The following is a 57,671-nucleotide window of genomic DNA, read 5'->3' as shown; positions in this document are numbered from 1 at the left end:
CCACAATGCCGGTTTCGACCGGCCGTTCTGCGAGGCCTTCTCGAAGATTTTCACCGGCAAGGCCTGGGCATGCTCGGTTTCGGAGATCGATTGGAGCGCCCGCGGCTTCGAGGGCACGAAGCTCGGTTATCTCGTCGGCCAAGCCGGTTATTTTCACGAAGGCCATCGCGCCGTGGACGACTGCCACGCACTGCTGGAAATCCTCGATCGAGAGCAGCGCGACGGTGAAAGCCCGTTCACCGAGCTTTACCGCGCCAGCCAGCGTTCACGCATCCGTATCTTTGCCGAACACAGCCCGTTCGAGATGAAGGATCAACTGAAGGCAAGGGGTTATCGCTGGTCGGACGGAAGCGACGGCCGCCTGAAGTCCTGGTGGATCGAAGTCGGTGAAGAGGATCTCGGCGACGAGCTTTCCTATCTGCGCTCGGATATTTACCGCTGGGCCGAGGCGGAGCCGCCGATCGTGCGGCTGACGGCCTTCGATCGTTTCAAACTCTGACCGCGAAGCGGTTCGGATCCTGATGCTGCAAGATATGGCGACACATGCAAACGCCGCATAGGTGCACTGATGCATTGGCGCTGCAATAATCAGCGGTCTCGTATTATATACAACTCATCGAAGCGAACGAAGCGCCAAGGACTGGCAGCTAAGCTTCGAAAGCCCACGAAAGGGGATCATCATGAACGTAGCACGCTCTTTCAATAACTGGCGCAAGTATCGTCAGACGGTCGCTGAACTGGGTCGTATGTCCGCACGCGAACTGGACGACCTCGGCATCGGCCGCAGCGAAATCCGCAACGTCGCCCGCGCAGCCATCGCCCGCTAACGGCAGCTTAGACCAAGCATCTTCAAAGAATATGCCAGCGCCTGCTTCCTCCCGAGCGGGCGCTTTGCTTTTGTGCTTCCGGCAGATGGAACAGGCTGATCCAGCCTCCCGCTTTTCGCATAACGCATAGCTGCCCTGCAAAGAAGTGCCTATCAACTGAGCAAAAAATAAGTATGATTATTTCTATCGAAGCGATGCACCTCCTCCCGCATCCCTTTGATATACAGGCGCCCCATCCTCCTCCCAGGGTCGTCTGTGGAATGACAGCACTCCTCCTCCCAGCTGTCGTTCGGTTTTTTACGAAAGCCTGCCGCACCTCCTCCCGCGGCAGGCTTTTTCGTTTTGGCCATAGCACCGATGGATCGCGCCAAGAACGGCCGCTTGCGATCCATTGCTTGGATGATGCGTCATCATCTCCGGAAATTCTCCTGTCTATTCCCAGATTTTCTTTCGCGCTCTTGCGGGCCTTGCGTCTCCTCAAGCGAGCACCGACAAACCTGTTGACACCAAACTTGTCGTACAACTATGTAACCGGATGGATACCGCCGCAGCGGAACACGCTGGACAAGACCGGCTCCCGTAACAGCGACGACCCGTGGCGACAATGAAGCGGAAGGAAAATTGACATGCAGATCGACGTGAGGCACGCCTCCCATCCCGAGGCCGTGCGTGATTTCGACACGGAGACGCTGCGGCGTCACTTTCTGGTGGAAACCGTCTTCGCGAGCGGCGAGATCCGGCTCACATATTCGCATTACGACCGAATGGTCATCGGCGGCGCGACGCCGCTCGGCCCCGGACTGACGCTGACGGCGCCGACGGCGATCGGACAGGAAACCTTCCTTGCCGAGCGTGAACTCGGCGCCCTGAACATCGGTGGTGCCGGCCGCATCATCGTCGACGGCACGAACTACGATCTTGCCAAATATGATTGCCTCTATGTCGGCAAAGGTGCCAAGGACATCAGGTTCGAGAGCGCGGATGCGGCCAATCCGGCAAAGTTCTATCTGGTCTCGACGCCAGCGCATCAAACGCACCCGACCGTGTTGCTCACCCGCGAAAAGGCCCGTCACCTGACGCCGGGCGAAGCCGCGACGGCCAACAAGCGGTCGATCTATCAGTTCATCCATCCGGACGTTTGCCAGTCCTGCCAACTCACGCTGGGCTTCACCATGATCGAGCCGGGCAGCGTCTGGAACACCATGCCTGCCCATACGCATGACCGCCGCATGGAAGCCTATCTCTATTTCGATCTGGAAGCGGAGCAGCGTGTCTTCCACTTCATGGGCGAGCCGCAGCAGACCCGGCATATGCTTGTCGCCAACGAACAGGCGGTCATCTCGCCGCCGTGGTCGATCCATTCGGGCGCCGGCACCAAGAACTACAGCTTCATCTGGGCGATGGCTGGCGACAATAAGAGCTTCACCGACATGGACCATATCGCCATTGCGGATCTGAGGTGAGCATCGTGGCAAATCCCTTCGACCTTTCCGGCCGGGTTGCCGTCGTCACCGGCGCCAATACAGGGCTCGGCCAGGCCATCGCGGCAGCGTTGGCGCAGGCCGGTGCGTCGATCGTCGCCGTCGGGCGCTCCTCGATGGACGAAACCGAGGCGCTGGTGAAGGAAGCGGGAAGCCGCTTCCATGTCGTCAAGGCCGATCTTGCCAGCATCGAACCGGTCAAGGGGATCGTCGCTGAGACCATCCAGACCTTCGGCGGCCTCGACATCCTCGTCAACAATGCCGGCATCATCCGCCGCGCCGATGCACTCGACTTCACCGAGGAAGACTGGGACGCGGTGATCGACGTCAATCTGAAGACTGCCTTCTTCCTGTCGCAGGCGGCCGGCCGCCACATGGTCGACAAGGGCAGGGGCAAGATCATCAACATCGCCTCGCTGCTCTCCTTCCAGGGCGGCATCCGGATCCCGTCTTATACTGCCTCGAAAAGTGGCCTTGCCGGGCTGACCAAGCTGCTTGCCTGCGAATGGGCCGGCAAGGGCGTCAACGTCAACGCCATCGCCCCCGGTTACTTTGTGACCAACAACACCACGGCGCTGCGCGAGGATGCCGACCGCAACGCCGCCATCCTTGCCCGCATCCCGGCCGGGCGCTGGGGAACGCCGTCCGAACTCGGCGGTGCGGCCGTATTCCTGGCATCGTCGGCATCCGACTACGTGCATGGAACGGTGCTGCCCGTCGATGGCGGTTGGCTGGCTCGGTGATCGGTCTCACCTGAAGCGCGAGGAGCGAATCTGAACGATCGCGACGCGCTTTAGGTATCTGCCCACCGCATCAGCGTGGATGCGGAATGCGAACAGGAAATGAGGCCGGCGCAGCCGCCTCGACACCAGGATTTCGAAACAGGATGGCAGACAAGGACAACGCGGTCTTCAATACCATTCAGCAGGCGCCGAACCTGCGCAGCAACCTTGCCGATATGTTGACGGCGCAAATCGAGTCCGGCGACCTGAAGCCCGGCCAGCGGCTGCCGACCGAACAGGCGATCATGACCGCGACCGGCGTCAGCCGGACGATCGTTCGCGAAGCGCTCGCTGCGCTGCGCGCGAAGGGGCTGATCACCACGCGGCAAGGCCTTGGGGCTTTCGTCTCGAATGATCCGACGCCCAGATCCTTCTCCATCATTCCCAACGACCTGCAGTCGATCGACGAGGTTCTGCGCGTGCTGGAGCTGCGCATGGGAGTCGAATACGAAGCCGCCGGTCTTGCGGCGCTACGGCGCACGCAGGAGGACATTGACCGCATGCAGGACCGTCTCGATGCCCTCGACAAGGCACTGGAGCAGGGTGGATATGGCGCGCAAGAGGACTACGCCTTCCACAGGTCCATTCTGGTCGCGACGCAGAACTCCTATTACGGCCGCCTCTTCGACACGTTCGGCAACATCATGGTGCCGCGGCAATGGGCGCGCTTGGACAAAATGACATCAGCCGAGCGCAAGCGCCATGCGGCGCGCATGCGCAGGGAACACCATGCCATATTCGCGGCGATCCGCGACCGCGACGAGCCTGCCGCGCGCCGCGCCATCCGAAGCCACCTGTCGAAGAGCGCCGCACGCTTCGAGGAGCTGCGCGACGCTACCGCATAATCCTTTTCACACCTCAGGCTTCGGCTTCATCAGCCGCCGCCAGGCGGCATGGTCGGTGTGCAGATCGGCAGAGGCGTGGATCGCGGGAAGAAGCGGTTTGCGTTTGCGCCGGCCGAAGCGCCGTTTGAAGCCCAGGATATTTTCGACGAAGCTTCTGGTGTAGAGCCCGGGGCCGCTTGAATAGATCCGCCATCCGCCGTCGACGGCGATCTCTCCCGCCTTGACGCGCTCCCATTCGGCCGTTGCCTGATAACGGTCATGGAAAGCCGCATCGCTGCTACTGAAATAGGTATTGCGCTGGCGCAGCGATGCATGCGGCAGCGCTGATGTGACCGAAATCGGATTGACGACGGCGATCGCCTTCCAGAGCTCTTCCGCCTCGGCTTGGAGCGCCAACGTCTCGCAATAACGCAGATGCGCATGCACATACATCAGCCCGATCTCGCGACCGAAGAAGGAGGAGGATTCGGCGCGGCGAAACAGCGTCTCGGGGCCGCCGGCATAGGTCGCGGGCTTCTCTATCAGGCGCACGCCGTCGGGGAAGAGCAGATGCTCTTTAATCAGCTTCATATGATCGCGTCTCTGAGCCGGCGTGAACAGCCCGCCAAGCATCGCCTGCGTCATCGAGATCAGCGAAAAATGCAGGCCGGTGCGCTGGTCGCTCGGGTGCAGCAGCAATTCGACGCCGTCATGGCTGGGATCGAAGATACCGTAGCCGGCAACGACGCCGTCACGCACGAGATGGCGGTTGAAATCCCGGCGCATCGCCGTTGCGATCTTCCTTAAGCCCTTGGCCTTGTTGCCATGACCGAGGCGGCGCAGGATCGCGGAATAACGGACGATCTGCTCGTAGAGCAGGGCAACGGTCCAACTGCTGACCATCCAATCGCGCAGATGCGGATCGGCCGGCTGCAGGGAATCGTTCCAGTCTCCCTCGCCATAGCGGATCAGATGCGTTCCCGGGATGAAAGCTTCGCGAACGGTATCGAGCAGCTTCTCGACATGGATTGCGATGGTGTCGGGCTCTGGCGCCCTGGCCATCGTCTTTTCATCGCGCCAGGAGACTTTCTCGTCGAGGATGGCGAGATCGCCGGTCGCTTCGATATAGTCGCAGAGCGCCTTCAGCGGCCAGACGACGATGTCGCCGTGACTATCGCCCGCCCGGATGTTGGCATAGGGCTCCAGCATGAACCATTGCGGCCAGTCGCCTTTTTCCAGGTACTGTTCGCTGAAGACGGTTTTCAGCACCTCCTTGGCTTCGCGATCATGCTCATAGGCGAGCAGGAATTCGATCGGCCCCTGGCATGCGTCGCGCGTACCCCAGGCCGCACCCGTATATTGCTCGAGGCCGTGCGGTACGCTCAGATGCACGATCGCGTCATGCGCGAGCCAGGGCAGCAAGGTCGTCTGCGCGGCAAGGTCGGGCGAGGTGCTGCCGATCGTTACGCCGCGCACGGCGTTCCGCCAGAATTTTGATGCCGGTGCAAGCATGGCTTCATCGGTGACGCCGGCCTCATAACGCTGTGCCAGTCGCTCGGCTTCCGCCGCATCGGTCATTGAGCCGACGACGGCAAAGGACAGCGCCTGTGTCGGCCGGGATCTGAGCGCGACGAAGGCACCGTTGCGCGCAATCCCATCACTGTAGAGCAGTTCGTCGCCGCCGATCTCATCGATGGCATCGGGCGTCGAACTCACCAACCAATAGCCGGCATCGGGATAACGCTCGCCCCAGAGCCAGGCCGGGTCCGGCCGGAAAAGCATGCGTTTGCCTGACGTATCGAATTCGATCTGCCCACCCGCGTCATATTCGCGCTCGCCGAGGACGACGTGACCGAACACCAGGAAGCGGCAGGGCTCGCCCTCGACGGAGATGGTCCACTGCATCGCCGCATCCTCGCCGGAGGCGACCGCCGACACGATGATCGTGCGTTCGGGAAGGCGATAGATCCAGCGGCAATCGCTGAGCCCCATTTCGAAAGCCGACGGCACCGCCAGAAGCTGCCAGCCGGCGCCGACATCCGCCATGATGCGCAGCCCGCTGGCGCGCGTCAGATTGTAGGGGTCGCGGGAGACGGAAAAGAGCTTGTGAAAGGAGGTATTGCCCATCGTCAGCTGGGCCGCGAAAATGCCCTGCATCCAGCAGGTCGCCGCAAGCGTCGTATCGTCGAGCAGCATATTCTCACCGCTTCTGACGATCGCGCCGTGACGGCGCGCCACAATCAGCTCCTTGTCGCGCAGGACCACATGGCGGTTCAGAGCGCCGTCGGAGACGAAAAACGAAAGAAGCTTTCCGTCGACCCGCTCTTCCAGGCTCCGCTCCGGATAGAGCTTGCCGATCGCCTTTTTGTCCAGCGCCTCGGCCTTCAGCAAAGCAGCATCCTGCAGCAGGCTGCGGACCGGCGCGACCTCCTCGATATCGGCGGGCGCACTGTCTGTCGCCGCGAGCTCGTCAAGCCGTGAAAGGTCGGCATCGCTCGACGCCTCGGGATGATCGGCGGCGAACACGGCAAAGAAGGTCGTGGTCGCGCCGGTCGCCGGCACAGAAAGCGATTTCGACTGAATGGCGGGGCATGCCGTCTCCTGTTGCCGCCGTTTGCTCGGCAGGCTGGTGCCGAAGGAGCCGACCAGCAAGTCGTCGAGGCGGTCGCTCGCCTGCACCAGTTGGATCGCATCCGTGGCATAGGCAGCCGCGCCATTGAGGCAGCCCTGCGCGAGCCAGGGGTTGCGGGCGCCCGACTGCTTGAGATTTTGCCGGTTCATCACGACAGGGCCGAATGTCTCGTGATCGGCGATATGATGATCGACATATTGCGATGCATAGGCTTCGCTGTTCATCAGGAAGCCGCGATCGCCGAGACCGACGTCCTGGATCAGCACCAGATCGACCGGCAGCGTTCCATCCTTCAGATGCCGGAGGGAGGCACGCCAAAACCAGGCGGTTTCGGAGGGATGAAGCTCGAGGCGGACATTGTAGCCGATATCGCCCGTTTTGCCGCTCCAGGAGAGGCTCGTCGCATCGTGCCCGAAGCTGCCATCGGCGCAAGGCCCGACAAGCTCCACTACCTCGGGCGCGGCCCCGCCGATGCGCAGATAAAGGCGACCGACGCCGCCGGCGAGCGGCGAGCCCTGGATCTGGTTGATCTGCACCGATCCCTTGTCGTCGGCATATTCGATGGCAAAAAGGGTGCCGTTCGGCAGGGCCGATATCGACAGGCCGGAACCGTTGCTGATCGTGCAGAGACCAAGCTCTTCGCGGCGAGGCATTGGGAAACTGCGATTAAGGTCCGAGGGCATTGGGATCTCGTGGATTGGCTTCAGAAGGGAACTGGAGGATGACGCAAAATGGTTGAGAGAAATCTTACCACTATCGCCGGTTCTCGGTTAGGTCCTTGAAAGACAGGCCAGCCGATATCACTTTATGTTCAATTCGAAAGTTGCACCGAGAGGTCATTGCCAAGGCGTCAAAGGAACTAAGGTCGCCGGTGACGATGATGCCGTCAGGTTGCTCAATGGCGCCACACGGCGGGAACGGAGTTCCCTATCATTTAAGTTCGAGGCAAACTGGGATGGAAAGTGCTGATTCCGTCTGTGCATGCTTCTTGACGCAACTCGCAGCTCCCATTCAACGAGGTGACTATTGACGCAGTTCTTCGAAACCACTCAAGGGATCATGGTAATGGGAGCGTTCATCGGCGCCGGCGGTTTAGCCGCTGGCTCCTTGCTTCCCATCGTCATTCGACTTGCGAAGTCTGGGATCAACCGGCGCCCGAAAGCCGAGGTTAGAAACCTGGCGATGCTGACGGTGCTGGCCCTAGACGATTTTGTCGGAGCCAGCTATGCGGCCGTTCACGACATGCCCGAATTCAATCCTATGGATGAAGGCGAATTCGCGTTTCACGTTCGCGATCCAAGCCTTGCACTTCCGCAGGACGCAAACTGGGGGCTTTTTAATACCGAGCTTTCAGAAGAAATTTTGTGGTTGTCGAACCGAGTGAAGACCCTTTCTTATGCGTTGGATAGTCTCGACCTTTCCAGGCCCGGATACGATGGCTTCTTCGAGCGACGCCAAGAAGGTTATGCTGGTCTGGCGGCTGAAGCGATGGACATTATTGAGCGTATGCTCGAAGAGTTTGACCTCACCCTGCCTGCCAAGCCAGATTATTATCGCCAGCGGGAAGGTCTCGTTTCAGCTATTCAAAAGGCTGGAGAAAACAACTCGCGGCCCCCAAAGGCGCGCACTCTCGCGCACCCGAGTGGGTCAAATGTGCTGCAACTGTTCCCAAAGGCGAACGACGACGCCGAGTAAAATCAAGCGAAATCGTCGAACCCGATCAAAGGCATCGCGTCCTCACGCATGGCCTCCTCTTCATTGGATGGCTCGTTTCTCTGTGGCCTTGTCCGGCGCCAGATCGACGCCTTCTAAAAGTTCAGATCCAGTTCGCGGTAAGACTACTTCGGCTGGATGATCCGCTGTTGCATAGCTGCATTGCACAAAAAATGTTTTCCAACCGGTCAAAAAAGGAGCATGGTGATCACAGCTGATGCAACACGGCGGCTTTCCTCCCAGTTCCGTCGTTTCAGCTGTTCCCCTCTGGAGGTTTATACCTTCACAATTAATGGGCCACGGTTCTCCGTCGGCCCTTTTTTTTCGCGAAAATCACGCGTTGCCGCCGGGTTTGATCGACCGGCATCCAAGTCCCAGGCGCTGGCCTCGGTCCTATAACCGCAATTCAGTCATTGATAGAGTTTGTGTGAGACCCGGGCGATATGCGAGCTACGTCGAGACACGATTGCAATGGAGGAAACTTATCGGACGCTCAACCCGTTTCCGGGGAGCGCCCTTTTTGTTGCTCAAAGCGCGAAAACCAACAAGTCGGCAGGCGATTTGAAGTGGCGCTGCAATACAGGCGAGACGCCGTCGCGTAGAGTCCCGATCTCCTGGGCCTGGTAAGTGGCCCCGGTTATTTCACGGAACATTGGGAACATTCTCCAAATTGATCGGTGCTCGTGGCGCAGCAGGCCTCTTTTAGCCATGTCGCTCAGGTTAAACACATCGACCATGTCGACAATCGTTAGCAGCCTGTCGCATCATGTCCGAGTGATATCTGGACTTTTAGCGCATCGGGTCGAAATAACTAAATATGTTGATTGAAAGCAGTGGGATCCTATCAAAACCCGTAGATCATAAATCTCGCATCCGGGTCGTTGACCTCGAAACAGCCGGGAATGGCGTAAATGATGTTTGCGAGATCGGATGGCAGGACGTCGTGCTTGGCCATGATGGGGGATGGCGGGTTGATGATGAGCGCGGATCATTGCTTGTAAATCCCGGGCGACCGATCTCTCCTGAGACGATGGCCATACATCACATCTTGGACGCTGAGGTCGCGACGGCACCTTTTTGGAAAGAAATCGCCTCCAGCGTCTTACGGCCGGAAGGTGGAGTGATCGCACTGGCTGCACATCGGGCAAGTTTCGAGCAGCGCTATTGCACCCCCAGATTTACCGGCGGAGCGGCCTGGATATGTACGTGGAAATGCGCGCTTCGGCTGTGGCCTGAACTGCCGAGGTTCTCCAACCAGCTGCTTCGATATCTGCGTTTACCGGAGGGACTGGTGCACGCGATTGGCCTTCCCGCCCACCGCGCAATGCCCGATGCGTACGTAACCGCACATCATTTGCGGGATATGTTGAATGAATCCACCTTCGAGCAACTGGTGAAATGGAGCAGCGAGCCGGGTCTTTTGCCACGAGTACCTTCAGGCCACGAGCGTGGCAAAAGCTGGGATCGGCTGGATATTGCGGCATTGCAGGCGTTCGCTCGCGATCGGGATGCCGACGTCCGCTTCAGTGCGGAGACGGAACTTCGCCGCCGTGGCGACGCGGAGGTAAAAGTGGCTGACGAAGCCGAACAAGGAACACTGCTTTAGGAGTTCTTCAGCTCCTGAAGGAAGGGACACAGCGGTGAGGCTCTGATGGCAGAACGAATGTCTGAACGCGCCAAGGGTGACATCGACGCCATTTTGGAACGGCTCTATCGGGTTTCCCCGGAGCTGGATAGAATTGCCGCCGATTGCGAGAGAGCTTTGCGGCTCAATGCTGAAGCAAGAGGCGATTACATTTCGCCACGAACCATGCAGGCGTTCGCCGAAATGCGCGATGCCGTCAGAGCGCTGTACGGCTCGGCTCAGAATGCGATGAAGGAAGCCGATAGGTTCTTCAAGCCGAAATCGTAGGTTAGATTTCGCTACGAATGCGCGATAGGGCCATGGGGCTCGGCACGACCGACGATTTAAAGCCATTCGCGAGGTTAACCGTTCATCCACGGGAGCTTCAACAACGAGGAGCAACAACGGTTCCCCAAGGCCGATAGCTCTTTGAGCGTCAACCATTAGCCTCACGCAGGAACAAACTGCACCCCGGCGGCTTTCACATGGGCTCGAACGGAGGAGTTTGAAAATGGACCACAGCAAGCACGTAAGACTGGGCACCGACGAACTAACGCCCGCAGTCCTTGAAGGCGCTACTGTCTACGGCGCAGATGACGACGAGGTTGGAAGCGTGGACCACGTGCACGGTTCAGGCACCAGCGCAAATGTCGTCATCGACGTCGGTGGGTTTCTCGGCATTGGCGCGAAACCTGTTTCCGTGCCGATCAGCGATCTGGACTTCATGCGGGATGACGATGGCGACGTTCACGCAGTTACGTCCTGGACAAAAGATCAGCTGAAACAAATGCCTGAGCATCGAGACTAATTCACGGCGAGGAAGTTAAAAGCCCGATCTCAACACCGGGCTTTTCAGGCTCGCGGTTGCGACAGACCGAAGCCAATGCCGTTGGGCAGCCGGGTGGTGCCACTAGCGGTCATGTCGGCGGTTTACCGTCAGACGTGAATCGCGCGGAAAACCGTTGGCCATTGGACATCGTGCCATCGCAGGAGACGGTCGATTCGCCTTTGTAAGGGTTGCCATAGGTACATGTACCGGTCGCGGCGACGACTTCTGGATCTTTTGGCTTCCCCTTGACGCCCATGATCACCTTGTCAACCTTCACGACGTCGGTGTCCGGCGTGGGATTGGGAGCATCCATACCGCTGAAGGTCACGATCCGTCCGTCATCGAGAATGAAGTAGAAGCCAACACGGCCGTCGGGATAGGACATGTTAAGCAGCTTGCCCGAACAACTATCAGCGAGCTTCTGTTTTCCCAGGATGAGCTTGTCGCATGAGCCCGTTAGGCCCATGGCGGTCGCATCGCCAATGGTCGTTTGCGCATGAGCGAGATTTACTGGCCTCGCAGGAACGGCCGCGATTGCCGCAAGAAGCAGTCCAAAACCTCTCAAACACTTTCCTCCCAACCTTAGCAGCCGCCTCTCAGGCTCCGGCCTTAAGCTTCAGATCAGATGTACGAACGGATCACCTTGCAGAAGGTCATAAAACGCCCAGGTAAAGCTGGCAAATGGCCATCGCGGCTTGCGGCTGTGATCTTTTGGGCTGAATGCGCTATGAGCGGACCACGGCAGCCGGGTATGGAAAACAAATGACCACAATCACAATCGACGATGCACTCAACCACGCGGGGGCAGGACGATATCAGGGACGGCTGATGGCCATCTTCGGCTTGGTCTGGGCTGCTGACGCCATGCAGGTCATCGCGGTGGGCTTCACTGCGGCTTCGATCGCCACGAGCTTCGAACTAACGGTGCCCCAGGCGCTTCAGACGGGCACGGTGTTTTTCCTTGGCATGTTTCTGGGCGCAATGGGATTTGGTAGGCTTGCCGATAGGATCGGCCGTCGCGGCGTTCTGATCGCGACTGTCTCCTGTGATGCCGTCTTTGGCACGCTGTCAATTTTCGCGCCGGACTTCACGTTCCTCCTGTTCATGCGCTTCCTGACCGGTGCGGCAGTCGGCGGGACCTTGCCGGTGGACTATGCGATGATGGCCGAATTCCTACCGGCGAAGAACCGAGGCAGGTGGCTGGTGCTGCTGGAGGGTTTCTGGGCCGTCGGAACCCTGGTTGTCGCACTTGCAGCCTGGCTGCTCAGTCTCTGGAACGTGGCCGAAGCCTGGCGATTGATCTTTGCCGTAACAGCGCTCCCGGCGATTATCGGTTTCGGTCTGCGGTTTTTCGTGCCGGAATCGCCGCTCTATCTTCTGCGCAAGGGAAGGGGTGGAGAAGCAAAGGCGATCATCGACCGGATGGCCGTGGTGAATGGCCGCAGTGCTCTGGGGCAAGAGATTGACATCGCGCCCGCGACACCGACGCGTGGTATCGGAATATTCTCCCACGCTCTGCGGCGTCGAACCCTTCTGATCCTGGCGGTTTGGTTTCTGGTGTCCATTTCTTACTATGGTGTCTTCACTTGGATGCCTCCGAAACTTGCCGGGGACGGCTTTGGCTTCGTTCGAGGTTACGGTTTTCTTGTGCTGATCGCGCTTGCCCAGCTTCCTGGATATGCGCTCGCTGCCTACGGCGTCGAAAAGTGGGGGCGGCGTCCAACGCTTGTGGCATTTTGCATCCTTTCCGCGATGGGATCCATTTTGTTCGTCGTCGGCTCATCCACACTCTTGGTAGCGTCGTCACTGCTAATCATGAGTTTCGCGCTACTTGGTACGTGGGGTGCACTCTACGCCTATACGCCAGAGCTTTATCCTACTGCGTCCAGGGCAACCGGGATGGGTGCCGCCGGTGCTATGGCTCGGCTTGGAGGGCTGCTTGCGCCATCGTTGATCGGTCTTTTTGTGACTAAAGATTTCGGCCTGGTCATCGGGATTTTCGCTGCCTTGCTGCTGTTGGCAGGTGCCGCAGCCTATTTCATCGATGCAGAGACACGCAGTGCGACGCTGGCCTAGACCGATGCGGTGGCCTCCATCTCAGAATGGCGGAGGGTAGGGTTCCGACCTTGTCGCAGAATAGATTTTTTGTGGCGAAGACTGACGGCTGGTGGCGCCGTTGCAGTCTCGTCTCCAGGTTTTTCAACAGTTTAGTTGATTCTCTTAAAGCGGTTTCGTCAACCTGGTTTTCACGTTGACTTTGGCCGCCTGGCAAAGGGCACGGAGAGCAGGGCGCAGCCGGTCAGGACGGCAATCACCATCCAGGCTTCGTTGATCGCCTGGACGCTGGCCGCGGTCTGGATCAGCGGATCAAGCAGCGCCGTGGTATCCGCGTCGAAGCTGCCGCTATGCCCGGATATCGTCTGAAGAGGCGCGCCGACGAATGTCGCAGCCTCGACGTCGCCGGCTTGAAGGCGGGTCCAGAGACCCTGTCCCAGCGGCTCCGAGCGCGTGTAGATAATGGTGTCGATGAGAGCGATGCCGATGGCCCCGCCGAGATTGCGCATCAGGTTGAAAAGTCCGCTCGCGTCGGGAATGCGGTCTGGCGGAAGTGTGCCGAGCGCCAGCCGCGTCGGCGGCAGCAGGCAGAACATGATGGCGACGCCGCGCACCACCTGCGGCCAGAACATCGCGTCATAATCCGAACGAGGATCCTGAAAGGCGCTCATCCCGACACCGATCGCAAAGAGCGCGAAACCGGCGGCCGACAGCAATCGCGCGTCCATCCGCTTCTCCAGCGCGACCGCGATCGGCGCCGTGATCAGCTGCGCGACGCCGGTGACCAGCATCGTCATGCCGATTTGGAGGGCGTCATGTCCTCTGATGAAAGCGAGAAAGACCGGCATGAGATAGACCGAGCCGAAGAGGCCGATGCCGAGCACGAAGCTCAGAACCGAGCCGACAAGAAAGTTTCGATCGCCGAAATTGCCGAGATCGACGATCGGCCGGTTTCTACGCAGCGTTCGCCAGATGAAGACACCTCCCGACGCAAGGCAGACCGCCAGCAGACTGAGCACATAGGCCGAGATCCAGCCGCTCGTCGGCGCCTCTTTCAGGCTGAGTTCCAGGCTCGTCAGCGCGGTTGCCATCAGCAGAAGCGACAGGCCGTCGAGATGCCTGAGTTCGGACGGATCGGTCGCCTGCCTCGGCAGGGACCGTGCCGCCAGGATTGCCGAGGCAATGCCTGGAAGGATGTTGATCAGGAACAGCCAGTGCCAGGAATAGGTCTCAGTCAGCCATCCGCCGACGATCGGTCCGACGGTCGGGGCCAAAACCGCGAGAACGCCGGCGATCGTCGTCGCAAGCGCCTGGCGCTCGTTCCGAAAGAGAATGAACACGGCCGAAAACACCGAGGGGATCAGGGTTCCGCCGGAAAAGCCCTGAAGCACCCGCCAGGCGACCAGCTCACCGAAGCTGCCGCTCATCGCACAGCCGGCGGAGGCTGCGACGAACAGGCTGATGGCGGTAACGAACAGCCATCGCATCGTCAGAAGCCGCGTCAAAAAGCCGGTGAGCGGGATCGCCACCACTTCGGCAATGAGATAGGCCGTCTGTATCCAGCTCATCTGATCCGGATCGATATCCAGCGCCGACTGGATGGTCGGCAGCGATGTCGCCACCACCTGGACGTCGAGGATCGCCATGAACATGCCGACGCACATCGCCATGAAACCGAGCCAGACGATGGCGGGTGTTTCATCAGGGCGGGCAGATTCAAGTCGTTCCGACATGCGATGATCCCGCGCGCTGCATTCTCCGCCCAGAGTGCGAAGACTACTGCAGAAATCCTTAAATCGGAATCGATTGAGAGTAAAATATGCAGCAATTCAAAGTGATGCAGCGCCGCGTCTGAAAGATGGCGGCGCTGTAGGCATTTCCATCCCCAATTGCGATCGAGCCTGACCGGGTGGGTCAGGCTCGATCCCTGTTCAACGGATTTGGTCCGAGCGCCCTATTTGTCCGGGGCTTAGCTGCGGAAGAGCGACAGGATATTCTGCGACGACGAATTCGCGATCGACAGCGACTGGATCGCAAGCTGCTGTTGTGTTTGCAAGGCGGAGAGTTTGCTCGACTCCTCCTCCATGTCGGCATCGACCAGCCGCCCGACGCCCGAGTCGATCGAATCGGAAAGCGCGCCGACGAAGTCTTCCTGCAGTTCGATGCGCGTAGAGATCGAACCCAACTGCGCACCGGCAGAGGTCATTGCCGACAGTGCGGATTCGATGGTCGACAACGCCGACTGGATCTGACCGGTGGTAAAGTCGGTAATGTCGAGCGAGTAAACGGAATCGCCGTTTGCATCAGCCGTTCCGAGGATACCCGTGGAGGTTTCGATCGACCCGCCGTTCATGCCGAACAGCACATTGCCGGCGGAGCTGGTATCCAAAGCATATTCAGTCATCTTGACGGAAACGGCGCCGGAGCCGTCGCGAACGAAGGAGGATACGACGCTCATCGTGCCGTCAGCGCCGGCGACCCAGTTCTCACCCGAGAACGACGCCGACTGGGCAATGCTCATCAGTTGCTCCTGCAGCTGACTGATTTCTTCCTGGACCTTGGACTTGTCGACACCGTCCTCGGTCGCTGCCACCAGCTTGGCCTTGATCTCGTCGACGACGTCGATCGCACTGTCCATGGCCGTGTAAGCAGTATCGACCTTGGCCGCGCCGAGGCCGAGCGCGTCGGACACGGCGGAGAGCGCCTTGTTGTCGGACCGCATCGTGGTTGCGATCGACCAGTAAGCGGCGTTATCGGATGCTGTATCGACCCGATAACCGGTAGAAACACTATTCTGTGTCGTTTCGAGATTGGAGTTGATGCTGCGCAGCGTCTGAAGGGCAGACATCGCTGAATTGTTCGTATTGATGCTCGTCATGGGAAATTCGGCCCGCTCTTAAAAGTTGAATGTGGTGCATCCGGGGGGAACATCCCGGCCGTGGCGAGCAGCCTCATGCTTATCGACCTGTGTTGTTGAAGATCAATTCGCCATCGTTGGGTTAATTATCGTACTTAAAAGTACCTTAATGGTTAACGCGACGAGCATGGCTCGTTATTTTTTCTCGGAACGGGACGTGAAACCTCGGAAGGCCCGGATTCGCCGGCCATCCCATGAGCCAAATCGTGCCTGGATTCTGCCGAAGAGCTGATCCGGAAGGTCGATGCAGAAATTTGAGAGCGGCAATTGACGCGCCGACGGTAAACTGACTATCAATATTAAATCAATTTGATTGACTTCAAAAATAAGCAACAAGGGGAACGCTGGAATGAGATTGAGCAAGAGTGCAATCCGCAATAATTCCATGCGCGCTGGCTTGGCGGCGGCAACCGCTTTGACGGCGCTCGTCGCTTTCGCGGCCGGCGGTGCAGCGGCAGAGTCGGTGCTGACGATGCATATCGAGGAGCAGAGCAGCTGGGTTCAGAACTTCAATCCGTTCGACCTTGCCGGCCGCCGGCAGAGCACGATGGATTTCATCTACGAGCCCCTGGTGATCTTCAATGCCGAGGATGGTGGCAAACCAGTGTTTCGCCTGGCGACCAGCTATAAATTCTCCGATGACATGAAGTCGATCACCTACGAGCTTCGCCCCGGCGTCAAATGGTCCGACGGGCAGCCGCTGACCTCGGCCGACATGAAATACACGATCGATCTGATGCTGAAGAACGCCGCGCTCGACACTGTCGGCGTCGGCGAGACCGTTGCCTCCGTTGAGGCGCCGTCGGCGACCGAGGTCAGGGTCAATCTCAAGGCCGTGAACTCCGATTTCCCGGAATCGCTTGCCGACCTCGCCGTCGTTCCCGAGCATATCTGGAAGGACGTTTCCGATCCGGTAGCCTTCAAGAACGAGAAGCCGGTCGGTTCCGGGCCGATGACGGAGCTGCGCCGGTTCACGCCGCAGGTCTACGAGCAATGCCGCAACCCGAACTACTGGGATGCCGCCTCGCTGCACGTCGATTGCCTCAGGCTGCCGCAGATCTCGGGCAACGACCAGATGCTTGCAATCCTGCCGGAAGGCAATATGGACTGGATCGGCTCCTTCATCCCCCAGATCGACAAGACATTCGTCGCGCTCGATCCTGATCACAACGGCTATTGGCAGCCGCCGGCCGAGACCGTCGCCTTCCAGATGAACTTCAAGAGCGGCAATGAAGGCAACCTCGAGGCCTACAAGGACCTGAACTTCCGCCATGCCTTCAGCCTTGCCATGGACCGCACGTCGATGGTCGATATTGCGGGCCTCGGCTATCCCGTCGTCAACGAGCATGCGTCCGGCCTGCCGCCGCGTTTTGAGAGCTGGCGCAACAAGGATGCCGAGGGCGACAAGGATGCCTTCATGGGCTTCGATACCGAGAAGGCCAACAAGATTCTCGATGATGCCGGCTACAAGAAGGGCGCCGACGGCTTCCGCGCGACGCCGAGCGGCAAGCCGATCGCCTTCCCGATCATCGTTCCGAATGGCTGGACGGACTGGATCGACGCCGTTCAGATCGCCGTCGAAGGACTGCGTGCCGCCGGCATCAACGCATCCGTCACCACGCCTGAATATGAGCAGTGGCGCAAGCAGATCCTCGACGGCAGCTTCGAGGTCGTCATGAACTCCCGCGCCGATGCCGCAACGCCGTTCCGCGGCTATTACCAGAACCTTTCGACCGCCTATGGCGGGCGCATCACCGGCGCGCCCTCGCGCTATTCGAACCCGAAGCTGGACGCCCTTTTCGATCAGTATCTGAAGGCGACGTCGCAGGACGATCACAAGAAGATCTTCAACGACATCCAGCTGCTGGTCGCCGACGACTTCCCCGTTGTGCCTGTCTTCAACGGGCCGACCTGGTATCAGTTCTCGAGCAAGCGCTTCACCGGCTGGGTCACCGACAAGGATCCCGTCATGAATCCGGAGGATCATGACAACAACCGCATGCGCCTGATGCATCTGCTGCGCCTCACCCCGGTCCAATAAACCTCGCGGGAGGTGCAGACATGCGTGTTTCGAGCCGGCGCCTCGGCGTCTATGCAGTCGCCTTGGCGTTTGCGATCGTCGTGAACTTCATTCTTCCCCGGCTTATGCCGGGGAGCCCCGTCGATGCCATGGTTGCCCAACTCGGCCCGCGGGCAACACCGGCCGCGATCGAGGCGATCAAAGCGCGCTTCGGCGCGGTTGACCAGCCGATGCTTTGGCAATTCGTCGATTACCTCAAGGGGCTTGCGACCCTCGATCTGGGCGTCTCGGTCAAATATTATCCCCAGACCGTCGCCCAGGTTCTCGGCCGCTCGACGCTCTGGACGGTCTTCCTTGTCACCACCGCGATCATCTTCTCGCTCTGCGTCGGCGTCGTGCTGGGCGCTGTTTCGGCCTGGCGCCGCGGCGGGCGCTTCGACACGATCGTCTCGCCGCTTTCCGTGATCATGATTTCGGTGCCGCCCGTTATCGTGGCGCTGACGACGCTGTTCGTCTTTGCGGTCTCGCTACGCTGGTTTCCGGTCGGCTACGCCTATGATCCGAACCTCGATCCCGCCTTCAATTTCACCTTCGCGGGCAGCGTGTTCATGCATGCCATCCTGCCGGTCCTGACACTCTCGCCGTTTCTGATCGGCGAATTCCAGACGACGATGCGCTCGTCGATGATCTCGGTGCTCGGCGAAGACTACGTGACCATGGGCCGTGCGAAGGGGCTCAGCCACCTTCAGGTCATGTTCGGCTACGGCGCGCGCAATGCCATGCTTCCCGTTTTGACCAACCTGGCGCTGATGCTCGGCGCCGTCTTCGGCGGGTCGATCGTCACCGAGATCGTCTTCAACTATCCGGGGTTGGGACTGACGCTCTATACCGCGAGCATCGCCCGCGATTACCCCGTCATCCAGGGACAGTTGCTGCTGATGACGCTCGCAACGCTCGGCGCCAACTTCCTCGTCGACATCATCTACGGGCTCGTCGATCCCAGATTGCGGGAGGCGGTCTAATGAACTTCGGGCTAAGGTCTATCCTCAGGCAGAAAAAAGCGCTGGCCGGCCTCGTCATCATTATGGCTCTGTGGCTGATGGCGCTGTTTGCGCCGATCGTTGCGCCCGGCGAGCCCGGAGCGCGTGTCGGGCGCTCGCACCAGCCGCCGTCGATCGAACATGTCATGGGCACCACGAAGATGGGGCGGGATGTCTATCGCCAGTTCGTCTGGGGCGCTCGCAGCTCGCTCTCCGTCGGCTTTGCCACGGGCATTGCCATCACCGTTCTCGGCACAGCCATCGGCCTCATCGCCGGTTATGCCGGCGGCAAGACCGATGCGGTGCTCGATCTTGCGACGAATGCCGTGCTTGTCATCCCGAACATGCCGCTTTTGATCCTGCTCGCCTCCTTCGCCGGCACCGTGGGGCCGATGACCATCATGACGATCATCGCGCTGACCTCCTGGCCCTGGGGCGCCCGCATGACGCGGTCGCAGACGATGGCCCTTCGCAATCGTGATTTCGTCACGGCCTCCAAGATGATTGGCGAACCGGCCTGGCGTATCATCTTCGTGGAAATCCTGCCGAACTTGACGACGCTGATCGGCATCAATCTCGTCGGCAGCATCATCTACGCCATCGTTGCCCAGACGACGCTCGAATATCTCGGCTTCGGCGATCCCCTGAAAGTCTCCTGGGGCACGATGCTCTACAATGCCCAGAATTCTTCGGCAATCATGGTCGGCGCATGGTGGGATATCGGCGTGCCGGCGCTCGGCATCGCGGTGACCGGCCTCGGCCTTGCGCTTTTGAATTTCACCTTCGACGAGATCGCCAACCCGCAGCTTCGCTCCGGCCCGGCGCTGACCCGCTGGTTCCGTCTCACCCGCGCCCGCAACCGGGAACTGGAGCTCGGCCGATGAGCGACAATCTTCTGGAAATCGACAAGCTCAACGTCGACTATCTCGTCGACAAGGGGGAATTCCGCGCCGTGAAGGAGGTCTCCTTCAATATCGGCCGCGGCGAGATCTTCGGGCTCGCTGGCGAATCCGGCTGCGGCAAGAGCACGATTGCCTATGCCATCACCCGTCTTTCCAAGGCACCCGCCTGGATCAGCGGCGGCAGCATAAGGCTCGACGGACAAGATCTCCTGAGGCTGCCGGAACGCGAGTTGCAGAGAATCCGCTGGAAGCGCATCGGCATGGTTTTCCAGAGCGCGATGAATTCGCTCAATCCGCTGATGCGGGTCGAGGCGCAATTCCATGACGTTCTGCGCCGGCACACCGGTTGCTCACATGAGGAATCAAGGGCTCGCGGCGAGGAGATGTTCCGCCTCGTCGGCATTCCCACGCATCGCATCGGCGATTACCCGCACCAGTTCTCCGGTGGCATGCGCCAGCGCATCGTCATCGCCATCTGCCTGGCGCTGAGGCCCGAGCTCATCATCATGGATGAGCCGACGACGGCTCTCGACGTGGTTGTGCAGCGGGAGATCCTCGAGCAGGTCGTCGATCTGCAGCGGACCTATGGTTTCTCGGTGCTCTTCATCACCCATGACCTGCATCTGATGGCGCAGCTCTGCCAGCGGATCGGTGTCATGCTGAAGGGCGAACTCGTCGAAGTCGGCGACGTGCACCAGGTCGCCCAGGCGCCGCTGCACGATTATACCCGCAAGCTTTGGAATGCCATTCCCCAGCTTCCGGGCAATCCGCATCACTCGGGAGTCTTGGCATGAAGGCGGAGGCAAATCCTGTTGTCACCGATGCCGTGATCCGGCTCGAAAATATCCAGCGTAATTTCGGCCCGGTACACGCGCTGAAAGGTGTGTCCTTCTCGCTCTTTCCCGGTCGGGCATTGGCGCTGGTCGGCGAATCCGGCTGCGGCAAGACGACTTGCGCCCGCATCATTGCGCGCTTGGACAAGCCGACGGGCGGCAGGCTGTTTTTCCGCGAGCAGGATCTGACCGCCCGCGGCGAGGCGAAGGATGAGCATCAGTACCGCAGGGAGGTGCAGATGGTCTTCCAGGATCCGTTCTCGTCGCTCAACCCGGCCTTTACGGTCAGCCATCATCTGGCGCGGCCTCTGCAATTGCATCGGCAGAGCGGCTCCAGGGCGGATCTTGCCGAAGAGATTGCCCGCCTGCTGACAAGCGTCGGGCTGGAGCCCGGTTTGACCAGGCAGAAATTCCCGCATGAGCTCTCGGGCGGCCAGCGGCAGCGGGTGAATATCGCCCGGGCGCTCGCCGTCGCGCCGAGTGTGCTGGTGGCCGATGAGCCAACCTCGATGCTCGATGTCTCCATCCGCAAGGACATTCTCGATCTGCTCGCGACGGTGAAACGGGAAAATGACCTAGCCATGCTCTATATCACCCACGACATCGCGACGGCAGCGCACGTGGCCGAAGAGATCGTTGTCATGTTCGCCGGCCAGATGGTCGAATGGGGCGACACCGATACGGTTCTGTCCGATCCGCGCCATCCCTATACAAGATTGCTGCTTTCAGCCGTTCCGGATGGCAGCAGACCCTTCGTGACCGGCGGAAGCGCGCGTTTCCTCGAACAGGCGGAAAAGGTACGCTCGCTCAGCCGTCCGGAATCGACTGTCATCGAGCAGGTCGGCTCCAACCATTTCATACGCGCACTCGGCGTTTCCAGCTGAAGGATGGCAAAGTGGACTATCTCGTCAACCTCTCCACCCTGCCGCAGGACAGTCAGTCGCCCGAACGAATGGCGCGCGAGGGTGTGGCGATCCGGCGGGCCCTGCCGCCGGAATTCCGGCTGATCACTGGCTGGATCGCAGAACAATTCGGTGAGGGATGGGCGAGCGAGGCATCCGTCGCGATGACCCGCCAGCCGCCGAGCTGCTTCATCGCTACACGCGAGCAGAAGCTCGTCGGTTTTTCCTGCCATGAAGCGACGGCGCGGGGCTTCTTCGGACCGACGGGCGTCGACGAAGGGCTTCGCGGGCTCGGCATCGGCCGGGCATTGCTTTTTGCAAGCCTGAACGACCTGAAAGCGATGGGCTATGCCTATGCGATCATCGGCGATGTCGGCCCTTCTGCCTTTTACGAAAAAGCTGTCGGGGCCATGCCGATCCCCAATTCCGCTCCCGGCATTTACGCCGGAATGCTCAAGAGCTGATTTCAAAGGGCCCGATCGTCAAAAAGGCCAGATCTTCAAAAGGAAAGAGTGACCATGTCCACATCACGACCGAAAACCCTGCGGCTTGAAACCCTTTGGAATCCGCCTGCTGACGGTAAGGAGTTTTCCTACGTCCTGCGCCTCAAGAACCTCGGCACCGAGCCGCTTTCGAATTTCTCCCTCTGCGTGAGCGGCCCGGGCCGCGTCGATCCGGCCGGGCGCGTCGAAGGCGCCACGGTTTCGCAGCGGCTGTCGAATTTCACCGAATTCCAGCCACCGGCCAATTTCATTCTCGGCGCCGGTGAGACGTGGACGATATCGGTCTACGCGCTGAGCTGGCAGTTCCGCCACTGGACGGACGGCGCGACGAGCGGTTATCTCGCTCTGGCCGATGGCAGCACGATCGTGCTCACCATAGAGCCGACGCGATCTTCGGTCAGCAACGCGCCATTGAAGCGTGGCGCCGAGATCTATCCGGTGCCCGTCAATGCGCCCGTTCAGGTGTCGATCATCCCTTGGCCGAACCATGTGGCGGTCGCCTCGCGCCGGCCGCTGCCGGCCGGTTTTGCGCCGCAGGCGCAGAGCGCTGCAGGGGAGGCGGCAGCACGCGGCTTCGCAGCACTGGTCGAGCATCTCTTCGCCGTCGAAGGCATCGTGCGGAGCGAGGCGGAAGGCGCAGTTCCCGTTGCCCTGAAGGATGCCGCCGGGCTCGGGCCGGAGGCCTATCGCCTGAGCTTCGAGGATGAGACGATCACGATCGAGGCAAGCAGCCAGACCGGCTTCCTCTACGGCCTTGTCACACTCGGCCAGATCTGGCGCGGTGCAAGGCTGCATCCCGAGGTTTTCCAGTTTCCGGCCTCCGGCGAGATCGTCGATGAGCCGTCGATGGGCTGGCGCGGCCTGCATCTTGACGTCGCCCGCCAGTTCTACGGTGCGGCCGAGGTCAAGAAGCTGCTGGCAGTGCTTGCCTGGAACAAGCTCAACCGCTTCCACTGGCACCTTTCCGACGACGAAGCCTGGCGCGTCGAGATCGACGCCTATCCTGATTTGACCGCGGTCGGTGCCTGGCGCGGCCACGGCCTGGCCGTTCCGCCGCTGCTCGGTTCGAGCCCAGCCCGCACCGGCGGTTACTACACCAAGGCTGCCATCCGCGAGATCGTCGCCCATGCCAAGAGCTTCGGCGTTGAGATCGTGCCGGAGATCGATGTCCCCGGCCATTGCTACGCCATGCTGCAGGCGATACCGGAGTTGCGCGATCCGGCCGAGGTCGGCAGCTATTATTCGGTTCAGGGCTTTCCGGACAATTGCATCAATCCGGCCCGCGAGAAGACCTATGAGATCATCGAGACGATCCTCTTGGAACTCATCGAGCTCTTTCCGTTCAAGACCATCCATCTCGGCGCCGACGAAGTTCCGCTCGGCGCGTGGTCCGGCTCGCCGGAAGCGCTCGAGCGCCTGCGCAGCGTGGCGGGCGACGAGGTTGCCGATGCGCATGCCAAGCGGCTGAACGTCGTGACCAATACCCACGGCGCCGACGACATCCACGGCTCGGGTGCCGCCATCCTGCAGGCGGAGTTCCTGAACCGCGTCCAGCGCTTCCTTGCGAGCAAGGGCTGCATCACCGGCGGCTGGGAAGAGGCTGCCCATGGCGATGTCATCGACAAATCGAAGAGCTATCTCTGCAGCTGGCGCAATGTCGAGGTCTCGGCCGAACTTGCCGAGCGCGGCTACGAAATCGTCGTCTGCCCCGGACAGGTCTATTACCTCGACATGGCGCTGCGGCCCGACTGGGATGAGCCCGGCGCCAGCTGGGCCGGCACCTCGGATGCCGAGAAACTCTACAATTTCGACCCCATCGGCGGCTGGACGGCGAGCCAGAAACAGAAACTCCTCGGCATCCAGGCCTGCATCTGGTCCGAGCCGATGACGGATCGCGCCGTTTTCGACCGCCTCGTCTTTCCGCGCCTTTCCGCGCTTGCTGAAACGGGCTGGACGAAGCCGTCATCCAAGTCGTGGGAGCGCTTCAGGGCGCTCGCAGGACTGATGCCGCTGCTCTACGGTCTACAGCAATCGTAGCGCCAGGATTGGGTCGCGGGTTTTGATTTGAGGATCACCCTCGCCATCGCCGGAGGCGGTGATGGCGGGGGATACTGACATCGCTTTCAAAGGGCGTTGTCAAGTGCCGCTTCATCTGCCGCGGGCAGCTCGCATTCGGGTGCGGCGATACGAATAGGACGTGTTCCAATCGGCGCTCCGGTCGCGCGGTCGATGGTGACGGGATCGATCTCGGTTCCGGTCTCGGCGTCGAAGAAGCGGGTGACTGCACCGCCGCCGCGGTGCTTGCGGCCCCAGGCGCCGATTGCAAACAGCACCGGCAGAAAGTCGCGGCCGGCTTCCGTCAGCACATATTCGTCGCGCGGCGGGCGCTCGGAATAGCGACGCTTTTCCAGCAATCCTTCCTCGGTCAGCGATGACAGCCGCCCCGTCAGCATTGTCGGGACGATGCCGAGGCTTTTGCGAAATTCATCGAAGCGGGTCAGCCCCGCATGGGCGTCGCGCATGATCAGCATGCTCCACGCATCGCCGACGAGCGCCAGGCTGCGGGCGATCAGGCAGGGCTGTTCGGAAAGATTCTTCATGTCGATATCTTTTTAGTAGTGACTTGCTATCTTTTTGATAGTAACAGAATGCGCTTGCATATTCCACGACAAAAACGAAGGCAGACGCCAATGAGCAAGAAAGAACGCGGCATTGCCCTGGTCACCGGGGCTTCCTCCGGCATCGGGTTGGTTACGGCGAAGGCCTTGCTACGCGATGGTTACCGTGTGTTCGGCACCAGCCGAAAGCCGATGGCCGACACCGCCGACGGCATCACCATGCTGGTCTGCGACGTCATCGACGATCAATCGGTGCAGAGCGTCGTCGACGAGGTTCTGAAACGCACGGGACGGATCGATCTGCTGGTCAACAATGCCGGGATCGGCCTGCTCGGCGGCGCCGAGGAATCGACAACGGCGCAGGCCAAAGCCGTGTTCGACGTCAACGTCTTCGGCACGATGCGCATGACCAATGCCGTGCTGCCGGTGATGCGACGGCAGCGTAGCGGCCGGATCATCAACCTGAGCTCGATCCTCGGGCTTATCCCGGCGCCCTTCAACGCGCTCTACGCTGCGACCAAACACGCGATCGAAGGCTATTCGGAATCCCTCGACCATGAAGTGCGCACACAGGGCATCCGCGTCGTGCTTGTCGAACCGGGTGTCACCCGCACTTCCTTCGAGGAGAACATCACGCGCCCCGACCGGCCGCTTGCCGTCTATGATGCAGTGCGCGCCGATGCGGAGAAGCTGATGCGCGAGATCGTTTCAAAAGGCGATGCGCCCGAGGTGGTCGCCGCAACCGTTGTCAAGGCCGCCAATGCGCCATCGCCGAAGAGACGCTACACGGCCGGGAAAGCAGCAGGACAAGTGCGTTTCATCCGCCGCTTCCTGCCCGAGTCCTTTGTCGACAAGAGCCTCCGGAAATTCAACAAACTTCCCGATTGATCCTGGCTTGCCGCATTATCGGCTCATCACAAAAACGAAAGCTCGCCCTCATGAAAGCATTCCTGATCGATCGCTACAAGAAGGGTGGCGCCCTCAGGCTCGGCCAGAGCCCTGAACCGCAGCTGCGCGAGAATGACGTCATGGTCGAGATCCATGCCGCCAGCGTGAACCCGCTGGATGCCAAGATCCGGGACGGAGAGTTCAAGCTGATCCTGCCTTACCGGCTTCCCTTGGTGCTCGGCAATGACGTCGCTGGTGTCGTGGTCCGGGTCGGCGCCAATGTCCGGCAATTCAAACCCGGCGACGCGGTCTATGCGCGTCCCGGCAAGGATCGCATCGGCACCTTCGCCGAGTATATCGCCATCGACGCTGCCGAAGTTGCGCTGAAACCCGCCAAACTCAGCATGGAAGAGGCCGCATCCATTCCGCTTGTGGCGCTGACCGCATGGCAGGCACTGGTCGAGCGCGCCAAGCTGCAGAAGGGGCAGCGGGTGCTGATCCATGCGGGCTCCGGCGGCGTCGGCACCGTCGCGATCCAGCTTGCCAAACATCTCGGCGCCCATGTGGCGGCGACGGTGAGCACGGCAAATATCGACCTGGTGAAAAGCCTCGGCGCCGACGTGGTGGTCGATTACAAGAAGGACGATTTCGAAAAAGTGCTGAAGGGCTATGACGTCGTGCTGAACAGCCTTGGCAAGGAGACGCTGGAGAAATCGCTCGCCGTCCTGAAGCCGGGCGGCAAGCTGATCTCGATATCGGGTCCGCCCGATCCCGATTTCGCCAGGGAAAACGGCTTCGGCTGGCTGCTGCAGCAGGTCATTCGCTTCTTGAGTTTCGGCATCCGGCGGAAATCGAAACGCCGGGGGATCGGCTATTCCTTCCTCTTCATGACGGCCAACGGCGCGCAACTCGGCAAGATCACCTCGCTGATCGAGGCAGGCGCCATCCGCCCCGTCATCGATCGGGCCTTCCCGTTCGATAAGACCAACGAGGCGCTGGACTATGTGGAAACGGGACGCGCGAAGGGCAAGGTCGTCATCGCGGTGAAGTGAGGTCTGGAAGGCCGAAGAGCCTCGGTTTAGCCGAGCGGCTTTTGCAGGTCGTCGAAGCACGGATTGGTTTTTGAAAAGAGAAGTGCGGCCGCGCGACGGAGCTTCACTGTCGTTGCCGATAGGCAGAGGGTGTGACGCCGGTGCCCAACTTGAATGCCCGTGTCATGTGGCTCTGGCTGCTGAAGCCGCAGGCCGAAGCGATCTGCGCGATCGGGTCCATGCCTGATAACATCGATTTGGCGCGCTCGACACGCCGGTGAGCCACCCAGCCATGTGGGGACACACCATAGCTTGCCCGGAACATCCGCTGAAAATGAAAGGCGCTGAGCTGCCCGATCGCCGCCAGATCCTGCAGGCGGATTGTCTCACCGAGATGGGCCTCGATATACTCCAGGCTCCGGCGCCGCACATGAGGAGCGAGCCCGCCGCTGATCGCGCAGGGACGCATTCCTCCATAACGCGGATCAACGAAGAAATCGTTGATCGCCTGCGTCATTGCTTCTTCAGCCAGCAGATGACCGCCCGCCGCGATCGCTTTCGTCATCTGCCGAAGCGTGTGCGCCAAGGCGGGTGCATCTGCGAAGGTTACTTCGGGAAGAGCCATGAGCCGAGCATCGCGGTCAAACGTCTCAGCAAACATCCGGCGCATCTGATCGTCGGGAACATAGAGATGGACGAATTCGAAGAAGTCGGTGATTTCCCATTCGGACGAGTGCCCCTGCGGCATGATGCACAGGACTCCCGCACGGCCGCGCGCGGCGGGGCTGCCATCCAGACGACGCGTTCCGGCGCCGCCTCTCAGATAAAGACTGAACGTATGACCGTTCGGCCGCTCATAGCTCATCCTGTCGTGTGCATTGCTCCAGATGGCAGCTGATCGCCCGAAACCCAAATCGATGGACTGTGTCATCCGCGCATTGGGAGATGCAGACAAAAACCTGAAAACCGAAAGGCGGCTATCTTTCACCAATTCTTCCCCACACTCTTCCCCACACCACACCAGGCCACGCCTTGCGAACAATACCGGTGGACGGCCCGCATGGCGAGCAGGGAAGTCCGGGCAAATCGATTTCATAGCAAGAATCTGCAAGAGACCTGCTCACGGTTCGCCTATTGGTCCGGAAAACGAGGATCATTCCATGGCAAATGCCACTCTCTTCATCGCGACCGTTCTCATATGGGGGACGACTTGGATCGCCATTGCGATGCAGGTCGGTCCCGTGCCGGTCCTGGTCTCGGTCTTTTACAGATTTGCGGTCGCAGCCGTGATCCTCGCCGCCATCCTGGCTGTCATGCGGCAGCTCAAGCTCCCTGCCTTGCGCGATCAACCTTTCATCCTTGCGCAAGCGCTCTGCCTGTTCAGCCTCAATTTCATCTGCTTCTACAACGCCGCCGCCTCTATTCCGTCCGGGCTGATCTCCGTGATCTTCTCGCTCGCAACGATCTACAACGCCGTCAATGCGCGCCTCTTCTTCGGCGACCGCATTACAGGCCGCACGCTTCTCGCAGCGGCGCTCGGAGCAACCGGGCTTCTGCTCCTTTTCGGACAGGACGTTGTCGTCGATTTCGATATGGGCACGTTGAAAGGGATCGGGCTCGCAGCGCTTGGCACGCTGTTCTTCTCGCTGGGCAATATGGCATCGCGTCGAAACAGCGCGGTCGGAATCTCACCGCTGACCGCCAATGCCTGGGGCATGACTTATGGCGCGATCGTCCTGCTCTTCCTGATTGCCGTGACGCAAACGCCAATCGTCGCACCGCCTGACATCACCTATCTTGCCGCCATGCTCTATCTCGCGGCAATCGGATCGGTGATCGGCTTCACCACCTACCTCATGCTGGTGTCCCGCATCGGCTCCTCACGCGCCGCCTATGCCACCGTCCTGTTTCCGATCGTCGCCCTGTCGTTGTCGACGGTCTTCGAGGGCTATCACTGGAGCGGTCTAGGCTTGATCGGCCTGGCGCTGACGCTTCTCGGCAACGTGGTCATCTTTGCGCGACCTCTAGCCCGTCGCCCGCCGCGCTCAGATGCGAGGCTGCCCGCAGAGGTGCGCTAGCCGAGCGGCTTTTGCAGGACGTCGAAGCGCGGATTGGTTTCGGAAAAGATCGGCAGGGCGGCAGCGCCGAGGATTGCCGTATCCTTGCCGGTCATGCCGATCATCACCCGAGGTACCGTCCGCTTCTGGTTGGGATCGATTGGGGTGTGCAGCGGCTCCAGCCGCTCTGCAAGCCGAAGCATCAGCGATGTCGATATGCTGCCGCCGAGCACGATAGTCTGCGGATCGAAGGCAAGCTCCAGAAAATCGACGGTCTGCCGCAGCGGCTGGACAGCCTGATCCAGCCAGGCGTCGAGACCTTTGCCGCCTTTGGCAATCAGCGCATCGAGATCGTCGGGCAACAGCTCCTCGGCATTGGCAATGCCCATGAATTCGTAGGCAACGGCCGGCGAGAGGTAGCGATCCAAACAGCCGCGCTTGCCACAGCTGCAGAGCTTGCCATGCGGTTCGACGATGATATGCCCGATCTCGCCGGCATTGTTGCGACTGCCCTTGTAGAGGTGGCCGTCGAGGAACATTCCGGCGCCGATGCCACCGCCGCCGGCGAGAAACAGATAGACGAAGCTGCCCAGACCGCGGGCGACACCGTGAAGACGCTCGCCGATCGCTGCTGCCGTCGCATCGTTCTCGACAAGCACCGGCACCTTTACCCGCTGTTCCAGCTCATGCCCGACAGGAAAACCCTGCCAGCCGGGCAGATTCAACGGGCTGAGAGATGTGGTGCCGCCATCGGCATAGCGGCCGGGCAGGGCCATCCCGACGCCGAGCAGCCTGTTCCGGTCGAATGCGAAGGCCTGCTGAAGATCCTCGACTATTGCTTGGAGAGCCGGCATGGCCCGTTGCGGGTCCGGATGTTCGACATGCCGCTCGATGCGCGCGCAGACGGTGCCGGAGAGGTCCGTCAGGACCCCGCTGGCGCGCTGGCGGCCAAGTTCGAGGCCTATCGAATAGGCGCCGCGCGGATTGATGGTGTAAGGGATGATCGGCTGGCCGCGCGCCAGCTTCTGCGCCTCGGACGGGACGAGAAGGTGCGACCTCTCCAGTTCCTCGACGATATTGGACACGGTCTGGGCGGTCAGCGCCGTCATCCGGGCGATCGCTGCGCGCGACAAGGGACCATTCGTGCGGACAGCCTCGATCACCACACGCCGGTTGTGAGACTTGGCCTGCTCGAGATTCGTGCCGGAAATTGCCTTCATGTCGCCTTCAAAGGAAATGGTGCGTCACCCTTGTCACAAGACGAACACCGATGAAAGCTCCATTCTTCGGAACGTCTTACTTACTCAATGGGCACTGCGTTTTTGCAGGAGACCGAGGAGCGTTATGCCGGACAATCCGGTGACGGCGCTGAGGATCGCGGTTCCCGAATAGCCCGTCACATAGGTGCCGGCGGCAAAGACCAGCGCGCCGATCCCGGCACTGGCAAAAATATTGACGGAGATGAGCGCGCTGCCGAGCCCCGGCCGGTCGGCAATGAGATCCTGCAGATAGGTGATCGGAAAGCTGATGATCGCGGCCGCTCCGATGCCTGCGAGCAAGGTGAGCGCATAGAGGTGCCAGGGCTCGGAGGCAAAGCCGAGAAGGCTGAGGAACACGGCGTAGATGATGGTGCCGGCGGCAAGCGCCGTCATCTGGCCGGTTTTCCGGGCAATCCGCGACCAGATGATGATGAAGACGACCTCCAGCAATGCGACGATGCCGACCAGAATGCCGACATCGCTCAGCCTGCCATGCGCGGCACCGGTGGCAATCAACGGCAGAAGGGCGTCATTGAGATGCAGCGTGCTGGTAATCAGCGCCACCCCGCAAATATGCGCCGAGATCCGCGGCGAAACCACCTGGCGAAGCGCGCCGAGATAAGTGAGGTGATGAACTGCTGCCATCTCCGTTGCCGCCCGCCTCGGCAAGGCGAAGACGATGATCCCCTGGCAGAGCAGACATGAGATGGCGGCAAAGAGGTAGGCGGGCAGCATGCTCGATGCGCCAGACAGCAGCAGGCCGGTGATGCCGGGGATCAGCACCCAGGACAGCGAGATCATGGCGCGCACGCCGGAGTTGGCCGTCACCATGTCGCTTCGGCTCATGCCGTGCATCGCCGCGCGCGCATTGGCAAACAGCAGCGAGTTCAGCGCCCCGTAAATCGGCAGGGGCAGCAAGCCGCTGATGACGAAGACGGCGGCCGTCGGAAAGGCGTAGACCATGCCGTAGCCGACGATGCCGAAGACGCAGGCGCCGATCATCGTCGACCGGTATTCGCCAAGCCGGTCGGCGAGATTACCGAGCAGAATGCTGATGACGACGTTCACCGCCGCTGAGACGAAACTCAGGAAGGAATAGAGGCCGTCGCTCAGCCCCAATTCGCGGATGCCAATGATCGAACGGTAAGGTGCGGTCATCGCCCCCGCCATCCCGAAGGTGAAAATGGCGATCATGCAGGCGCGGATCGCCGGATTGCGGAAGACGTCGGGGAAAAGGCGGCTCATGCGGTCATCGATCAGACGTAAGCCGGCTTCACAACCTGCCCCTCTCGTCTTCCTCCAGGTTTCAGTAATGTTCCGATTGTGAGAAGGTCCGTGCGAGTTCGGCCTGGCCGGCCGTGAGGCCGCAATCGACAGGCAGGCAGACGCCGGTGATGGCCGCAGCCTGAGGACCTGCAAGAAAGGCCACGGCATTGGCGACATCTTTCGGATCGACGACGCGCTGCAGTGGATACCAGCGGCGTGCTTCCTCGAAAACATTCGGATTGGCTGCCGCGCGTATCTCCCAGGCCTGCGTCTTCACCGTGCCGGGTGCGACGGCGTTGGACCGGATGCCGAACTTGCCGTATTCCACGGCGACCAGCCGGGTGAAGTGCAGAAGGCCGGCCTTGGCGGCGCTATAGGCCGGGTGCCCGAAGACATGCATGCCGTTGACGGAGGCGATGTTGACGACGGAACCCTTCGAGGCCTTCAGCATGGGTTCGAATGCGCGGAAACATAAGAATGCCGCTTCGAGATTAAGCGCATTGTCCGCCCGCCAGATCTCGGGCGTCGTGTCGTGCAGGCTGGTCGCGCGGGCAGCACCCGCATTGTTGACCAGGGTTCGAACCGCGCCCACGTCGGCGGCGCGTCTTGCCAATTCCGCAATGCTCGTCTCGCTGGTCACATCACATTGGACGGCGACGAAGCGATTGTCCGGTCCGAGCTTCAATGCCACGGCAGCCGCAGCCGCGGCATCGATATCGGCGAGCAACACGACGTCATGGTCATCGGCGAGCCGTGCGGCGATCGCCGCGCCGATATCGCCTGCAGCACCGGTAACGATGGCAATCGACTGCGTCATTTTCTGTCGCTCCCGCTCATGAACTTTCAATCTCCAAGCAATTGCCGGTCGTCGCCGTCACGGTGAATGACAAGCTGCTGCTTGATACGCCGAAGCGTGGTCGTCGCCTTCGGCTGAACGGCGTAGGCGACCAGGCTCGACAGGATATCGATCGTCGCGATGTAGGCGATGCGCGTCGAGGTCGGGCGATAGATATTGTGCCCCTCGGGAAGGTCGATCGGCACGACGATTTCGGCGGCCTTGGCAACCGGGCTGTCCGTCTGGGTGAGCGCGATCGTCTTTACCTTGGTCTGGCGGGCAAGTTCGAAGGCGCGCACCAGCTCCATGTTGCGCCCTGAGAAGGAAGAGCCGATCAACACATCGCCGGGCCTTGCCGCGGCAGCCATCATCAGCTGCATGCTGTGGTCGGAACTTGCCGTGATGCGAAGCCCGAGACGGAAGAGCCGGTTCTGGAGCTCGTCGGCGATCATCGACGAATTGCCGCCCGACCCGAACGCATAGATCATATCGGCCTTGGCGATATGCGAAACGGCGGCTTCGATCGCAGCGAGATCGAGCGACCGATGCAGGAGAAAGAGCGCGTTCTGGGCCTTGGTGATGATATCCTGGGCGACATCGGCCGGATCGGTGCTTTTCGATTCCGGCTTCAGATAACGAACGCCGATATGGGCGGTGCGGGCAAGCTGCACCTTGAAGTCGGAAAAGCTCTCGCAACCGAGCCGCCGGCAAAAGCGCGTGACGGTCGGCGGTGATACCTCGGCCCGTTCCGCCAGCTCGATGATCGAGGCATTCACGGCAAACTCGAAGTCGTTGACGATGATCTCCGCGATGCGGCTCTCGGAGGGAGAGAGCCGACCCTTGTCTTCCTGCAGCGTTGAAAAGATATCCAAGCCCGTCCCCCCGATGGTTCTCTATCTATCCTTCTTCTTATAGGCCACGCAGTCGATCTCAACCTTGCAATCAACCATCATCGACGATTGCACGCAGGCACGTGCCGGCGGATGTTCGCCGAAATACTCCTGATAGATTTTGTTGAAGGTCCAGAAATCGCGCGGATCATCGAGCCAGACGCCGACGCGCACGACGTCCTCGACGCCATATCCGGCCTCATCGAGGATCGAAAGGACGTTGGCGATCGTCTTGTGGGTCTGGGCAATGATGTTGCCGTCGATGATTTCGCCATCTTCCATCGCAACCTGCCCGGAAACATACAGCCATCCGTCGGCTTCGACCGCACGTGCGAAAGGCAGCGCCTTGCCGCCGGCGCCCGTTTGAACAGTGCCATAGCGCTTGATCGGCATGCTGAAGTCCTTGCAAATTATTTTCTTGATAAGTTGACAAGTGACCATAGAAAGCAGAATTTGACCAGTGAAAAACGCGATTTATGAAAAGAATTTCAATCCAGGGCAAATATGCGCGATCCTTTCAAGAATCCATTCCCGTCCGACAGCGCCCGATATTCTATCTGGGAGATGCTCGTTCCGCGCGATATCGATGCCTTTCTGGCTGCCGATTGGTCGATGGTCGAGCATGACTTCGTGGAAGAGGGCTTCATCGGCATCGATGGCCGCAAGGAAGTCAGCCCCGACAAGTGGCGTCTCGCATTTCCGACGCTGTCTGCCTATCGCGAGGAATGGCTGAGGCAGGCAAAGGATTTCGCCAAACAGAGTTTCGCAGAAGATGCGCGCACGGCGATCTTCACCACGACGACGCTGGAAGATATCGAAATCGAAGGCGATATGGCGCTTGTCCGCAAGAAATTCGACGGCGGCATTTCCAAGCCTGACGGCACCCGAGACGTCATGCAATGGCAGACGCTCTATTATTGCAGGCTTCACCAAGGACGCTGGAAAATCTCAGGTTTCACCGGCTACCTGCCGAACCCGATGGGTTGACGCGGGGCCGACAACACGAAGGCCACTTTCTTGCGCATTTTCACGGCAGCATTGGCGACGGAAACCAACACCTTTTCCCCGATCTGCGTGGATCGTCGCGCATTCGAAGCCTCTCTTTATGCCCCGCCCGGCCAGCATCCCGAAACACCAACGCTCTGCACTGCGCCGATCACAGTCGGAAGGCGCGTCACCCGAGAAAAGGGTTGGGAACTGATCGAAGGAACCGCCACCTGGGCCGACCCCGCAGGCCTCGTCAACCGGGCGACCTACGAGGAATTGCGTGACGAAATCCTCGGCCAACTTAGCGCGGCAATGCCTGTCGACGCCGTTGTCATGGGCCTGCACGGCGCCATGGTGGCAGCCGGATACGAGGATACGGAAGGCGATCTTCTGTCGCGCATCCGCGAGATCGTCGGGCCTGATGTCCTCATCTGCGCCGAACTCGATCCGCACAGCCATCTCACCGCAAAACGCGTCGCCGCTCTCGATTTCGCCGTCTATTTCAAAGAGTTTCCGCATACGGACTTCGTCGACCGCGCCGAGGACCTTTGGCGCATTGCGGTCGAGACGCTCGAGGGCCGGATCAAGCCTGATATGTCGGTGTTCGACTGCAAGATGATCGACGTCTTCCCGACATCGCGCGAACCCATGCGTTCCTTCGTCGACAAGATCATGCAGATCGAGAAGGATGATCCGGACGTCCTGTCGATCTCGGTGATCCACGGTTTTATGGTGGGCGACGTTCCCGAAATGGGAACTAAGCTGCTTGTCGTGACGGACGACAAGCCGGAAAAGGGCGCGGCTTTGGCGCGCGAACTCGGCCTCGAGCTGTTTTCGAAGCGCGGCACCTTCATGGTCCCGCAAATCGACGAGAGGGAAGCCGTCGCGCGCGCGATAGCCGCCACCGCATGGCCGGTCGTTATCGCCGATGTCTGGGATAATCCGGGTGGCGGCACGGCAGGGGATGCAACGGTCATTCTCGGAGAGCTGATCGCCCGCGGCGTCACGAGTGCCGCGATCGGCACCATCTGGGATCCGGTGGCCGTCCAGATCTGTTTTGCGGCAGGCGAGGGGGCGGAAATTCCACTGCGCTTCGGCGCCAAGTCGGCGCCCGGCACCGGCAATCCCGTCGATGGCACCGTCAAGGTCGTCAAGCTGGTGAAGAATGCCGAGATGCAGTTTGGCGAGAGCCTCGCACCTTTCGGCGATGCCGCACATATCGTGCTTGACGGCATCGACATCATCCTCAACTCGACGCGCGCTCAAAGCTTCGACCCGAGCCTTTTTTCGGCGATGGGCATCGACCCCGCCAGGCAGAAGATCCTGGTGATCAAATCCACCAACCACTTCTTCGCGTCCTTCTCGAAGATCGCGGCAGAGATCCTTTACTGCTCAGCCGGAACGCCCTATCCCAATAATCCGGCGACGACGCCGTATCGGCGGGCACCGAAGACCATATGGCCGATCGTCGCCGATCCACACGGACTAGAACGCGGAGCCGCCTAGATGCATGACAACCGGTTTGCCGTCGTCGCCAAGGCAGGCGACAGGATCGCCGATCTCTCGACGCCACGTCCTGTGATCGACGAAGACAGGCTGGCGGCGAACATAGACCGCGTTCAATCCTATATGGACCGGCACGGGCTGAACTTCCGCCCGCATATCAAGACGCACAAGATCCCGGCTCTCGCCGTCGCGCAGGTTGCCGCGGGCGCCAAGGGCATCAATTGCCAGAAGGTGACGGAAGCCGAAGTCTTTGCCGAAGCGGGCTTCGAGGATATCCTCATCACCTTCAATATCCTCGGACCGCAGAAGCTCGAGCGCCTGGCCAAGTTGAACGAGAGAATTTCGGCCCTCAAGGTCGTCGCCGACAGCGAAGTGACGGTCGACGGGCTCGCGGCGCATTTCTCCGGCCACAAGCCGCTGAACGTGCTGGTCGAATGCGATACAGGCGGCGGCCGCTGCGGCGTGCAGACACCGGGTGAGGCGGCCTCGCTCGCCAAGCGTATCGCCGCTGCCGACGGCCTCACCTTCGGCGGCATCGTGACCTATCCGAAGCCGCAATCGGCCCCCGCCGTGGAAGCCTTCATCACAGAGACGCTCGCACAGCTGACTTCGGAAGGCATAAGCTGCCCGATCGTCAGCAATGGCGGAACGCCAAGCCTGTTCGAGGCGCATCTCGTCACCTCAGCCACGGAACACCGCGCCGGCACCTATATCTACAATGATCGCCAGATGGTGCGCATGGGCCATTGCACCGAGGACGATTGCGCCATGCATGTGCTGGCGACCGTCGTGTCGCGGCCAAACGCCGACCGCGCCGTCATCGATGCCGGGTCGAAGGCTCTGACATCGGATCTTCAGGGTTTTAGCGATTACGGTCTGGTGGTCGGTTATCCCGAGGCGCGGATCAGCAGCCTCTCGGAAGAACACGGCGTGATCGACCTGTCGAGTTGCACCGGCCCCCGGCCGCAGATCGGCGAGAGGCTCTTCATCATCCCGAACCACACCTGCGTGGTCTCCAACCTGTTCGACACGATGGTCTTCCATCGGGGCGGCATCGTCACCCGCGTCGAGGATGTCGCGGCCCGCGGCCTCGTCTGGTAGGAAGAAAGCCGGTCGGCGGGGCTTAGATGCAGCAATTGGGCATATCGTGAAGGTATGTCTCAAACTTTGACCAGAACCGGTGGTCAAATACAATTTCTTTATCGAGTTTCAGCTGCTGTACCATGCCCATGCATTCGCTGGCGGGCAGCACAAGGAAAAAATTGCAAAAGTACAGTTGAGAGCGGCTGCGTTCTATCGGTCCATTCAGTTCGCATCTTCCGGTCAAAGAGTCCCGCAATAAGCCTTCGAGGAAATTGAAGCCGTGGCGGGTTTGCCGAGTAGAGTCCTGCTCTCGAAATTCGTTTGCAACCCACATTAAATTGCATTATTGTTCGACACACTAGAAAGTTATAACTTTAGCATTGCATTTCGGCTTTTACTTCCTCTTTCCGCTGCTTCGGCACGTCATCCGGATAAGCCTTCATGCATCCAGACAGTCAATACATCCACGCCGACAATGCGGCGCTCATTTTCGATGAGCTGAAGTTTCGATCGCTGACGGTGAAGAACCGTCTTTTTCGATCCAATATATCCGGTCAGTTCGATGATTATAATGGTCACGGCGGCAACGCCCGGCTGAACTGGGAGGAAAAATTCGCGCGCGGCGGCATTGGCTGCATCATTTCCTCCTTCACGCCGGTCTCAGTGCGCGGCCGGATCCTCGTGCGTTACGCGATGATCGACGATGACGACAAAATCCCCTTTTGGCGGGAAGTAGGCCGCCGCGTCCATGCCCATGACTGTCGGTTCATCATGCAGCTCAGCCATTCCGGTCGCCAGCAGGACATGGGTGGCGTCGAGAACCTGTTCAGCAAGGGCCTGAGTTCGACCAGCAAAAGCGATTACTTCCACGGGCTGCTCGCCCAGGCGATGACGAAACCCGAAATCACCGAAGTGGTGGAACAGTTCGCACAAGGGGCGCGGCGCGCGCGGGAGGCGGGGCTCGACGGTGTCGAGCTTCACGGCGCCAACGGCTATCTGCTGACACAGTTCCTGAGCTCCGGCATCAACGACCGGACCGACGAATATGGCGGCGGCTGGGAGGGCAGGGCGCGTTTCGTGCTCGAGATCGTCAGGGCGATCCGGCGCGAGGTCGGGCACGACTTTCACCTGCAGATGAAGATCAACGGCGTCGACCACAATGACTGGCTCTATCCCTGGATCAGGAAAGGCAACACGCTCGACGAAACCGTCAAGATCTGCACCATGCTGCTCGATGGCGGCAAGGGTGTCGATTCCTTTCATGTTTCAAGCGGATCGACCTTTCCGCATCCGCGCAATCCGGCCGGCGACCTTCCGCTGAACGACCTTCACCGCTGGTATGACGGCATGCTCTCGCAGGGTACGCGGGCGCCGATGAACTATGCGATCTTTTCCAATCCTTTGCTGGCCCGCGCGTTCCAGGCGCTCTGGCGCTGGCGCAGGGGCAAGGTCATCGAGGGCATCAATCTCGATTATGCACGCGCCGTTTCCGAAGCGATCGGCAAGATCGACCCCGATATCAAGGTGCTCTGTACCGGCGGCTTCCAGCATGCCGACAGGATCGCCGAGGCCATCCGTTCGAAAGCCTGCGATGGCGTCACCATGGCCCGCCCGCTGATCGCCAACAACGATCTGCCGGAGATCCTCGCCAAGGCAAACGGCCCGGAAAAGGAATGCACCTACTGCAACAAGTGTCTGCTCAACGATCTCGAAAACCCGCTCGGCTGTTATGACCTCAGCCGATTTGACGGAACGAGCTTCGAGGATCGCTACGACAAGATGATCAAGCAGGTCATGTCGGTTTTCGAGCCGCCGACCTTCCATTGAGACGCGCCATCGCCCGCGCATTCGGAGTGGAACTCATGAGCAGCGACAACGACCGCAAAACGCCCGTCGAGATCGCAGTCGCCCGCCACCGCCGCTGGTGGCTGGCGATCGTCGTGCTGCTGTTGCTCGCAGTCGTCTACTATCTGGTTTTCGTCAACCAGTATGTCGTCGCTTTCAAAGGCCAGAACGAGCATTTCATGCACGGCTCTATCGGCAGCGAGACGGCGACGGGACCGCCCTACTGGGTCTTCAAGGCCTTGCCGGTCATGTATGCCGACAAGCTCGGGCCGGAAGGCTGGAGCCGTTTCGGCTTCCTCTACGAAAAGCCCGGCGACGACCTTCCGATCGGGGTGTCGCGCCGCGTGGTCTCAGGCGTCGAGCGGGTCTGGCTCAACTGTTCCGTCTGCCATGTCGGCACATATCATCTTCCCGGCGATCCGGTTCGCCATCTCATCCCCGGCGCACCTTCCAATAATCTGCGCCTGCAGGAATTCATTCGCTTCTTCATCGATGTCGGCCGCGATCCCGGCTTTACCGCGGATGCGTTGATTGCGACGATCGACGGCCCCAAGGTCGGCGGCGATCTCAATGTCTTCGAGCGGCTGGTCTACCGCTACGTGGTCTTTCCCAGGGTCAAGAACGCCTTCCTCGATCTCGGCACCCAACTCGATTTCGTCAAGCGGCAGGAGGAATGGGGGCCGGGCCGCGTGGATACGTTCAATCCCTATAAGGCGCTACAGTTCAACTTTCCGATGGACGAGGCGCATATCAGCGGCGCGGCGCTGAACGGCTCTTCCGACTACCCCGCCATCTGGCGCCAGCGCCCGCGCGAGGGCATGAACCTCCATTGGGACGGCAACAATGATTCCGTGGCCGAACGAAACCTGAGCGCCGCACTTGGCGCCGGCGTCACGCCCGTGACGGTCGACCGGGCATCGATCGCGCGTATCGAGGACTGGATGTGGGATCTGCCTTCGCCGCCGTTCCCCGTCGCCGCCAAGATCGATCAGGCGAAGGCGGCAGAGGGCAAGACGCTGTTCATGCACTATTGCGCCGATTGCCACGGCTTCAAGGATGCGAACGGCTACAGCTACGACAGGCAGCGTTTCACGCGCCTCGGCAAGACGGTTCCACTCGCCGATATCGGCACTGATGCGGGACGCTGGACCTCTTATACGGAAAATTTCGCCGCCGAGCAGAACCTGCTCTATGCCGGCTATCCCTGGCGCTTCAGCCGCTTCCACAAGACCGACGGCTATGCCAATCACCCGCTCGACGGCATCTGGGCGCGCTCACCCTATCTGCACAATGGCTCGGTGCCGACCCTGCGCGATCTGCTCGAGTCGAGCGCCAAGCGGCCGCCTGTCTGGTTCCGCGGCAGCGACGAGTTCGATCTCGCCAGGGTGGGTTATCGGTCGGACCAGTCTGCCGGCGGCGATCTCTTTCGCTACGACACGGCGCGGCCCGGCAACGGCAATGCCGGCCATGAAGGATATCGCTACGGCACGGACCTGCCGGACGCGGCAAAAGACGCCCTCGTCGAATATATGAAGACGCTATGACCCAGTCGCGATCGCTCAGCAAATGGAAGGCACGGCATGCAATCCTCGTCTGGATCGGCATCCTGCTGAACTTCGCCTTCGTCCTGCCGCTCATCTTCTGTCCGGAGTGGATCCTCGGCCTCTTCGGCATTAGCGTGAACCAGCTGATCTGGCCGAGATTTGCAGGCCTGCTGCTCGGGATCCTATCGATCTTCTACATTCCGGCGACGCTCGATATCGACCGCTACCGCGTTTTCGCCTGGCTTGCGGTCTTTCCCTCCCGCACGCTCGGCACGGTATTCTTCTTTCTCGCCGTCTTCGTCTTCGACCAGCCGCTCGGCTACCTCGCCGGTGTCTTCCTCGACGGGTCGGTCGGCATTGCGACGCTTTTCTGTCTCCTGCGCATCCTGCGGCTCGAACAGAATATCGCCGAAGGGAGACAGGCATGAGGCGCGTCTTCTGGAAATGGCTTTTAGCCGTTCTGGTGCTGCTCGTCGTCGGCGCTTTCGCGTTGTTCTTCCTGCTTTTCCGGCCGGTCGCCCAGCCGAAGACGAACGATCTGGCTGAAGTGTTCAACCACGGTTCGATCGGCAATGAAGAGGTTCAGGGAATTCCCTACTGGATCTGGCGGGTCCTGCCGCAGCTCTTTCCCGAACATCTGCCGGCAAACGCGGACGGCTACGGCGCCTTCGGCCTCTACTGGCGCGCCGGCGACGAGGTTCCTGTCGGCCTCTCGGTCAAGACGCTCGGCGTCATAGGGCGCGTCGCGCCGAACTGCGCCTTCTGCCACCAGGGCAGCTACCGGCTGCGTGCCGACGAGCCGGCGCGGCTGGTCGAAGCAGGCCCGGGAACGAGGGTCAATCCGCAGGCCTATATCCGTTTCCTCATCGATGTCGGCGCCGATCCGCGGTTTACCGCCGACCGGGTGATGGCGGAGATCGGCAAGATCTACGACATGCCGGTCTGGGAATGGGCGCTCTATCGCTTCGTGCTGGTGCCGGCGACCCGGGCGGCCCTCCAGGAGCAGGGGGGGCGCTTCGCCTGGATGAAGGACCGGCCGGATTGGGGCCCGGGCCGGATCGATCCCTTCAACCCGGTCAAGTTCCAGAACCTCCGTCTTGCCGACGACCACACGATCGGCAATTCCGACATGATGCCCCTGTGGTCGCTTGCCGGTCTCGCCACCACCAATACGCGCCGCTTCTCGCTCCACTGGGACGGATTGCAGACCGATCTCTACGAGACGGTGGTCTCGGGTGCGATCGGCGACGGGATGACCTACAAATCTTATGGGGGAAGCGAAGAGGGCCTTCGCCGCATTATGGATTTCATCCGCCTGCAGGGGCCGCCGCCCTCGCCGTTTTCTCCTCTCAGGCCGGCAGGCGATCCCTATCATGTCGATGCGGCGGCGGTCGACGCCGGCCGTGGGATCTATATCGCGCAATGCGCCGTCTGCCATGACGCCAAAGGGCCCCGTTACCGGACGCCGATCTCGATCGTCGAGCTCGGCACCGACCGCCATCGCCTCGACATGTGGACGCCCGCGGCCCGCGACCGCTACGCCGCCTACGAGCCGAGTTACGCTTGGAGTTTTACCAACTTCCAGAAGACCGAAGGCTATGTCGCGACAGGCCTCGGGGGCCTGTGGCTGCGCGGTCCTTACCTGCATAACGGCAGCGTCCCGACATTGCGGGCCTTGCTTCTTCCGCCAGCCGAGCGGCCGGGGCAGTTCTACCGCGGCTACGATCTCGTGGATGCCGAGAATGCAGGCTTCGTAAGCATGCCGGATACGCCGGGGGAACGGTACGGCACGCTTTACGACACAAGCCGGCCGGGCAATGGCAATGGCGGTCATCTCTGGGGCACGGATTTGCCGCCGGAGGCGAAGGAGCAGCTGCTTTCGTATCTCAAGACACTTTGACCATCAGGAGGGATCGATGGCAAACATCAGACAGCGCATCATGCGGTTTATCGCCTGGATCGTGGCGACCGTCGTCACCCTCGCCGTTATCGCCGTTGCTGCGGTTGCGCTCATCGTCTGGTGGCTGATCGAGCCGGATGCGGGCCAGTTCGGCCATGTCGAGGATGAGGCGAAGCAAGCCCATCGCAAGGTCGAGGAATTTCCCGGGGCGGGAGAGCCTTACTTCGCGGCAATGGACAAGGGCCTGCTGCTGCCGCCGACAGCCGGCGCCGATTATCCCGACGAGATCAAGGAGGTCGCAACCGCCACCGGGCTCGATCCGGAGGCCGTCCGCAAGGCGGCGATCCGCGGACAGAACACCTGGACCGTCTGGACTGGCGGCAACGACCGTTTCTGGGACTTCGCCGCCCGCGCGACAATCGGCTCCTTCGACCTCCTGAAGACCATCTCGTCCCATCCGACGATGGCCTATGGCCGCGACAACCGCTTCCGCTATCTCGGCCTCGTCAACGAACCCTGCTTCACAACCCCGAAGAGCGCCGATCCCGATCATTGGGGGCTGTGGATCGATCAGCGCAAGACGGAGTGCCCGGCCGACAGCTTCGGCGGCAATACCGAGGCGGACGCACGCTATCCCGGCGTGCGGATCGGCTCGCGCGGCACCACGGTCAAGGTAAGGGGCGAGGAGAAGAAAGTCCCGGTCGGCTCCTACTACGGCGAGCCAACGGGCGTAATGGGCCTGCGTCTCTTCCCCAATCCCGCCTTCGACAGCAAGGCGGCCGAACATTGGGATGCGGTGCGCTATTATACCGATCCTTCCTACTACAACGACAAGGATCTCGTGCGTCCCTATCGCGTCGGCATGTCCTGCGCCTTCTGCCATGTCGGCCCCAGTCCGATCAATCCGCCGAAGAACGTCGAGAGCCCGGAATTCCCTGAAATCTCCTCCAATCCCGGCGCCCAGTATTTCTGGGTCGACCGCATTTTCTTCTGGAACACCAAACCGCGAGCGACGCCCGTGGAACCGGCCCCTAACGAAGGGAACTTCCTTTTCCAGCTGTTCCATACGAACCCGCCCGGTTCGCTCGATACCTCGCTGGTTTCGAGCGACTACATGAATAACCCTCGTACGATGAACGCCGTCTACAACGTCCTGGAGCGGTTGCGCATCGGGGCAAAGACGGGCAAGGAAACCATCAAGGGAGACGAGAAAGACAACAAGCAGGCGCAGGACTATCCGCAGACCGCAGCCTTCGGTTCCCTCTACGACAAGGCGACCGGCACGGTCGCCTCGATGCGCGTCCTGAAGGACGGAGCCGATTCCGTCGGCACGCTCGGCGCGCTCAATCGCGTCTATCTCAATATCGGCCTGTTCAGCGAAGAATGGCTGCTGCATTTCCGCCCCTTCCTCGGCGGGCAGAAGATCTCGCCGATCCGCATCACCGACGCCCAGAAGAATTCGGTCTACTGGCAGGCCACCGAGACGATGACGCCCGACATGGCGATATTCTTCCTGGTCGCGGCCCGCGCCGATCATCTGAAGGATACGGCAGTCGGAGAGCAGGTGCTCAAAGCGCGCGATCCGGCCGAGGTCGATCGCGGGAAGATCGTTTTTGCCGAAAACTGCGCCGCCTGTCATTCGAGCAAGCAGCCGGTGCCGGCGCCGGACCTCGGCGTCGATCAGGGCATCTGCGCAGGCGGCGGAGCCGGCCCTCATTATCGCGAATGCTGGGATCGCTATTGGTCCTGGGCCCAGTCGGATGCCTTCAAGCGCGGCATGGTCAAGCTCGTCACCGAAAAGGATGAGGACGGAAAGGACTTCCTCGACAGCAATTTCCTCTCCACGGAACGGCGCGTGCCGATGGATATCGTGCGCACCAATGCCTGCAGCGCGATCGCCACCAACGGGCTTTCGGGCGACGTCTGGGACAATTTCACCTCTTCCACCTACAAAGCGCTGCCGCCTCCGCATGAGGTGACGGTCAATCATCCGGTTTCGGGGGCGGCAACGCCGCTGCAGGCGGCCGGCAACGGGCGCGGCTATCTGAGGCCGCCTTCACTCGTCAGCCTCTGGTCGACTGCGCCTTTCCTGCTCAACAATTCGGTCGGCCACGAGGAGAGCTATCACGGAACCGACTACTACAATCAGGACAATGCCGGCGGCTACGGCGCTGGGCGCGGCACCGCCTGCCCCGCGGCGGATGCCGGCGATCCCTATCTGCCCTGCGTCGAAAACAGGCTTACAGTCTTCGATCGGTCGATCCGCCAGATGCTCTCACCGCAGACGCGCCGCATGGATAAGATGACCGAGGCGCCGGTGCCGGGCTATATCTACCGGACGAGCGCGCCCTCCTGCCTCATCGTACCGCCGGGCTTCGTGCCCGACAAGGTGAAGCCCTTCACCGGCATGCTGAACAAGGTCGCCGGCTGGGCCTTCAAAAAGGACGGCTCGATCACCGTCGGCCCGTTCCCGGCCGGTTTCCCGATCAACGCGCTGACCAACACCGAGCTGCTGCCCGACAATGACGAGGAGGACAAGTTCGCCAATTACAAGCGCCTGATTGCCGCCGGTCCGGCGCTAATCGGAGCCTTTTCCGAGCTCGGCGGGCAATGTACGCCGGAGGAACTCGCAGATCCCGCAGTGCTCGCCAAAGCCGAGAAGGTGGTGCGCGACACGAAACTCGTCGACCGCCTGGTGGGCTTGAGCAAATGCCCGGATTACGTGGTCAATGGCGGGCACACATTCGGCGCCGATCTCTCGCAATCGGACAAGAATGCCCTGATTTCCTATCTGAAGCAGTTCTGACGATGTCCGACGGGCCGACCCACGATTATATCGTCATCGGCAGCGGCGCCGGTGGCGCCGTCGTCGCCGCGCGGCTCGCCGAAGAGGGCCGGACGGTGCTCGTCATCGAAGCCGGCGGCGATCCGCTGGCCAAAGCCGACGACGGCACCGACATGCCGCTTGCCGATGCCTCTCGCGTACCGGCCTTTCACGCCTTTGCCTCCGAACATCCCGGCATGACCGAGAACCATTGGGTGCGCCACTATGAAAATCAGGAGATGCAGGAGCGCGACTGGCGCTACAGCAAGGAAAAGGACGGCGTGCTGTATCCGCGCGTGCGCGGGCTCGGCGGCTGCACCGCTCATCATGCGATGATCGTCGTGAGGCCCAATCATTGCGACTGGAACCACATCTTTGCGGTCACCGGCGACGAAAGCTGGAAGGCCCCGCACATGCAGGGCTATTTCGAGCGCATCGAGCGCTGCCGCTACCGCTTCTTCTTGTGGCGCTGGCTTGCCGCCGCAACGGGCCTCAATCCGACGGGCCATGGATGGTGGGGGTGGATGACCACGGAGCGCGCCGTTCCGCTGCGGGCCTTGCGCGACTGGCCGCTGTGGCGGGCGCTGCTGCGCTGCGTCGGCGCGGCGGCCGACGCCTTCGGCAAGCGGGGCTCCGACTGGGAGACGACCGAGATCGACCCGAACGACCACCGCAACTGGAACGTCGGCGCCTGCGGCGTGCGCGTCACACCGCTTTCGACGCGCCGCCACACCAGGCACGGGCCGCGCGAGCGGCTGCTCGACGTGATCAAGCGGCACCCCGACCGCCTGACGCTTCGCCTCAACACCACCGTCACGCGCATCGAATTCGACGGCAAGCGGGCGGTGGCGGTTCGCTGCATCGACGGGGAGGGGCGCGAGGAGGTCATTCGGGCCGGTCGCGAAATCATCCTTGCCGGCGGCGCCTTCGCCTCGCCGCAGCTTCTGATGCTCTCCGGCATCGGCGATCCCGGCCATCTCGACGAGCACGGAATTCCCGTCGTTGAAGCGCTTCCTGACGTCGGACGGAACCTGCAGGACCGCTACGAGGTCGGCGTCGTCAGCCGGATGAAAGAACCCTGGTCGGCCCTCAAGGGCGTGACCTATACGACCCGCGATGTCCATTACCGGCGGTGGCGCAGATTCCGCATCGGCAACTATACGAGCAACGGCGTCATGTTTTCCCTGACGCTCAAATCCCGCAACACGCTGCCGGAACCGGACCTGCATTGCTTTTCGCTGCTGGCCGATTTCCGCGGCTATTTTCCTCGTTATTCCGCGCGCATCCGCAAGCCGGATTACATGACATGGGCGATCCTCAAGGCCTATACCGAAAACCAGGGTGGAACGGTGCGGCTGAGAAGTGCCGATCCCGCGGCCCTGCCTGCCGTCGTGTTTCATTCCTTCTTCGAAGGAACCGGCGATTACGACCTCGATCTCGATGCCGTCGTCCATGCCATCCGCTTCGTCAGGAAGGTCAACGATGCGATGGACGATCTCATCGCAAGCGAAGAGGAGCCCGGCCGGCAGAACGAGAGCGACGAGGCGCTTCGCCGCTATGTCGCGGAAAACGCCTGGGGCCATCATGCCTGCGGCACCTGCGCCATCGGCCCCCGCGAGGATGGCGGCGTGCTCGACAGCCGCTTCAGGGTGCACGGCATCGAAGGCCTGCGCGTCGTCGATGCTTCCGTTTTCCCCCGCATTCCCGGCTACTTCCTTGCCACCGCCGTCTACATGATCGCGGAGAAGGCGGCAGACGTCATTCTCGCCGACAGCTGACTGGAAACACGCTGATGAACGAACACCCTACCCATCGGGAAGCCAGCATCTACAATTGGCTCGGCGAACACGTCCGGAGTTTCGTTCGATGGTGGCGGGAATTCGATGCCTGGCTGAACCAGCCGCTGCCGAAGGGGCGGCACATCGCCTGGCGATGGCTCGCCCCCGACGGTTACGCCTGGTTCGTGCCGGTGCTCGCGGCTATTCTGACCCTTGCCATGGCGCTCGGCCCGACCGTCGAGATGCGCTGGGGCAATCTCGGCTTGCTCGCGATCGGTTTTGCGCTTCTTTTCCTGCTGCATGCGGCCGCTGGCCGCCAGGCGCTCTTTAACCAGTATCTGCTGGGAGGACAGCTCGTCATCCTTGCGGCCCTTGCCCTGCTTCTCCTCGTCAATTCGCGCCCGGAAACCTACGGCATGATGACGGCGCGGCCCCGCCTGCATGTCGGCGTCGCGATCGTCTGCGCACTTGTCCTTGCGCTCCCGGCGGCCTGGCTGCTCGCATCGAGCCTGTTCCGCTCCAATGCAGGCGGCGGACTTGCCGACAGCCTGCCGAAAGTAGAGCTCTTCCTGCCCAAGAACCGATACGATTTCATGGGTCGCGGACCGATCGCCGCGCTGGTATCGGCCCTTGTCATCGCCCCGATCCGCTATCCGGTCGAGTTGCTTCTGCCCGGATCGCTGCTTACCCTGTTCGTGCCGGACCATTATCTCTGGTACGCATTCGGCGTGACCGCCCTTGTCGCATGGATTGTCCTTTTCCTCGGCATCCTGTTCGACCGGTTGATGGAAATCCTGAAGACGGTCGGGCGCCTCTTCTTCATCGGCCCGCAGCGGGTCATCAGCGTTCTCGTCATCGTCGTTGCGGTGCTGCGCCTCGCCGACGTCCATTACATCACCTATCTCTTCAACGCCGGCTCTAGAGGCTACGGCAACACGACGATCATGCGCTATATCGTATTCGCCTATGCCGTCGCCTGGTACTACGGCTTCTGGTGCGATCACTTCGTCGCGCGCCGGCTGATGCGCCTCATCGACAAGCAGCACCTATCGATCACGCCGGTCGAAATCGCTTACGACTATGAAGGCAGCGAGACCTTGAGCACCGTCCGCAACCGGGGCCGGACGATCGCGCTGCATGGCGCGGGGCGTTTGAAGATCGAGGGCCGCTACGAGGATCAGTATCAGCGGCAGACCAAAGCCGCATCGAACAGGGCGATCCAGTTCATGACGCCGGCGGAAATGCTCGCGCAGTTTCGTACGCAGCTGGAGCGCCTGCCCGCCGGACAGGCTCCAACGGGAGACCTGCTTGCAAGCCTGCGCAACTTCCAGCGTTCGACGCTCGTCTATCCCGCCCTCGTCGGCGCCCTGGCCTATGGCCTGATCGGCGGTCCCGCCGTCTTCAGCTTCCTGCGGGCGATCCAGCCGCCGGAACTTGCTATCCGCTCCGAGCGGCACGTGAACAAGCAGCCGGCAGCGCTATTGTTCGAAAGCAACCAACCCAACGGCGGCTGCGGGCCGCTGCAGCCCACCATGCCGAGAATTGCCGTCGTCGCCTCCGGCGGCGGCACACGTGCGGCGATCTATACCGCCTCGCTGCTGCGGGGGCTGGCCGAACACGACCAGATCTGCAACGTTGTCCTCGTCAGCGGTGTGTCAGGTGGCAGCGCCGCGCTCGGCTATTTTGCGCTTCACGAGAAAGAGCTTCGCCGGCCGCGCGACACTATGGATGTCAAGGCATGGGGCGATTTCTCGCAAGCCATGGCGCTGCCCTTCATCGAACAAGTGATTGATGGAGCAAGCGACATGCGCTTCGCTTTCGGGCGCTGGCGCTGGGCGTCCTCAGCCTGCCATGAAGCTCAAAGGCCGGATGAAGACGTAACGGGCTGGATCCCCGCACGGTCGAGACTGGGCGCGATACTCGCCGAATCCTTCGTCTGCCACATGGGCACCGGAACAATGGAAGCGCCGTCCTTCGGCCTCATGCTCAACACCGCGATCGTTGGGTCTTTTTCCAATAACGGTCAGCCCTGCCAAGCCAATCACAACCTTTCGCTACCCGAGAGGGCTACGCGCTGCCGCCAGTTCCTGGATGCCGGCCAGGCGGGCGGGCGGTTGGTGTTGACCAATCTTGCCGCGCCGGCGTCTCCACCGGACGACGGATCGCTGCATATGCAGCTCGTAACGCTCGACAACGCGGATATATCGATCGCGCGTGCTGCAGCATTGAGCGCAAATTTTCCGCCCGTCTTTCCCGATGCCGCAATCGACATCGAAGCATCAGGAGAAGCAAGGATGCGATACTGGGTGACTGATGGCGGAGCGGTCGAAAACCGTGGCGCCATGACGCTCTACTATTCCATCCGCGACGCGTTCCGATCGGCTCCGCAAGCACCGCAGGCCCTGCCGCCGCTGCACGTCGTCATCGCCGATGTTTCGGCCTCGGCCGGCCGCTATAGCGAGAGCTTCGGTTTCGGCTCAGTGCTCGGCGCCGGAGGCCAGCTGGGCCTGGGACTGGAGACGGAACTTCGCGCGGCAATCGAGAGGCTTTACTGCGATCATAGTTCCGAGATCAGCATACACGAGATCGCCATGCCTCGCGTTTTCAGGGACGGCGGGATTGGCACACATTGGCTGCTTCCCAACTCGCTGTCGTTCGCAAATCCGGCAAAACCATCGGAGACCGAAATCCTCTCCGCCCATGACGTCGAAACGCTCGTTCTGGCATTGCATAACGATATATCGGAAACATACCAGGACGAGGCCGCAGCCAAAAAAGTCAAGCTTTGGGCGCAAGATGACGCGGCCGCGAAGCATGACGCGAACTGGAAGGAATTTTTGGCGAGCCTGACGCCAACTCAAAGCGAGGATGGCTGTCAGGTCCAGGGAGGAATCAAGGACTGACAGAAAGGGTAGGCCTGGTCGCCAATCGGAAAATGCGGCGCCCCACGTTCTCAAAAGCATTCCCGATATAGAAGTCCGATGCGTCAGGCCGCCGTCGGATTGATCACATTCATATCGATTTCCGTCAGTTCCACGCGCCGCTCGAAGGCTATGCCCGCCTCGTCGAAGAGGTGGCAATCTGCAGCATTGATGCCGGTTGCGACAGGCGCGTCCGCGCGGATGCCGACGCTGCCTGGCAGCATCGCGCAAAAATTCTCGGACTCTCCATTCAGCGAGGCGTAAGCGACGGTATTGGCCCCGAGGCGTTCGATGACGGTCGGCGTCACCTTGAAGACGATATCGCCGCCGCCAAGCTGGATATGCTCCGGCCGGATGCCGAGCGTCAAAGCCTTGCCGGCCATGCCGTCGCGCGGCGTCACGGGCAGAACGGCCGTCTGGCCTTGATAATCCACCTCGACGCCATTGGCGCTGACGCCCTTGCAGGTCACGGGAAGAAAATTCATTTTCGGATTGCCGATGAAGCCGGCGACAAACTGGTTTGCCGGCTTGTGATAAAGCTCCAGCGGCGCCCCCGTCTGGGAGATATCGCCGGAATCCAGCACGACGATACGGTCGGCCATGGTCATCGCCTCGACCTGGTCGTGCGTCACATAGATCATCGTCGCCTTCAACTGCCTATGCAGCTTGGCAAGCTCGATGCGCATGTCGGCGCGCAGTGCTGCGTCGAGGTTGGACAGCGGCTCGTCGAACAGGAATATCTTCGGTTCGCGCACGATGGCGCGGCCGATCGCAACACGCTGGCGCTGGCCGCCGGAAAGCATGCCGGGTTTCTGCTGCAGCCGCTGTTCGAGGTGAAGGATGCGCGCCGCGTTTTCCACCTTGGCCTTGAGCTTTTCCTCTTCCATCCTTTCGACCCGAAGCGGGAAGGCGATGTTCTCGAAAACAGTCATGTGCGGATAAAGCGCGTAGGACTGGAACACCATGGCGATGCCGCGCTTGACCGGCGGCAGATCATTGACCCTGATACCATCGATGACGATGTCGCCCGCGCTCGTCGCGTCGAGACCGGCAATCATGCGCAGCAGGGTGGATTTGCCGCAGCCTGACGGACCGACGAAGACGACGAACTCGCCGTTCTTCACATCGAGCTGCACGCCCTTCAGAACTTCGTAGTCGCCATAGAACTTCTGAACTTTGTTGAGAAGGAGCTGTCCCAAAAATCTGTCTCCACCGGCGGCCTTCGTCGCACATTCGATCATCGTGACTGCATAATTCCTCAAATCGGATTCGACCTAAGGAATTATGCAGAAATTCAAGGTGTTACAGCGCCGCATTGCGAAAAGACATGCGGCGCTGTAGAAGGGATCGCGGGCTGTTGCCGTCCGCGATCCCAAAGGTTCCAAAGAGGCTTACTTGAACGCCTCGACTTCGCCGGCAGCCTTCTTGAGTGCTGCCTCCGGCTCGGCCTTGCCCGTCACCACGGACTGGATCATCTCGATCATCGAGTTCTGGAAGCCCTTGTAGTCGGTGAAGAGCGGCTCGGGACCACCATAGCTGATGCCGTCGATCAAGGGCTTCCAGTGAGGATCCTTGGCGACGAATTCGTCGACCTTTGCCGACGGCCGCAGCGGGGTGAGGCCGGCGCCGCCCTGCAGTTCGTATTCGGACTGTACATCCGGCGAGGTGATGAACTTGGCAAATTCCGTCGCCTTGTCCTCGACCCCTGAACCCTTGAAGATCGCCAGGCTGTCGGTGATCAGCAGCGTGCCGGGGCCTTTGGCGTCGGGGCCGAGCGGCAGCGTCGTGATGCCCCAGCTGATCTTCGTCGCCTTCAGGCGGTCGGCTGCACCCGAGCCTGCCTGGATCATCGCCACCTTGCCGTCGAGGAAGATGGCCCGGACTTCGTTCTGCTCGTAGGCGGTCGGGCCTTCTTCGGAGTAGGGGACGATATCCTTATAGGCCTTCAGCGCGGCGAGAATCTGCGGGCTGTCGAGCGTAACTTTGCCGTCGGCATCGATCACAGTACCGTTGTTGGTGTAAACCCAATGCATGAACTGGTGCATCGTGTTGTCGAAGGTCTTGGCGGAGAGACCGAAGCCCGGAATGCCGGTCTTTTCCTTGATGGTCTTTGCCATCTCGATTTCTTCAGCCCAGGTCTTCGGCGGCGTCTCGGGGTCGAGGCCGGCCTGCTTGAAGAGATCCTTGTTCCAGTAGAGCGCCTTGGTGGAGAAGGCGATCGGAACGCCCCACTGCGTGCCCTCGAAGGTCACGGTGTTGACGATGTTCGGATAGTAGGTCTTCTTCTCGTCGTCCGTCATCGGCACAGGAACGATAAGGTCGTTCTGCGCGAATTCCTTCAGCGTGCGCGAGCCGACATAGGCCATCGCCACCGGCGTCCCGGCGGCAGCGAGCGTCGTTGCCTTGTCCTGGCACTGTGCCCATCCGACGACCTCGGGAGCGACCTTCCAGCCCGTGTTCTTTTCTTCCCATTGCTTGATGTATTTGGTGTGGACCGGGTCGATCGTGTCGCCGCAATAGATCCAGCTGATTTCCTTGTCGGCCGCCTGGGCAGTGACGGCGGTCAGTGCCGTCGAACCGAGCAGGGCGAGCGCCATAAGGCCTGTCTTGATGGTAATGCTCACGTCGTGACTCCCATTCTTGTGTTAGCTGTTCACTCGTTTTTTGGTCTTATTGTTTCACCGCACCGGCGGTCAGCCCGCCGACAAGGTAGCGCTGAAGGAAGAAGATGACGACCATCGCCGGCGCGATACCGACGAAGGAAGCCGCCATCAGTTCGTTCCAGATGACCTCCTGCTTGCCGAAGTAAGCAAAGAGCCCCACCGGCAAGGGCATGTATTCTGTCTTCGAGTTGAACGTCAGCGCGAAGATGAATTGCTGGGCATAAGCGCCGATGAAGGTGGTGATGGCGACGACGATGATCCCCGGCATCGCAATGGGAAGGATGACCCGGCGCAGCGTGTAGAAATGGCTGGCGCCATCCATGTAGGCCGCCTCGTTGAGTTCCTGCGGAATACGGATCATGTAGGTACGCAGCAGCCAGATCGCCGACGGGATCAGGAAGGCGACGCCCGGCACGATCATGGCGAGATAGGTGTTAAGCACGCCGATGCTGCGCATCAGCCGGAAGAGCGGGATCAACAGCACGGCGCCGGAGAACATGTTCACCGTCAGGAAGGCGCCAAGCAGGATGCCCATGCCCCTGAATTCGAACTTCGCGAAGGCATAGGCCGCCGGAATGACGAGGCAGAGCACGATCAGCGTGACGATGATCGAGATGAAGAACGAGTTGAAGATATAGCGCCCGAAGCCCGGCACGCTGATCCACATCGTCCGGTAGGCTTCGAACGAGCCGTTCTCCGGCCAGAAGCGATAGGGTGAGGAGAAGAGCTGGCTGAGCGGCTTCAGCGAAACCAGGAAACCTTCGACGAAGGGCGACAGCACGAAGAAAAGAAACAGCGCGATGCCGCAATAGATCAGGATGATTTCCCACCAGCGGTAACGGTCGATCATGGCTGCATTGCTCATGCGCGCTTCTCCGGATTGAGGCGGCGGGTGACGCGGAAATAAGCGAAGCAGAAGAGCGACAGGAAGATGCAGATCAAAACGGCGCGCGCTGCGCCTTCACCGTATTTTTTCGAGCCGATCGCGGTCTGATAGGTGTCGATGATCATCGTCGTCGTCTCGCCGCTCGGCCCGCCCTGCGTCAGGATCCAAATGATGTCGAACGAGTTGAAGGTGGCGATCAGCGAGAGCATCGACATGGTGATGATCGCCGGCACCATCAGCGGCAGCGTGATGCGGCGGAAGCGGTACCAGCGGCCGGCGCCGTCGGTCCAGGCGGCCTCGTAGAGATCCTTCGGAATGGATTGGATCGCCGCCAGGAAGTAGATCGTCACCAGCGGCACGCCGATCCAGACGTCGGTGATGATCGTTGCCCAGAAGGCCGTGTTTCCATAGGCGAGGAAGGCGACAGGGCCGTCGACGAGACCGAAGCGCTGCAGCATGCCCGATATCATCCCGAACTGGCCATTATACATCCAGCCCCACATGAAAATGCCGATCGCCATCGGCACGATCCATGGCGGCATGGTCAAAAGCCGGAACAAGGAGCGGCCGGGGACCGCGGCATTCAGCATGCATGCGCCGAACGTGCCGATCACCATTTTCAGGGCGACCGAGAAGAACGTCCAGATGAAGGTGCGGATGATGACTTCGGCAAACCGCTCGTTGAAGATCTTCTCGTAATTGGCCCAGCCGACCCAGTTGGTGGTCTTCCTGAGGGACGCGTCGGTGAAGGAGAGAATGAAGGTATCGACCAGCGGATAGGCGACGATCGCCAGAACATAGAGCACAGCCGGAAGAAGAAGGATGCAAGCGAAGATGAAGGTGCTTCTTTGAACACTCATCTTGCCGCCCTCCTCAAGCCGCTCTCGCGTGAAGGGCTTCGTCGAAGCGGTCCCAAATGGGACGCAGATCAACGACCGTTTTCTTCATCCTCGCTTCGTCCATCGCCAAGGCGAGGATGCCGGCTTCGAGCGCATTCAGGGTGGAAACAGGAAGTTCGAGCCCGGTGCGCACGCTTTCCAGCAGGTCGCTCGCCATCTGTTCATCGGCGCCGTAGTGCTGGGAGAGCTCTGTGGCGGCATATTTGTTCTCGACCACCTTGTTGCCGGTCAGCTGTTCGTGAACGTCGAGATAGCCACGGACGAAATCGCCTTCGGCCATGCCGCGCGAACCCATGATGGCGAAACGGCGGAACTGGTCGGGCACGTTCAGATTGGTGTGGAAGTTCATCCCGACGCCATTGGCATATTCGACGATAGCGACCTGATAGTCGATGATATCGGCATCGCTGTCGAAAACCTTGTCCGATCCCATCCATCCGCTCGGCTTGCGATGGAAGAGCTCGAGGTCGTTGATGCCCTCGCGCGCCGGGTCGTTTGCCGGAATGAAGCTCTTGCGGCCGCCGAAACTTGCGACACGCTCCGGCCGTGCGCCGGCGACGCCATTGTAAAGATCGAGGTCGTGGCAGCATTTTTCCAGCATGAAACTGCCGGAATAGCGCTCATAGCGGCGCCAGTCGCGCATGAAGAAGGCGCCGTGGTAGGGCTCGATATGTTCGGAGGCCTCGATCGACACGATCTGACCAAGCTTGCCCTCGGCCTGGATGGTGCGAAGATCCTTGTATAGAGGAGAATAGCGCAACACGAGACCGACCATCAGTCGCTCATGGCCGAATTTTGCCATCAGATGGGCAAGCTCGATGCTTTCGGCGATCGTCGTGACGATCGGCTTTTCGCAGAAGACCTTGAGACCGGCTTGAAGCCCGAGCCTGATATGATCGAGATGCAGGTGATTGGGGGAGCCGATCATCAGCAGATCGAGCTTTTCGGAGGCGAGGAGCTCTTCCGGCGAACCATAGGCCTTGCCGACTGAAATTCCCTTTTCCGTCAATCCGGGAAGTCCGGCGGGTTCCGGATCCACATAGCCGACAATGTCGAAGCTGCTATCGATTGCCTTGAAAACATAGCCGAGATAGCCGAGCCGGAATCCTAGCCCAATGATTCCCACTTTCATGCCGATCAGGTTCCCATTTAGTAATTTATTTTCTTTAAGTTGGGACAAAAATCGGGAGGCGTCAATAGAAAACGGGCATCGAAGCGCAAGCATGAAATTAATTTTCATAGATCGATAGCCGGCGGTCGATTGTTGGCTGCGACCGGCCGGACGCGGATTGCCGAATGGAAGCGGGGGCGTCGCTTGAAGTTGGGGGCCGCGAGTTCAGCGCCGGTCGCCGCAGGCAGCGATCGCCCCGGTAAATACACGCGGGACTCGCGAAATGTTGAAAAGACTCGTGAGTTTACGTGTGTAGGATGATGCGAGACCCGAAGGCACGGAGGAGCCATCATGACCCGTATGACAGCCAAGGATTTCCCTCAGGAACTTCTCGAACTCTACGATTATTACGCGCACGGGAAAATTACCAAGCGCGAGTTTCTCGACCGGGCCGGCAAATTCGCCGTCGGCGGCGTTACGGCAGCTGCCATTCTTTCATCGCTGAGCCCCGACTATGCACTGGCGACCCAGGTCGAGTTCACCGATCCGGATATATCGGCCGAATACATCACCTATCCCTCGCCAAAGGGAAATGGCGATGTCCGCGGCTATCTCGTTCGCCCCAAAAACGCGACCGGCAAAGTCGCGGCCGTGGTGGTCGTTCATGAGAACAGGGGCCTGAACCCCTATATCGAGGATGTGGCGCGGCGCGTGGCGAAGGCGGGCTTCATCGCCCTTGCGCCGGATGGCCTGACATCCGTCGGAGGTTATCCCGGCAACGACGAAAAGGGACGGGAACTCCAGCAGAAGGTCGACCCCGAAAAGCTGATGAACGACTTCTTCGCGGCGGTCGAATTTTTGATGCAAAGCGATCTCACCACCGGCAAGGTCGGCATCACCGGCTTCTGCTACGGCGGCGGCGTCTCCAACGCCGCGGCGGTCGCCTATCCGGAGCTTGCCGCAGCCGTGCCCTTCTACGGCCGGCAGCCACGCGCCGAAGACGTACCGAAGATCAAGGCGCCGCTGCTTCTCCATTATGCCGGGCTGGACAAGGGGATCAACGAAGGCTGGCCGGCCTATGAAGCTGCGCTGAAATCAGCCGGAAAAACATTCGAGGCCTACGTCTATCCTGACGTCAATCACGGCTTTCACAATGATTCCACACCCCGCTACGACGAAGCGGCTGCCAAGCTCGCCTGGCAGCGGACGGTCGACTGGTTTACGAAATACCTCGCCTGAGAAGGCCGGACTTGAACGAGCCGCGGCGGGGAGCCATTCCCCGCCGCTTTTCCGTCCCGCGGCCTGTCAAGGCGACTGATGGCCTGTGATCAGGCTCCAGAAGGGATCGTCGCCGGACAGGTTTTCAGAATTGGCAAGCCCGCGAAGCTGCAGGAAAGAGGCGCCGGACACATTCCGATTTCCCCAGCGCAAGCAGTCGATGAATTTGACTTCACGTTCGCGAACGCTCATCGGCGCTTCGAGCGAACCCTTCGCATGCAAGCGGGACTTGTTCAAAATGCGACCGTCGCGCATCGTGACCGTGACGACATGCGGGAGGCGCTCCACGCCTTTTTCCTCATCAGCCGAATAGGACCGCATTTCGATGCGCGGCATGAATTCCCGGATTTCCGGCCGTCCGATCTCCTGCCGTGTGAAGTCCGAAAGGCTGAGGGAGCCTTTGAGGAAAGCGGTCGCCAGGCAATATTGCATTGAGAAGCGGGCCTGCATCTCGTCGGTGGGGGCGGGATAAGCGAGGTTGCGGGCAGCGGATATGCCGACTTTCGTTTCGATCCTGGCAATGTCGCCCGCCAAAAGCCCATGCTCCTGCTTCAGATCCAGAAGCGCATCGATCGCGCGATGGGTGGAGGCGCAGCAGGGATGGCGCTTGGTCACCACCCCCCGGCTTTCGATGATATGCTCCGCCTCGAATGTCAGGCCGTCCCAGCCCCTGGCATCATCGCCGCCGAAAAGATCGAGGAAGCCTTGCGGCCGTTCGAGGATATCCGGCCGCCCGCTCATGCCCGCCAGCGCCATGCGCGCCGCATCCACGGCATTGCGCGCTGCAATGCCGGCATGAAGCGGTTTGGCGGTCGTGCCGAACTGCCCTTTCGGGCCGCAGGCGAAGCTCGTCGCCAGGCTCATCGCCGCGGCCAAACCGTTTTCGTCGGCGCCGAAAAGCCGTGCCACGCCAGCCGCGGCCCCGATGCTGCCGACCGTCGCCGTTGCGTGCCAGCCCCTGTTGTAGTGAGAGGGATTGACGCCGAAGCCGACCGCCGCCTGCGCTTCCAGCCCGGCCAGGTAGGCCTCGAGAAACCGTCTTCCGCTCGTGGCCTTGCCGCGCGTCAGAACCGCCAGCAGCGCCGGCACCAGCACCGCGGAAGCATGCGCCCTCGCCGGATGGAAATTGTCATCGAAATCGAGCGCATGAGCCGCCGTTGCGTTGATGAGTGCGGCGAAAGAGGGCGAGGCGGAGCCGCCGGTGACGAGCCGCGCTGCGCCGCCGCCGGCGATTTCCCCGTCGAAGGCGCGGATAAGCGCGGCAACGCTTTCATCGCCCCTGCCTGCAATCATACAGCCGATGGTGTCCACCGCAGCATCTCTTGCCCGGTCGATGGCGAGGTCTGAGAACATCGTTCGCGACAGGAGCTGTTCCGCGATCTTCCGGAGAATAGTGGCCATTGACGAAAGTCTTTCCGTGAGTTTGGTTCTCAGCCGAAAATGTTCAACTTTCCGCAGCTCCGCAATCTTATGCGGTTTGCGGGTAGGGCTATCGACATTGGAGATAGAATGGCGAGAGAGACGAGTGCGGCGATCAGCCTGAAGCATATCGAAGCCTATGACGCCATCGCCGCGACGGGCTCGACGATTGCCGCTTCCGTCGAGCTTGGGATCTCGCAATCGAATGCCAGCCGTTTGCTGCAGCAACTGGAAGACTATCTCGGCGTCCGGCTTTTCGAGCGGGAAAAGAACCGGCTGCAACCGACCCGCGAGGGGCT

At 60.8% G+C, this 57,671-nt stretch carries 50 protein-coding genes (2 of these 50 running past the window's edge); 32 read left to right on the top strand and 18 right to left on the bottom strand.

All coding sequences use genetic code 11. The features are described 5' to 3' along the window. From RL_RS32445 to RL_RS32425, 5 genes are all read left to right on the top strand, one after another. Positions 1-499, top strand: the 3' portion of a protein-coding gene (locus RL_RS32445; RefSeq protein WP_011655264.1) for a 3'-5' exonuclease. It extends 482 nt beyond the left edge of the window; 499 of the gene's 981 nt are visible here — the last part of the coding sequence; the start codon falls outside the window, past its left edge; the stop codon is at positions 497-499. A 181-nt stretch (positions 500-680) separates the two neighbouring features. Continuing rightward, a complete protein-coding gene (locus tag RL_RS37130; protein WP_003548073.1) occupies positions 681-827 on the top strand; it encodes a DUF1127 domain-containing protein in 147 nt (48 codons plus the stop codon). Between the two features lie 626 nt (positions 828-1,453). Then, complete coding sequence (kduI, locus tag RL_RS32435) at positions 1,454-2,290, top strand: 5-dehydro-4-deoxy-D-glucuronate isomerase (protein ID WP_011655262.1); 837 nt, start codon at positions 1,454-1,456, stop codon at positions 2,288-2,290. Further along, a complete protein-coding gene (kduD, locus tag RL_RS32430) occupies positions 2,287-3,051 on the top strand; it encodes a 2-dehydro-3-deoxy-D-gluconate 5-dehydrogenase KduD (protein WP_011655261.1) in 765 nt (254 codons plus the stop codon). Before kduI ends, kduD begins: the two co-directional genes overlap by 4 nt. Positions 3,052-3,194: 143 nt before the next feature. Further along, a complete protein-coding gene (locus RL_RS32425) occupies positions 3,195-3,935 on the top strand; it encodes a FadR/GntR family transcriptional regulator (RefSeq protein WP_011655260.1) in 741 nt (246 codons plus the stop codon). Positions 3,936-3,941: 6 nt separating this feature from the next. Here the strand turns inward: RL_RS32425 and RL_RS32420 are convergent, their stop codons facing one another. Next, positions 3,942-7,229 (bottom strand): GH36-type glycosyl hydrolase domain-containing protein, encoded by a 3,288-nt coding sequence (locus RL_RS32420; RefSeq protein WP_041936937.1) that lies wholly within the window; start codon positions 7,227-7,229, stop codon positions 3,942-3,944. Positions 7,230-7,572: 343 nt separating this feature from the next. Here RL_RS32420 and RL_RS32415 point away from each other — a divergent pair, with 343 nt between their 5' ends. After that, entirely contained in the window at positions 7,573-8,241 is a 669-nt protein-coding gene (locus RL_RS32415) for a hypothetical protein (protein ID WP_011655258.1), read from the top strand. Between the two features lie 545 nt (positions 8,242-8,786). On the opposite strand, the gene RL_RS39560 is transcribed toward RL_RS32415, so the two are convergent. Then, positions 8,787-8,996, bottom strand: coding sequence for a hypothetical protein (locus RL_RS39560; RefSeq protein ID WP_028741863.1), 210 nt, complete (start codon positions 8,994-8,996; stop codon positions 8,787-8,789). An 80-nt stretch (positions 8,997-9,076) separates the two neighbouring features. Between RL_RS39560 and RL_RS38685 the strand changes: the two genes are divergently transcribed. The 3 genes from RL_RS38685 (at position 9,077) to RL_RS32400 (ending at position 10,691) form a co-directional block, all read left to right on the top strand. Beyond that, positions 9,077-9,865: a DNA polymerase III subunit epsilon gene (locus RL_RS38685; RefSeq protein ID WP_011655256.1), complete on the top strand. Its 789-nt coding sequence runs from the start codon at positions 9,077-9,079 to the stop codon at positions 9,863-9,865. 45 nt (positions 9,866-9,910) lie between these two features. After that, a complete protein-coding gene (locus RL_RS32405; RefSeq protein WP_011655255.1) occupies positions 9,911-10,171 on the top strand; it encodes a hypothetical protein in 261 nt (86 codons plus the stop codon). A gap of 223 nt (positions 10,172-10,394) precedes the next feature. Then, entirely contained in the window at positions 10,395-10,691 is a 297-nt protein-coding gene (locus tag RL_RS32400; RefSeq protein WP_028741862.1) for a PRC-barrel domain-containing protein, read from the top strand. Positions 10,692-10,800: 109 nt separating this feature from the next. On the opposite strand, the gene RL_RS32395 is transcribed toward RL_RS32400, so the two are convergent. Beyond that, on the bottom strand, positions 10,801-11,277 hold the full coding sequence (locus tag RL_RS32395; protein WP_049778478.1) for a hypothetical protein: 477 nt from the start codon (positions 11,275-11,277) through the stop codon (positions 10,801-10,803). Positions 11,278-11,474: 197 nt separating this feature from the next. Between RL_RS32395 and RL_RS32390 the strand changes: the two genes are divergently transcribed. Continuing rightward, positions 11,475-12,788 carry an MFS transporter gene (locus RL_RS32390; RefSeq protein WP_041936936.1) on the top strand — a complete coding sequence of 438 codons (1,314 nt, stop codon included), beginning with the start codon at positions 11,475-11,477 and terminating at the stop codon, positions 12,786-12,788. A 170-nt stretch (positions 12,789-12,958) separates the two neighbouring features. Here RL_RS32390 and RL_RS32385 read toward each other — a convergent pair whose 3' ends face one another. Further along, complete coding sequence (locus tag RL_RS32385; protein ID WP_003548050.1) at positions 12,959-14,500, bottom strand: DHA2 family efflux MFS transporter permease subunit; 1,542 nt, start codon at positions 14,498-14,500, stop codon at positions 12,959-12,961. A 236-nt stretch (positions 14,501-14,736) separates the two neighbouring features. Beyond that, on the bottom strand, positions 14,737-15,645 hold the full coding sequence (locus RL_RS32380) for a flagellin (RefSeq protein ID WP_011655251.1): 909 nt from the start codon (positions 15,643-15,645) through the stop codon (positions 14,737-14,739). Positions 15,646-16,033: 388 nt separating this feature from the next. Here RL_RS32380 and RL_RS32375 point away from each other — a divergent pair, with 388 nt between their 5' ends. From RL_RS32375 to RL_RS32345, 7 genes are read left to right on the top strand one after another with little or no spacing between them, the layout of a single operon-like run. Next, positions 16,034-17,725 (top strand): ABC transporter substrate-binding protein, encoded by a 1,692-nt coding sequence (locus RL_RS32375; protein WP_041936935.1) that lies wholly within the window; start codon positions 16,034-16,036, stop codon positions 17,723-17,725. A gap of 20 nt (positions 17,726-17,745) precedes the next feature. Continuing rightward, positions 17,746-18,726 carry an ABC transporter permease gene (locus RL_RS32370; protein ID WP_011655249.1) on the top strand — a complete coding sequence of 327 codons (981 nt, stop codon included), beginning with the start codon at positions 17,746-17,748 and terminating at the stop codon, positions 18,724-18,726. Next, positions 18,726-19,628 carry an ABC transporter permease gene (locus tag RL_RS32365; protein ID WP_011655248.1) on the top strand — a complete coding sequence of 301 codons (903 nt, stop codon included), beginning with the start codon at positions 18,726-18,728 and terminating at the stop codon, positions 19,626-19,628. Before RL_RS32370 ends, RL_RS32365 begins: the two co-directional genes overlap by 1 nt. Beyond that, entirely contained in the window at positions 19,625-20,440 is an 816-nt protein-coding gene (locus tag RL_RS32360; RefSeq protein WP_011655247.1) for an ABC transporter ATP-binding protein, read from the top strand. The genes RL_RS32365 and RL_RS32360 overlap by 4 nt, the downstream gene beginning before the upstream one ends. Continuing rightward, complete coding sequence (locus tag RL_RS32355; protein ID WP_011655246.1) at positions 20,437-21,363, top strand: ABC transporter ATP-binding protein; 927 nt, start codon at positions 20,437-20,439, stop codon at positions 21,361-21,363. Before RL_RS32360 ends, RL_RS32355 begins: the two co-directional genes overlap by 4 nt. Before the next feature lie 11 nt (positions 21,364-21,374). Continuing rightward, positions 21,375-21,845 (top strand): GNAT family N-acetyltransferase, encoded by a 471-nt coding sequence (locus RL_RS32350; protein ID WP_011655245.1) that lies wholly within the window; start codon positions 21,375-21,377, stop codon positions 21,843-21,845. Between the two features lie 54 nt (positions 21,846-21,899). After that, on the top strand, positions 21,900-23,921 hold the full coding sequence (locus RL_RS32345) for a beta-N-acetylhexosaminidase (protein ID WP_041936934.1): 2,022 nt from the start codon (positions 21,900-21,902) through the stop codon (positions 23,919-23,921). A gap of 86 nt (positions 23,922-24,007) precedes the next feature. Here the strand turns inward: RL_RS32345 and RL_RS32340 are convergent, their stop codons facing one another. Further along, positions 24,008-24,484, bottom strand: a complete 477-nt coding sequence (locus RL_RS32340; RefSeq protein ID WP_011655243.1) for a winged helix-turn-helix transcriptional regulator — start codon at positions 24,482-24,484, stop codon at positions 24,008-24,010. A 90-nt stretch (positions 24,485-24,574) separates the two neighbouring features. Here RL_RS32340 and RL_RS32335 point away from each other — a divergent pair, with 90 nt between their 5' ends. Continuing rightward, positions 24,575-25,390 (top strand): oxidoreductase, encoded by an 816-nt coding sequence (locus RL_RS32335; protein ID WP_011655242.1) that lies wholly within the window; start codon positions 24,575-24,577, stop codon positions 25,388-25,390. 50 nt (positions 25,391-25,440) lie between these two features. Further along, on the top strand, positions 25,441-26,442 hold the full coding sequence (locus RL_RS32330; protein ID WP_011655241.1) for an NADP-dependent oxidoreductase: 1,002 nt from the start codon (positions 25,441-25,443) through the stop codon (positions 26,440-26,442). 103 nt (positions 26,443-26,545) lie between these two features. Here RL_RS32330 and RL_RS32325 read toward each other — a convergent pair whose 3' ends face one another. Then, positions 26,546-27,286, bottom strand: coding sequence for a helix-turn-helix domain-containing protein (locus RL_RS32325; protein ID WP_011655240.1), 741 nt, complete (start codon positions 27,284-27,286; stop codon positions 26,546-26,548). A 295-nt stretch (positions 27,287-27,581) separates the two neighbouring features. Between RL_RS32325 and RL_RS32320 the strand changes: the two genes are divergently transcribed. Further along, positions 27,582-28,499, top strand: coding sequence for a DMT family transporter (locus RL_RS32320; protein ID WP_011655239.1), 918 nt, complete (start codon positions 27,582-27,584; stop codon positions 28,497-28,499). On the opposite strand, the gene RL_RS32315 is transcribed toward RL_RS32320, so the two are convergent. From RL_RS32315 to RL_RS32295, 5 genes are all read right to left on the bottom strand, one after another. Next, positions 28,496-29,698: an ROK family transcriptional regulator gene (locus RL_RS32315; protein ID WP_011655238.1), complete on the bottom strand. Its 1,203-nt coding sequence runs from the start codon at positions 29,696-29,698 to the stop codon at positions 28,496-28,498. The genes RL_RS32320 and RL_RS32315 overlap by 4 nt on opposite strands. 84 nt (positions 29,699-29,782) lie before the next feature. After that, positions 29,783-31,156 carry an MFS transporter gene (locus RL_RS32310; RefSeq protein ID WP_334625700.1) on the bottom strand — a complete coding sequence of 458 codons (1,374 nt, stop codon included), beginning with the start codon at positions 31,154-31,156 and terminating at the stop codon, positions 29,783-29,785. Next, positions 31,044-31,820: an SDR family oxidoreductase gene (locus RL_RS32305; RefSeq protein ID WP_041936933.1), complete on the bottom strand. Its 777-nt coding sequence runs from the start codon at positions 31,818-31,820 to the stop codon at positions 31,044-31,046. Before RL_RS32305 ends, RL_RS32310 begins: the two co-directional genes overlap by 113 nt. Positions 31,821-31,846: 26 nt before the next feature. Continuing rightward, positions 31,847-32,710: a MurR/RpiR family transcriptional regulator gene (locus tag RL_RS32300; RefSeq protein WP_011655235.1), complete on the bottom strand. Its 864-nt coding sequence runs from the start codon at positions 32,708-32,710 to the stop codon at positions 31,847-31,849. 21 nt (positions 32,711-32,731) lie between these two features. Next, a complete protein-coding gene (locus RL_RS32295; RefSeq protein ID WP_003553181.1) occupies positions 32,732-33,121 on the bottom strand; it encodes a RidA family protein in 390 nt (129 codons plus the stop codon). A 111-nt stretch (positions 33,122-33,232) separates the two neighbouring features. On the opposite strand from RL_RS32295, the gene RL_RS32290 reads away from it, so the two are divergent. The 10 genes from RL_RS32290 to RL_RS32240 all read left to right on the top strand — a co-directional run bounded on the left by RL_RS32290 (position 33,233) and on the right by RL_RS32240 (position 49,098). Then, the gene (locus RL_RS32290; protein WP_011655234.1) at positions 33,233-33,715 is read left to right on the top strand and encodes a hypothetical protein; all 483 of its coding nucleotides are present in this window, start codon (positions 33,233-33,235) and stop codon (positions 33,713-33,715) included. A 30-nt stretch (positions 33,716-33,745) separates the two neighbouring features. Beyond that, positions 33,746-35,221 carry a M81 family metallopeptidase gene (locus tag RL_RS32285; protein ID WP_011655233.1) on the top strand — a complete coding sequence of 492 codons (1,476 nt, stop codon included), beginning with the start codon at positions 33,746-33,748 and terminating at the stop codon, positions 35,219-35,221. Beyond that, positions 35,222-36,322, top strand: coding sequence for a D-TA family PLP-dependent enzyme (locus RL_RS32280; RefSeq protein WP_011655232.1), 1,101 nt, complete (start codon positions 35,222-35,224; stop codon positions 36,320-36,322). Between the two features lie 423 nt (positions 36,323-36,745). Continuing rightward, on the top strand, positions 36,746-38,131 hold the full coding sequence (locus tag RL_RS32270; RefSeq protein WP_011655230.1) for an NADH:flavin oxidoreductase: 1,386 nt from the start codon (positions 36,746-36,748) through the stop codon (positions 38,129-38,131). Between the two features lie 35 nt (positions 38,132-38,166). Next, positions 38,167-39,693, top strand: coding sequence for a hypothetical protein (locus RL_RS32265; protein WP_041936931.1), 1,527 nt, complete (start codon positions 38,167-38,169; stop codon positions 39,691-39,693). After that, the gene (locus RL_RS32260; protein ID WP_011655228.1) at positions 39,690-40,121 is read left to right on the top strand and encodes a hypothetical protein; all 432 of its coding nucleotides are present in this window, start codon (positions 39,690-39,692) and stop codon (positions 40,119-40,121) included. The genes RL_RS32265 and RL_RS32260 overlap by 4 nt, the downstream gene beginning before the upstream one ends. After that, entirely contained in the window at positions 40,118-41,593 is a 1,476-nt protein-coding gene (locus RL_RS32255) for a hypothetical protein (RefSeq protein ID WP_011655227.1), read from the top strand. Before RL_RS32260 ends, RL_RS32255 begins: the two co-directional genes overlap by 4 nt. A gap of 16 nt (positions 41,594-41,609) precedes the next feature. Next, the gene (locus RL_RS32250; RefSeq protein ID WP_011655226.1) at positions 41,610-44,399 is read left to right on the top strand and encodes a hypothetical protein; all 2,790 of its coding nucleotides are present in this window, start codon (positions 41,610-41,612) and stop codon (positions 44,397-44,399) included. 2 nt (positions 44,400-44,401) lie between these two features. Further along, positions 44,402-46,195: a GMC family oxidoreductase gene (locus RL_RS32245; RefSeq protein WP_011655225.1), complete on the top strand. Its 1,794-nt coding sequence runs from the start codon at positions 44,402-44,404 to the stop codon at positions 46,193-46,195. Between the two features lie 14 nt (positions 46,196-46,209). Then, entirely contained in the window at positions 46,210-49,098 is a 2,889-nt protein-coding gene (locus RL_RS32240) for a patatin-like phospholipase family protein (protein WP_011655224.1), read from the top strand. A gap of 83 nt (positions 49,099-49,181) precedes the next feature. Here RL_RS32240 and RL_RS32235 read toward each other — a convergent pair whose 3' ends face one another. The 5 genes from RL_RS32235 to RL_RS32215 form a co-directional block, all read right to left on the bottom strand. After that, complete coding sequence (locus RL_RS32235) at positions 49,182-50,315, bottom strand: ABC transporter ATP-binding protein (RefSeq protein ID WP_011655223.1); 1,134 nt, start codon at positions 50,313-50,315, stop codon at positions 49,182-49,184. 192 nt (positions 50,316-50,507) lie between these two features. Then, on the bottom strand, positions 50,508-51,713 hold the full coding sequence (locus RL_RS32230) for an ABC transporter substrate-binding protein (protein ID WP_011655222.1): 1,206 nt from the start codon (positions 51,711-51,713) through the stop codon (positions 50,508-50,510). Between the two features lie 73 nt (positions 51,714-51,786). Then, on the bottom strand, positions 51,787-52,644 hold the full coding sequence (locus tag RL_RS32225) for a carbohydrate ABC transporter permease (protein WP_003553169.1): 858 nt from the start codon (positions 52,642-52,644) through the stop codon (positions 51,787-51,789). Further along, positions 52,641-53,525, bottom strand: a complete 885-nt coding sequence (locus RL_RS32220) for a carbohydrate ABC transporter permease (protein WP_011655221.1) — start codon at positions 53,523-53,525, stop codon at positions 52,641-52,643. The genes RL_RS32225 and RL_RS32220 overlap by 4 nt, the downstream gene beginning before the upstream one ends. 13 nt (positions 53,526-53,538) lie before the next feature. After that, positions 53,539-54,696, bottom strand: a complete 1,158-nt coding sequence (locus RL_RS32215; RefSeq protein ID WP_011655220.1) for a Gfo/Idh/MocA family protein — start codon at positions 54,694-54,696, stop codon at positions 53,539-53,541. 330 nt (positions 54,697-55,026) lie between these two features. On the opposite strand from RL_RS32215, the gene yghX reads away from it, so the two are divergent. Further along, entirely contained in the window at positions 55,027-55,914 is an 888-nt protein-coding gene (yghX, locus tag RL_RS32210) for a YghX family hydrolase (protein WP_011655219.1), read from the top strand. Positions 55,915-55,980: 66 nt separating this feature from the next. Here the strand turns inward: yghX and RL_RS32205 are convergent, their stop codons facing one another. After that, positions 55,981-57,354, bottom strand: a complete 1,374-nt coding sequence (locus RL_RS32205; protein ID WP_011655218.1) for an MmgE/PrpD family protein — start codon at positions 57,352-57,354, stop codon at positions 55,981-55,983. Positions 57,355-57,393: 39 nt separating this feature from the next. On the opposite strand from RL_RS32205, the gene RL_RS32200 reads away from it, so the two are divergent. Beyond that, on the top strand, positions 57,394-57,671 hold the 5' portion of the coding sequence (locus RL_RS32200) for a LysR family transcriptional regulator (protein WP_011655217.1). Its footprint extends 697 nt past the window's final position; only the first 278 of its 975 coding nucleotides appear in the window; the start codon lies at positions 57,394-57,396; its stop codon lies off the right edge, out of view.

The organism is Rhizobium johnstonii 3841 (assembly GCF_000009265.1).
Taxonomy (GTDB): domain Bacteria; phylum Pseudomonadota; class Alphaproteobacteria; order Rhizobiales; family Rhizobiaceae; genus Rhizobium; species Rhizobium acaciae.
Note: the sequence above shows the minus strand (reverse complement) of the source record. Positions and strands in the feature narration are given on the sequence as shown.

What these genes read in the sequence shown, in the direction of transcription:
- RL_RS37130 (WP_003548073.1), top strand. Translation starts at nt 681, where the DNA reads ATGAACGTAGCACGCTCTTTCAATAACTGGCGCAAGTATCGTCAGACG.
- kduI (WP_011655262.1), top strand. Translation starts at nt 1,454, where the DNA reads ATGCAGATCGACGTGAGGCACGCCTCCCATCCCGAGGCCGTGCGTGAT.
- RL_RS32425 (WP_011655260.1), top strand. Translation starts at nt 3,195, where the DNA reads ATGGCAGACAAGGACAACGCGGTCTTCAATACCATTCAGCAGGCGCCG.
- RL_RS32420 (WP_041936937.1), bottom strand. Translation starts at nt 7,229, where the DNA reads ATGCCCTCGGACCTTAATCGCAGTTTCCCAATGCCTCGCCGCGAAGAG.
- RL_RS39560 (WP_028741863.1), bottom strand. Translation starts at nt 8,996, where the DNA reads ATGGTCGATGTGTTTAACCTGAGCGACATGGCTAAAAGAGGCCTGCTG.
- RL_RS38685 (WP_011655256.1), top strand. Translation starts at nt 9,077, where the DNA reads ATGTTGATTGAAAGCAGTGGGATCCTATCAAAACCCGTAGATCATAAA.
- RL_RS32405 (WP_011655255.1), top strand. Translation starts at nt 9,911, where the DNA reads ATGGCAGAACGAATGTCTGAACGCGCCAAGGGTGACATCGACGCCATT.
- RL_RS32400 (WP_028741862.1), top strand. Translation starts at nt 10,395, where the DNA reads ATGGACCACAGCAAGCACGTAAGACTGGGCACCGACGAACTAACGCCC.
- RL_RS32390 (WP_041936936.1), top strand. Translation starts at nt 11,475, where the DNA reads ATGACCACAATCACAATCGACGATGCACTCAACCACGCGGGGGCAGGA.
- RL_RS32385 (WP_003548050.1), bottom strand. Translation starts at nt 14,500, where the DNA reads ATGTCGGAACGACTTGAATCTGCCCGCCCTGATGAAACACCCGCCATC.
- RL_RS32380 (WP_011655251.1), bottom strand. Translation starts at nt 15,645, where the DNA reads ATGACGAGCATCAATACGAACAATTCAGCGATGTCTGCCCTTCAGACG.
- RL_RS32375 (WP_041936935.1), top strand. Translation starts at nt 16,034, where the DNA reads ATGAGATTGAGCAAGAGTGCAATCCGCAATAATTCCATGCGCGCTGGC.
- RL_RS32370 (WP_011655249.1), top strand. Translation starts at nt 17,746, where the DNA reads ATGCGTGTTTCGAGCCGGCGCCTCGGCGTCTATGCAGTCGCCTTGGCG.
- RL_RS32365 (WP_011655248.1), top strand. Translation starts at nt 18,726, where the DNA reads ATGAACTTCGGGCTAAGGTCTATCCTCAGGCAGAAAAAAGCGCTGGCC.
- RL_RS32360 (WP_011655247.1), top strand. Translation starts at nt 19,625, where the DNA reads ATGAGCGACAATCTTCTGGAAATCGACAAGCTCAACGTCGACTATCTC.
- RL_RS32355 (WP_011655246.1), top strand. Translation starts at nt 20,437, where the DNA reads ATGAAGGCGGAGGCAAATCCTGTTGTCACCGATGCCGTGATCCGGCTC.
- RL_RS32345 (WP_041936934.1), top strand. Translation starts at nt 21,900, where the DNA reads ATGTCCACATCACGACCGAAAACCCTGCGGCTTGAAACCCTTTGGAAT.
- RL_RS32340 (WP_011655243.1), bottom strand. Translation starts at nt 24,484, where the DNA reads ATGAAGAATCTTTCCGAACAGCCCTGCCTGATCGCCCGCAGCCTGGCG.
- RL_RS32335 (WP_011655242.1), top strand. Translation starts at nt 24,575, where the DNA reads ATGAGCAAGAAAGAACGCGGCATTGCCCTGGTCACCGGGGCTTCCTCC.
- RL_RS32330 (WP_011655241.1), top strand. Translation starts at nt 25,441, where the DNA reads ATGAAAGCATTCCTGATCGATCGCTACAAGAAGGGTGGCGCCCTCAGG.
- RL_RS32325 (WP_011655240.1), bottom strand. Translation starts at nt 27,286, where the DNA reads ATGAGCTATGAGCGGCCGAACGGTCATACGTTCAGTCTTTATCTGAGA.
- RL_RS32320 (WP_011655239.1), top strand. Translation starts at nt 27,582, where the DNA reads ATGGCAAATGCCACTCTCTTCATCGCGACCGTTCTCATATGGGGGACG.
- RL_RS32315 (WP_011655238.1), bottom strand. Translation starts at nt 29,698, where the DNA reads ATGAAGGCAATTTCCGGCACGAATCTCGAGCAGGCCAAGTCTCACAAC.
- RL_RS32305 (WP_041936933.1), bottom strand. Translation starts at nt 31,820, where the DNA reads ATGACGCAGTCGATTGCCATCGTTACCGGTGCTGCAGGCGATATCGGC.
- RL_RS32295 (WP_003553181.1), bottom strand. Translation starts at nt 33,121, where the DNA reads ATGCCGATCAAGCGCTATGGCACTGTTCAAACGGGCGCCGGCGGCAAG.
- RL_RS32290 (WP_011655234.1), top strand. Translation starts at nt 33,233, where the DNA reads ATGCGCGATCCTTTCAAGAATCCATTCCCGTCCGACAGCGCCCGATAT.
- RL_RS32280 (WP_011655232.1), top strand. Translation starts at nt 35,222, where the DNA reads ATGCATGACAACCGGTTTGCCGTCGTCGCCAAGGCAGGCGACAGGATC.
- RL_RS32270 (WP_011655230.1), top strand. Translation starts at nt 36,746, where the DNA reads ATGCATCCAGACAGTCAATACATCCACGCCGACAATGCGGCGCTCATT.
- RL_RS32265 (WP_041936931.1), top strand. Translation starts at nt 38,167, where the DNA reads ATGAGCAGCGACAACGACCGCAAAACGCCCGTCGAGATCGCAGTCGCC.
- RL_RS32260 (WP_011655228.1), top strand. Translation starts at nt 39,690, where the DNA reads ATGACCCAGTCGCGATCGCTCAGCAAATGGAAGGCACGGCATGCAATC.
- RL_RS32255 (WP_011655227.1), top strand. Translation starts at nt 40,118, where the DNA reads ATGAGGCGCGTCTTCTGGAAATGGCTTTTAGCCGTTCTGGTGCTGCTC.
- RL_RS32250 (WP_011655226.1), top strand. Translation starts at nt 41,610, where the DNA reads ATGGCAAACATCAGACAGCGCATCATGCGGTTTATCGCCTGGATCGTG.
- RL_RS32245 (WP_011655225.1), top strand. Translation starts at nt 44,402, where the DNA reads ATGTCCGACGGGCCGACCCACGATTATATCGTCATCGGCAGCGGCGCC.
- RL_RS32240 (WP_011655224.1), top strand. Translation starts at nt 46,210, where the DNA reads ATGAACGAACACCCTACCCATCGGGAAGCCAGCATCTACAATTGGCTC.
- RL_RS32230 (WP_011655222.1), bottom strand. Translation starts at nt 51,713, where the DNA reads ATGGCGCTCGCCCTGCTCGGTTCGACGGCACTGACCGCCGTCACTGCC.
- RL_RS32225 (WP_003553169.1), bottom strand. Translation starts at nt 52,644, where the DNA reads ATGAGCAATGCAGCCATGATCGACCGTTACCGCTGGTGGGAAATCATC.
- RL_RS32220 (WP_011655221.1), bottom strand. Translation starts at nt 53,525, where the DNA reads ATGAGTGTTCAAAGAAGCACCTTCATCTTCGCTTGCATCCTTCTTCTT.
- RL_RS32215 (WP_011655220.1), bottom strand. Translation starts at nt 54,696, where the DNA reads ATGAAAGTGGGAATCATTGGGCTAGGATTCCGGCTCGGCTATCTCGGC.
- yghX (WP_011655219.1), top strand. Translation starts at nt 55,027, where the DNA reads ATGACCCGTATGACAGCCAAGGATTTCCCTCAGGAACTTCTCGAACTC.
- RL_RS32205 (WP_011655218.1), bottom strand. Translation starts at nt 57,354, where the DNA reads ATGGCCACTATTCTCCGGAAGATCGCGGAACAGCTCCTGTCGCGAACG.